The organism is Micromonospora sp. HNM0581, assembly GCF_012726175.1.
In the GTDB taxonomy this organism is placed as follows: Bacteria; Actinomycetota; Actinomycetes; order Mycobacteriales; family Micromonosporaceae; genus Micromonospora.
Genome location: NZ_JAASAD010000009.1, coordinates 57672 through 115342 on the forward strand (window position 1 = coordinate 57672; position 57671 = coordinate 115342).

Genomic DNA, 57671 nt, shown 5'->3' on the forward strand with positions numbered 1-57671 from the left:
GCCGCTACAGCACTCCCTGCGCGGCGTGGAACCACTCGCAGAGCAACGGCTACTACTGAGCTGAACCACGGTGGTGGGGCGCGGCGGACGGCGCCCCGCCACTGTGTGGCTGGTACCGGGAAAAGTGGCGGCCGTGGGAGTTTGCTGATAGCTGTTGACGGGTGACCCTGCTCCCCGGAAACGGCGATCCCTACCGGTTCGGCACCCTGGCCTTCTACGCGTCCATCGGCCGCGCGTTCGTCGCCATGTGCGCGGTGGTTCCGGTGCTGTTCCTGATCGAGGGCCTCGACGTCTGGCTCGGCGCCGGCTTCGACTCCGCAGCCGGGATCATCCCGCAGCGCATCGACGGGCTGGACGGCGTCTTCTTCTCCCCGCTGCTGCACCACGGCTTCGACCACCTCTACAGCAACAGCATCCCGCTGATCCTCCTCGGCACCTTCGTGCTGGCGGCGGGCGCCCGGCGGTTCCTCTGGTCGACACTGGTGATCGTCCTGGTCAGTGGGCTAGGCGTGTGGTTCACCGGCTCGTCGAACACGATCGTGGTCGGCGCCAGCGGGGTGATCTTCGGATATCTCGGCATCCTGCTCACCCGGGGCATCTTCGAGCGGAGCTGGTGGAACTTCGCGGTCTTCCTGCTGGTCGGGCTGCTCTACGGCGGCCAACTGGTCGGTGTCCTACCCACCGACGAACGGATCTCCTGGCAGGGCCACCTGTTCGGGTTGCTCGGTGGAATCGTGGCCGCCATCATCTTCCGCCGTCGGTCCGACCTCGACGGGCCGTACCGTTCCGAGTCGCCGATGACCATGCCGTGAAACGTCCGCCGAGGGCGGCGACCGCCACAGCAACCAAAGTGAGGACGACGCCGAGCAGCGTGGTCGGGTCGGGCGGTGCGGTCCCGGCCGGCACGAGCGCATCCAGAAGCACCGCACCCACCACCTGGCCGGCGACGGTGGCCAGGCCGAGCAGCAACACACCGGTGAGTCGGACCACCGCAGCAGCCACCGCGATGAACGCGATACCGATCGGCCCGCCGAGGTAGAGCCAGAGATCGTCGGGCAGCCCGCCCGGAGGCGGGCCACGCAGCGCGAGACTGCCGACGAACGCGACGAGCAGCACTGCCGTACCGGCGGAGAAGTTGACGAGCGTCGCGGTGAGCGTACTGTCGGTCACCATCCGAACCCAACCGTTCACCGCCTGCTGCCAGGCCACCGCCACCCCGGCCAGCAGCGGCAGCACGGCCAAGCCGAGCGTCGTCGGCTCGCGGAACCGTTCGCTGACCGCCAGCAGTACCGCGACCACGGTCAGCGCCGCCCCGGCAAGTCGGGCGCCGGTCACCGGTCGTCGGCCGCTCGGGCCGATCCCCGCCCGGTCCACGAGCAGGCTACTGGCGGACTGGCCGGCCACGACCGCCACCGTGAACACCGCAACTCCCAGGGTGCCGACGGTGGCGCCCTGGGTGAACACCAGGAACGCGCCGCAGGCACCGCCGAGACACTGCCAGGGCCGCAGAGTTCCCCGGCTCAGGGCGGTGCGTAGGGTGGCCAGCCCGCGTCGTCCGGCCTTGGTGGCCGGGACCAGCACCAACAGCAGCAGAAGGCCGGTACCGAACGAGACGACAGCGGCGGCGGTCCCGTCACCGAGGCGTACGCCCAGCTCGCCGTTGATCCGCGACTGCGTCGCCACCGCGACCCCGGCTACGGTCGCCAGCACCACCGCGCCGAAACGGCGACCCGCCGACACCGCCGGTCGGGTCGCCGTGGGGGCACTCAAGCCTGTTCGTCCAACGGCCGACCATCGAAGTCGACCGCCGAGTACAGTGCCAGCTTCTCCAGGCGGTGGTACGAGTCGATGACCCGGATGGTGCCGCTCTTGGAGCGCATCACGATCGACTGGGTGTACGCCCCACCGGCCCGGTACCGCACGCCGCGCAGCAGGTCCCCGGAGGTTATGCCGGTGGCCACGAAGAAGCAGTTGTCACCGGTGACCAGGTCGTCGGTGGTGAGTACCCGGTCCAGGTCGTGGCCGGCCGCGACGGCTTTCTCACGTTCGGCCTCGTCCCGTGGCCAGAGCTTGGCCTGCATCATGCCGCCCATGCACTTGAGGGCGCAGGCGGCGGTGATGCCCTCCGGTGTGCCGCCGACGCCCATCAGCACGTCGACGTCCGACTCGCCGCGCGCTGCGGCGATGGCACCGGCGATGTCACCGTCGGAGATGAAGCGGATGCCGGCCCCGGCGTGACGGATCTCGTCGACCAGGCCGTCGTGCCGGGAACGGTCGAGCACACAGACCGTGACCTCGGAGATGCTCGTGCCCTTGGTCTTCGCGATGCGACGGAGGTTTTCGACCGTACCGGCCTCGATGTCGACCACGTCGGCGTAGGCCGGGCCCACGGCGAGCTTCTCCATGTAGAAGACCGCGCTGGGGTCGAACATCGCACCGCGTTCGGCCACCGCCAGCACCGCGAGGGCGTTCGGCATTCCCTTGCTCATCAGGGTGGTGCCGTCGATCGGATCCACCGCGACGTCCACCTCGGGACCAGCGCCGTCGCCGACCTGCTCACCGTTGAACAGCATCGGGGCGTTGTCCTTCTCACCCTCGCCGATCACCACGATCCCTTTCATTGGAATCGAGTTGATCAATTTGCGCATCGCGTCGACGGCGGCACCGTCGCCGCCCTCCTTGTCGCCCCGGCCGACCCACCGGCCGGCGGCCATCGCCGCCGCCTCGGTGACCCTGACCAGGTCGAGGGCGAGGTTGCGGTCGAGATTCTGGGGAGTTCGCGTCCTGATAGTGGTCATGAGATCGGCTCCTCCTCGCTGCGGTGCGGGGCGGGCCGGCGTTGCCGGCTTCGTTCCTGATCCTCACACGATGGCGGACGCGCAGCCGGGTCGGGGCGGTGATGAGACGGATACCGCCCGTCGGGCGGCTGCGAGAATGGCGGGGTGGAACCCGCACAGCCCGCTGACCGCGCGCCCGACGACGAACCCGTGCCACCACCCGCGCCCGCCGCCAAGAACGAGCGGTCACCACGGGACATGGCCATCTCGCTGCTGGTGCTGCTGATCCCGATCGCCCTGCTCATCGCCTTCTACCGGGGCTTCCTCGGGGGGGACACGCCGACCACGGTCGATCCGGCGCCCGCCTTCGAGCAGGCGAAGTTGGCCGGCGCGTTCCCGGTCAGCGAGCCGGCCGAGCTGGGCGGCGGGTGGCGGGCCGTGCGCGCCACCTACCGCACGGCCGAGGATGGGGCGACCCTCCGGGTGGGATATGTCACCCCCGAGGGTCGAGGCCTGCAACTCGTGCAAAGCAACGTGCCCCCGGACCGGCTGCTACCGGCCGAGCTGACCGACGAGGGCCGGCCGCAGGGGCGGACAGATCTCGGGGCCGGCACCTGGCAGCGGTACACGGCCCGCGGCAACGAGCAGGCGTTGGTGCTGCTCCAGCCGGAACGTACGGTGATCGTCGTGGGTGATGCGCGCGACAACGAGCTGCGGGAGCTCGCCACAGCCGTCGATTGACAGCGGCCGGGCGCGAGGGGTAGCCGAGTCGGCTGCCCCCTACGTGTCGGCCCTGAACGCTACGCTCCCCGGGTTCGATGCCTGATCGGGCTGTCGTCGGGTCAGGTCTTTCCGTCCGAAGAGAGATGATCTGTGAAGATTCGACGGTGGAGCGTGGGCCTCGTCGCCGCCACGCTGCTCGTTCCCGGTCTCGCCGCCTGCAGCAACTCCGGTAGTGACACGCCCTCGGCGGCCTCCCCGGCCGAGGCGGGCGTTCCCGCCGACCCCGAGGCCGCGCTGGTGGCCTCCACGAAGGGGCTGGCTGAGGGCAACTTCACCTTCACCATCGTGGCTGACTCGATGACCGGCAGGGGCACGTTCCACAAGCCCAGCAACAGCGCCCAGATGACGATGGCCATCGGTGACGAAGACTTCACCATGGACTTCGACCTCATCCAGATCCAGCCCGACACCTGGGTGAAGGTCAACCTGGGTGACCTGTTCGACGGCGTCCCGGGGATGGAGGCGATCAAGGACAAGTACCAGCACCTCGACGCCACCAAGGCCAAGGAGGCGAAGAACCTCGACGTCTTCAAGGAGGGCACCGACCCGGCCGACGCCGCCGGCATGTTCGAGGGCCTCGCCGAGGTGCGGAAGACCGGCGAGGGCGCATACAGCGGCACCTTCGACCTCACCGCCGTACAGGACTCGGTGGCCGCCGACGAGGACATGATCAAGGCACTGGGTGACAAGGCCAAGACGATCCCGTTCACCGCGAAGCTGGACGCTGAGGGCCGGCTGAGCGAGCTGGTCATGTCCATCCCGGCGGCGGGCGAGACCAAGGCACAGGACATCAAGGTCACCTACGGCGACTACGGTGCTGCGTCCGCAGTGCAGAAGCCAACGGCGGACCAGGTGATCGACGCGAGCGACCAGACCTACGAGATGTTCAAGTAGGTCGAGCCGGCGCATCGAGGGCGGGCTCAGCCCACCCTCGATGGCGTCCCTCGGCGCGCTGGCGACCACCGGCGGCCGCACCGGAGTGGATTGCCAGGGCGGGTGGCAGGGAACAGAGCAGAGGAGCCTCCGGCGCGAGAAGGCACCGGATGACCCTGCTGGGAGACACCGATGACCGTTCGACGACTCGGCGCCGGCCTCGTGGCCGTCGCCTTCCTCACGCCCGGCGTCGCCGGCTGCACCACCACCGGTGACGCCGGACCGAGCGCCACACCGTCCGTCACCACCCCCGCCACCGGTGCCGCACCCGAGGTCGACATCGACGCGAAGCAGGCGCTGCTGGACTCGACCCGGGAGATCAGCAACGGCAACTTCAGGTTCAGCATGTCCGGTGCCGGCTCCACGGCGGAGGGGCAGGTGCACCAGCCGAGTCAGAGCGCTGAGATGCGGGTACGCCTCGGCGAGTCGACCGACGACCTGGCGATCAGCCTCGACCTCATCCACGCGAAGCCGGACAGCTGGGTGAAGTTGGACCTCCAGGGCCAGGCGGCCACCGGCGTACCCGGTGTGGACCGGCTCAACCTCGGCAAGTACCACCACCTCGACCAGAGCCGGATCGAGGGCAACCGTAGTCTCGGCTTCGACTTCGACCAGGTCGACCCGGCCGGCAGCGAGGTGTTGACCCAGGCGGTCGTCGATGTCCGTCGTACCGGCGACGGGGCGTATGCCGGCACCCTCGACCTTTCCGAGGCGGCCGACGCCGGAGCACTCGACCCGACCGTGATCACCACGCTCGGCGGGGAGGCGAAGCCGGTGCCGTTCACCGCGGTGACCGACGCCCAGGGACGACTCGTCGAGATGGTCATCCAGCTGCCGGAGGGCGGGCAGCCCACCGGGCAGGAGGTCCGGGTGACCTACTCCGACTACGGCAACGCGACCGAGGCGACCAGGCCCCCGGCCGACCAGGTCGTCGAGGCGCCACCGGAGCTGTACGACCTGTTCGACTGAGCGGGACGACCTACCGGGGCATGTCTTCCAGCGGAGGACGGCACGCCCCGCCAGCGATGAGCTGCGAGCGTCACGGCGGGAGCCGACCAGCTCCCGCCGTGACGTCTGTGCCGCTCGGACGGCCGTGCCCCTATCCGGGTCGGCAGGGTCGGCTGTCCGGGCCCGCTGCGGGACCCCATCAGCCTGGTCGAACGCTCTGGTCGGGCCGTACGGCGTCGATGCGGACACGGGCACCGTCGAGCTGACGTTGGCAGATGGCCGCCAGCGCCTCGCCGCGTTCCCACAGCGCCAGTGACTCCTCCAGCGAGGTGCCGCCGGCCTCCAGCCGCTCCACCACCGAGGCAAGTTCGGCGCGGGCCTGTTCGTAGCTGAGCCGCTCGTCCGACCCGCTGGTCTTCTCGTCAGTCATCGCACCCATCTCAGCACAACCGACCCAGGCCACCGTCGACCGCACCGCCGCTCGACCGCACCGGCTGTCGGGACGTGCCGGCGCTGGCCAACCGACCGGAGGCGGAGCGGGGCCGGCAAGTCAGCCGCCGACCGTGGCGGACAGTTCGCCGTCGGCGAGACGGACCCGCAGCGGGTCGCCGGGCGTCACCTCGCCGGCCGCGCGTACGACATGACCGTCGGCGCGCTGGACGATGGCGTACCCGCGGTCCAGGGTGGCGGCCGGGGAGAGAGCGCGCAACCGGGCCCGGGTGTGCCGGAGGTCGTCGTCGGCGGCGGCGAGGCGGTGTTCCAGACAACGGTCGGCGCGCTGGCGCAGCGCGGCCAACTCGGCGGCCCGCTGCTCGATCATCACCTGCGGTCGGGCCAGCACCGGTCGGGAGCGCAACGCGTCGATGCGGTGGGCTTCCCGATCGACGAGATTGTGTACGGCCCGACGCACCCGGTGCCGGGCCTGCGTGATCAGGCGTACCTCCTCGGCCAGGTCGGGCACCACCCGTTTGGCCGCGTCGGTGGGGGTCGACGCCCGAACGTCGGCCACGTAGTCGACAAGCGGTGCGTCTGTCTCGTGGCCGATGGCGCTGACCACCGGTGTGCGGCAGGCGAACACGGCCCGGCACAGCGCCTCGTCGGAAAAGGGGAGCAGATCCTCGATGCCACCCCCGCCCCTAGCCAGGATGATCACGTCGATGCTCGGGTCCGAGTCCAGCACCTTGAGCGCGTCCACGATCTGCGGGACAGCGGTCGGGCCCTGCACGGCGACGTTCACCGTCCGGAACTCCACCGCCGGCCAGCGTCGGCGGGCGTTCGTCAACACGTCCCGCTCGGCGGCGCTGGCCCGACCGGTGATCAGCCCGATGCGTTGCGGCAGGAAAGGTGGGCGGCGTTTACGCGCCCGGTCGAACAGTCCCTCAGCGGCCAGAAGCTTCTTGAGCTTTTCCAGTCGAGCGAGCAGCTCACCGAGGCCGACCTGGCGGATCTCGTCCGCACGCAGGCTGAGCGTGCCCCGGGCGGCGTAGAACTCGGGTTTGGCGTGCAGCACCACACGGGCGCCCTCGCGCAGCTCCGGCGCGCCGGAATCGAGCACGTCGCGGTTCGTGGCGACGGTGAGACTGAGGTCGGCGGACGGGTCACGCAGCGTCAGGAACACCGTGCTGGCGCCGGGACGCCGACTGATCTGCGCCACCTGTCCGTCCACCCACACCCAGCCGAGTCGAGCGACCCAGGCGCCGATTTTCTGACTGACCACCCGCACCGGCCACGGATCCTCCGAACTGCTCTTCCCGCCAGCCCCTTCGCTCACCCGCCCACCCTACGGTTCACTGCGCCGACCGGCTGTGATCAAGACCTGCCGTGTCCGGTGGTGGTGGTCGTCGTCGGTGGAGTCATGATCGTCCGGTTCGGGCGTCGCGGCAGCCGCTGCCGGGTCCGGAACGGGCACGTACGATGAACGGGTGACTGAGGCTGAGACGACTTCCCGGACCGGCAAGCGCGTGCTCCTGGCCAAGCCCCGCGGGTACTGCGCGGGCGTGGACCGGGCGGTGCAGACCGTCGAGGAGGCGCTCAAGCTCTACGGTGCCCCCATCTACGTCCGCAAGCAGATCGTGCACAACACGCACGTGGTGCGGACGCTCGAAGCCCAGGGCGCGATCTTCGTGGAGGAGAACGAGGAGGTGCCCGAGGGTGCCACAGTGATCTTTTCCGCGCACGGCGTGGCACCCGAGGTCTATGAGCAGGCCAGACAGCGGTCGTTGAAGGCGATCGACGCCACCTGCCCGCTGGTGACGAAGGTGCACCACGAGGCCAAGCGGTTCGCCGCCGAGGACTACGACATCCTGCTCATCGGTCACGAGGGGCACGAGGAGGTCATCGGCACCTCCGGCGAGGCGCCGGAGCACATTCAGCTGGTGGACGGCCCGGAAGACGCCGACCGGATCACCGTGCGGGACCCGAACAAGGTGGTCTGGTTGTCGCAGACCACCTTGTCGGTGGACGAGACGATGGAGACCGTCGCCCGGCTGAAGAAGCGGCTGCCGATGCTCCAGTCGCCGCCCAGCGACGACATCTGCTACGCCACCAGCAACCGGCAGCACGTGATCAAGGAGATCGCGCCGGAGTGCGACGTGGTGATCGTCGTCGGCTCGCGCAACTCGTCGAACTCGGTACGCCTGGTCGAGGTGGCCCTGGACGGCGGCGCCCGGGGCGGCCACCTGGTCGACTTCGCCCACGAGATTCAGGACGCCTGGCTGACCGATGCGCGGACAGTGGGCCTGACCTCCGGGGCGAGCGTGCCGGAGGAGTTGGTGCAGCAGGTGCTGGCGCATCTCGCCGAGCGCGGATTCACCGACGTCGAGGAGGTCGTGACCGCGAACGAACGGCTCACCTTCTCGCTGCCCCAGGAACTCAAGCGTGACATGAAGGCCGCTGCGGCGGCCCGCGACTGACGGAGCCGGGAAGGTCGATGGAACTGTTCACCGTCCCGGCGCGTCGAAGCCTGGCATGAGAGCCCTTCGGATTGCCGCCACCGCGTTGATCGTCTGCACGGCGCTCGCCGCCTGCGCCGGCCAGGATACGGGGGACGGCACCACCACCCCGACCCCGACGGGAGCGTCACCCGTGACCGAGCTGCCGACTCCGGACCCGACCGGGCCCGCGCCCTCCGATCCGGTGGACACGACGGCACCGACCACCCGACCGACGGTGCGACCCACCGGCACGTCGAAGCCACCGGTGACCGCAGAGATCACCCTGACCGGCCGGGTCGAATCCGGCATCGAACCGGGCTGTCTGCTGCTCGACGGCTACCTGCTGCTCGGTGGGGATCGTGACGTGCTCACCTCCGGTGAGACGGTCACGGTCACCGGTCGTGCAGATCCGACCCTGATGACCACCTGCCAGCAGGGCACCCCCTTCGTGGTGGCGTCGGCAAGACGCGGCTGATCGCGGTCGCGGCCGCCCGGCGGCGGCCGACGACGTGGATCATTCGATGGCAGGATGCCCGGGTGCGGTACCGAACGATGCTTCCCGCAGCAGCCGGCATCCTAGCCGTCGTCCACGTAGTCGGAATCTTCGTGGACGAGCCGCTGCTGCCTCAGGCCGAAATGCTCGCGCTGCTGCTGCTGGCGGCATACGCCCTGTCAGCCGGGTACACCCCTGTGATCCCGGCCCCGCCTGCTGTGTCATCTACGCCGGACCTGGCCGTGCCGGTCGTGCGCTGGGTTGTGCCGGTGGCGCTCACCACGTTGATGGTCGACGCGTGGCATTCGATGCCCATCGCGGATGCCAGGCGCCTGGCCTTTCTGGCGGTGGATCCACCCGATCCGGCGCTTGTGGTCACCGCAGAAGTTCGGGAGAACTGGGCGGGCATGGTCTTCGTTTCGATGCTGGCGCTGACGGCGCGGCTCGGTGGTGGCCGCCCGGGGCGGCCGGCGACTGTCGGGATGGTACTGGCCGCGGTGCTGGTGACCGGGTACGCCTTCGTACGCTCAGTCGCCGAATACACGGAGGTGTGGGAGCTTCGGCGACAGCACCCCGGCGTTGACGGTGACTCGCTCGCAAGGATCGCCGCCACCGGGGTAGCGGGACTGCTGCCGCTCGCGCTGGCGCTCGGCGCGATCGTCCTGGTGGCCCTGCTCCTCGCCCACCGGCTGCGGCTCGCGGCAGGTGGTGCTGTACTGCTGGTGCTGGTCGCGCTGATCCGGGTCGACGCGGTCATCGGGAGCCCGCCCCAGCCCCCGCACCTGATCGACCGTGGTGGCGTCTTCACCGCTGCCACCCAGACAGTGCCCGGCTTCGCCGCGCACGGCCCGGCGATGGTTGCCGCCCTGGAACTGGCCGCGTACCTGCTGCTCGTGGTGGGCCTGTACGCCGGCCGCACGGGCCGGTCTCCGGCACCTGACCGCCCCGAACCGGTCGGTACCTGAGTGGACAGGCGGAAGCCCGTCTCCGGAGAACCGGAGACGGGCTTCCTGGTGGTGGTGGGTCAGTTCACTGCACCGATGGACACTGCACCACGGCCGACGACCGCGCCTTCGGCGGTCACCACGGCCAGCTCACCGTAGAGCGCCCGGCCTGCGGTCGGAGCCGACTGGGCGGTCACCGTACCGGAGACGGTGCTGGTGGCACCGTTCGCCAGGGTGATGCTGCCAGCCGACGTCGTCAGGGTGCCGAGCGCCGGGGAGGAGAACGAGTCCCGGTAGTCGTAGGCGGTGCTGCCACCGGCTCCGTCCACCGAGTACGCCTCGACGACCACGGTGTACGTCCCGGCGGTCGGGTTGTTGATGGTCACGGACTCTTCGGAGTCACCGTCCGCGTTGTACTGGACCAGGCTGCCGTCCCGGTAGACGAACAGGTCGAGGTCGGCTCCAGCGTCCGAGGTGTTACCGATCCGGGCGGTGAAGCTGGTGACACCCGCCGGCACCTCGACGACGTACTCCTGGATGTCGTACTCGGTGATGGTCGGTCGCTCCGCGTGGGTGCTCGCCAGCGGTCCGCCCTGGCCGGTCACCGTGACCGGGCCGAAGGTGTTCTTCAGCGACCAGGTGACCTGGGTCGGGGTGCCGGCGCTGACCGACGGCAGCTCGACGACGGCCGGCTCGACCGCGACGCCCTGCACCCGTGCCTGGATCTGGTACGGGTTGTTCAGCGACGGCGAGGTCCGCCGGGACTCGACCTCGATCTCCCAGACACCCGGCATCGGGTTCTGGTAGTCACGCTCGAAGGCGTTGCAGACGACCGTGGTGTTGTGGTTGGTGAAGCAGGCCAGGCTGGAGGTGGTCTCCACCGGCACGCCCCACGGGTTGATCGCGATGAAGCGGGTCTGCGACGCGGTGGCGATGCCGGAGAGGTTCACCTGCAACGCGGTGGCACCCGGCGGAACCGTCACGAAGTACGACGTGGTGCTGTTCCGGTCCACCGAGCCCTGGGCCGAGTAGGCGAAGTTGGGCTTGCTGACGTCGTTCGAGGCCACCACGACGGCGGAGAACTCGAAGTCGACGGTGCTGGTGGCTGGGTCGTCGACGGTGACGATCGTGCTGTGTGCCCCCGCCGTCCTGGGCTTGGCGGTGACGGTGACGGTGACGGTCTTGTTCAGCGGCAGCGTGACGCGCTTCGGCGCCCGGAAGGTGCCGTCGTTGCCGCGCAGGTCGATGTCGTGCCGGACGTTCCCGGCCGGCCCGCTGGTGCGGGTCAGCTTCACCTGGTACGACTTCGACTGGTTCACCTTGTGGCCGCCGTCGGCGGAGCCGCAGCGGTTGTAGACGCCGGTACCGCGGTGCGGCGTGGCCAGCTGGCCGGAGAGCACCGTGCAGACTGGTGCGTCGACGGTGTAGGACCGGGTCTGTACGCCCTTCTTGAGCAGCTTCCAGGCACCCGCCACATTGAACATGCCGTAGCCCTGACCGTAGGTCGGGGTGTCGGCGATCGGCTTGGCTGAGGTGAAGATCGCCCGGCGGAGCATCTCCGGGGTGATGCCCTTGCCGGTGGCCTTGGCTGCCGAGAGGAGCAGTGCGGCGGCACCGGCGGCCTGCGGGGAGGCCATCGACGTGCCGTTGAACATGCCGTAGCCCGGCGGCAGCGTGTAGCCGGCCTCGGCGACCGGGCTGCCGGGCTGCCACACCGGCGTGGTGGAGATGGCCGCACCCGGCGCGGCGATGTTCGGCTTGGCGCCACCGTCCTCACGCGGGCCGCGCGAGGAGAAGTTGAACAGGGCGTTCTTCTTCTTGACCACCGAGCCGTAGTTGGCCAGCCAGGTGTCCTTGCTGATGCTGGCGGCGACGCTGACCACGTTGCCCGCCACCGACGGGTCGCCGATGGTGTTCACGCCCGGGCCGGAGTTGCCGGCCGAGATGAACATCTGCACCCCGTAGGTGGTGATCAGGTTGTCGTAGAGGGTGGCGCGGGCGTTGTTGGCGTCGTTGAGCGCCGGTAGGCCGCCGATCGACATGTTGATCACGTCGACGCCACGGTTGATCACCAGATCGGCCATGCCGGTGGTGAGCGCTGCGGCCGTGCAGCCGCCACCCCAGGAGCAGGCACGGGAGGAAACGATCTTGGCGCCGGGGGCGGCACCGTCGAACGCGCCGTTACCGAGCATGTCGTTCGCGGCGGTGATGCCGGCGACGTGCGTGCCGTGAGCGCTCTCGATGATGCCGATGTTGACGTAGTCCACCAGGCCGGGGCCGCCGACCGGAGCGGTGTCGACGTTCTTGCGGTACTCGACGACGAACGACATCCGTTCCGTGATCGGAGTCGCCGGGTTGTCGGTGCCGAAGTGGCCGACGTCGAACTTCTCCTTGTACGGCCGCATCACGGCCTCGTCGGTGAAGTCACCGTCCTGGTCGGTGTCGACCCAGACGTTGTTGGTAGCGGGGTCGAAGAGGATGCCCCACTGGTCGGTCTTGTCACCGTCGCGGTTGACGTCACCGGCCGGGTCGCTCCCGTTCGTGATGCTCTCGCTGAACAGGTTGAACCGGTAGACGCCGGCCGGGGCGGTCCAGGTGCGACCGGCGAGAGTGAACGTCGGCCCGGTCACCTGGTTGAGCATCGGACGCCAGGTCGGGTCCTCGAACGGGTCGGTCGCGGTCACCCAGTCGACGATCTTGCGCTCGCCGGTGGTGGTCTCCTGCAGCGCCGGGTGCTCCAGGTCCACACCGGAGTCCATGATGCCGATCGTGACGCCGCGGCCGTCCCACTCCTTGTGCTGCTTGACGAACTTGACCGCACCGGTCTCGTTCGTCGGCATGTACGGGTTGTCGGCCTTCGTCCTGGCGCCCGGTCCGCTGAGCGTGCCGCCCTGCTTACCACCAGTGGTGCCCGGAGCGACCTCCGGCTTCGGGTCAGGGAGCTGGATCTTCTCGTCCAGGTCGATGGCGGCGACACCCGGCAGCTTGGCGGCCTTGACCGCCTTTCCGGTCGGCACCTTGGCGAGTACGTAGCCGATGGTGTCGTAGCGCTCGGTCACGGCCGCGCCGAGGTCCTCGAGGTCGTCGGCGACGTCCTTCGCCTTACCCTGGTCGGTGGCGACGATCATCGTGACGGTGGGGGCCTTCTTCGCCTCCGCCTCGGCGAGCAGCTTGGCGTCGTGCTGATCCAACGCCTCGGCGGGGGTGGCCTGCGCGGCGTCGGGTCCGGCAGGAGCGGCGCTCGCGGTGGCGGCACCGCCCGCCACGGTCACGGCGCTGGCTGCCATCACCGAGGCGAAGAGCGCGGCGGAGGTACGCCGGCTCAGGTTTCGGGGTTTACTCACGTTCTCTTTCCTCCAGAGAACTCAGGCGCCCTCAGAAGCAGGGCACGCGTGAGCGAAATACTTCGCGGTGCCGACCATCGATGTCACTACCGCCGGGTACGTTGTGACCATCTCGTGATACGCGGGGCGCACATTGTCACATCGAAGAGGATAGGGATCGATTTCAGTTAGACCGAGTCCGATCATCCGGTGTGGATTCCGCAAGCAGTTCCGGCGCCTGCGGCTGCCGGGGTGCCAGCTCCACCTGCCCCGGCGTGGGCAGTTCCTGATCCGACACACCGAGTTCCGCGAGTTTGCGGGCGCTCACCAGCACCCGCGCCTCCAGCGAGCCCACCGCCCGGTTGTACGCGGTGACCGCGCTACCGAGCGAGGCACCCAGCTTGCCGACATGGTCACCCAGCGTCGACAGCCGCCCGTACAGTTCCCGCGCCACCGTGTGAACGGCCATCGCGTTACGGGTCAACTGTTCCTGCCGCCACGACCAGGCGACCGTACGCAGTAACGCGACAAGGGTAGCCGGGGTGGCCAGTACGACGTTGCGGGCGAAGGCGTGCTCCAACAGGGTCGGATCGCGTTGCAGGGCCACGTCGAGGAACGGGTCCGCCGGCACGAACAGCACCACGAACTCCGGAGTGGACTCGAACGCGGCCCAGTACGACTTGGCGGCCAACGCGTCGACGTGCGCCCGGAGATGCTTCGCATGCGCGTCGAGATGGCTGTCCCGGCCCCGTTCGTCGCGCGCCTCCATCGCGGTGAGGTACGCGTCGAACGGGGCCTTGGCGTCCACCACCACGCTCCGGCCGCCGTGCAGCCGTACCACCAGGTCGGGGCGTACCGTCTGCTGGTCGGTGGCGGCGGTCACCTGCTCGGCGAAGTCGCAGTGCTCCAACATCCCGGCGGCCTCGACGATGCGGCGCAACTGATGCTCACCCCACCGACCGCGTACCTGCGGCGCACGCAGTGCCGCCACCAGCTGTTTCGTCTCCGTACGCAGCTCACCGGAAACCGTGCTCATCGCGCGGACCTGCTCGCGCAGTTCAGCGTACGCGTCGACCCGCTCCCGTTCGAGGTCGGCGACCCGCTGCTCGTAGCGACGCAGCGTGTCGTGCAGTGGGGCCACCGCCCGGGCGACCGCCTCCTGCGACTGGGCCGTCGCCTCGTAGCTCAACGCCCGCATCGACTGCTCCAACCGCCCCTCGCCCTCGCGGGTGGCGTGCAGGGTGGCTTCCAGCCGCGCTATCCGGGTCGCTGAGTTGGCCCGGGCGGCGAACCAGCCGATCGAACCGCCGGCACCGAGACAGACGACGACAACCGCCAGGGTCGATAGCTCCATCCTGAGAAGCTTGCCAAAGCCGTGCCCTTCGTGCCCGGACGGGTACGCGCTGCCTTTCGGGTCGGGCTCGGCGCGCCGGGCATCGTCGGCCCAGGTGGGTACGTTGAAGTGGTGGAGTTTCTGTTGCTCGTCCTGTTCGTGGTGCTGCTCGGCGGTGTCCTGCTCTGGTGGCGTCGGGAGCGTACCGCTCGTGCGGCCCGCAGCCTCGCCGATGTGCGAGCTGACGCGTGGCGGTGGCACGAGCGTCTCGGCGGGCAGGTGATGAACCTCGGCGGTGAGGACCCGGCGGTGCGCCAGGCACTGGCCGACGCCGCCGAGCGCTACCACGCCGCCGGGTCCCAGTTGGAGCAGGCCAGGAGCGTCACGCAGTACCGGCTCGCCCGGGAGACCGCAGTGGAGGGTCTCAGCTACACCCGGGCCGCGCGGCTGGCGATGGGCATCGACCCGGGACCGGCCCTGCCGCCGTTGGCCGCTGCCGCCGGTGCCGGTGAGCTGACCGTGCCGCGCCAGGTCGAGGTGCAGGGCCAGAGGTTCGAAGCCGGACCGCGACCCGGGCAGGACACCCCGTACTACTACCCGGGCGGACGGGTACGGGGCCGACCGGTGCCGGCCGGCTGGTACTCCACCCCCTGGTGGCGGACCGCGCCAGGCGCCGGTGTCGGGCTGCTCGGCGGCATGCTGATCGCCGACGCTCTCTTCTCACCGTCGTTCGGCGACCCGGGCTACGACGCCGAAGCCGCCACCGACGTGCGGGAGCCGAGCGACGTCGGGGGCGACTCCGGCGAAGCCGATTTCGGCGGCGGGAACTTCTGACACCGCTCTTCCCGCACCCCTCAGCCGGTGTTGCGCATGCCGGCTGCGATGCCGTTGACGGTGGTGAGCAGGGCCCGCTCCAGGGCCGTACCGTCGCTGGGGGCCCGTCGGCCACCCGGTGCGGTGGCCACCGCCCGTCCGGCCGCACCCGAGTCGCGGTACTGCCGCAGCAGTGCCACCTGGAGGTGGTGCAACGGCTCCAGGTAGGTGTCGCGTACGGCGAGGGTGCGTTGCAGCACCGGGGAGTTCTCCAGCAGGTCCGGTGAGTCGGTGACGGCGAGCACTTCGCGTCGGGTCAACTCGTACTCCTGCTCGATCTTGTCGAAGATCGGGTGCAGCTGCTTCGGGACCAGAGTCTCGACGTACCGGCGGGCGATGCCGAGGTCGGTCTTGGTCAGCATCATCTCCACGTTGGACAGGAACGTGCGGAAGAAGTGCCAGTTGCGGTGCATCTCGGCGAGCACGTCGGCCAGCCCGGCCTCCCGGGCGGCGGCCAGACCGGAGCCGACGCCGAACCAGCCGGGCACGATCTGCCGGGTCTGGGTCCAGCCGAACACCCACGGGATGGCCCGCAGCCCGGCCAGCCCGGCGCCGGTGTTGGGCCGCTTCGCCGGCCGGGAGCCGATGTTCAGCGCACCGAGCAGCTCGGTCGGGGTGGACGCCCAGAAGTACGCGGGCAGGTCCGGATCCTCCACCAGCGAGCGGTACGACCGGAACGCCGACTCCGACACCACGTCCATCGTCGCGTCCCAGCGTTCCAACATCTCGGCGGGTTGGCGGGGCGCGGTGTGCAGCAGCGTCGCCTGGAGCACGGCGGCCACGCTCAGTTCCAGGTTCTCCCGGGCCAGCGCGGGCAGGGTGTACTTGTCGGAGATCACCTCACCCTGCTCGGTGACCTTGATCGCCCCGTCCAGGGTGCCGTACGGCTGCGCCAGGATCGCGTCGTGGGTGGGGCCGCCGCCGCGCCCGACCGTGCCGCCCCGGCCGTGGAAGAGCCGCAGGTGCACACCGTGCCGGGCCGCCACGTCCCGCAGTGCCCGCTGCGCCCGGTGGATCGACCACTGGCTGGTGGTGATGCCGGCCTCCTTGTTGGAGTCGGAGTAGCCGAGCATCACCTCCTGCACGTCACCTCGGGCCGCCACCAGTGCCCGGTACGCCGGTAGGGACAGCAGTTCGTCGAGCAGTTCGCCGCCGGAGTTCAGCTCGGCCGGCGTCTCCAGCAGCGGCACGATGCCGATCCGGGCCCGCCCGCCGTGTACGTCGACCAGGCCGGCCTCACGGGCGAGTACGACTGCGGCGAGCACGTCGTCCACGCCGAGGGTCATCGAGATGATGTACGACTCGATCACCTCGGAGCCGAACCGGTCCTGCGCCTCACGGATGGTGCTGAACACGTCGAAGGTCTTGCGGGCCGACTCACTGAGCGGGGTGTCCGTCGTCGACAACGGCCGGCGACTGGCCAACTCGTCGGCGAGTAGCTTGGTGCGTTCCAGCCGGCTCAGCGACGGGTAGTCGTCGACCTCACCCACCGCTGCGTACAGCTGGGTGAGCACCTCGTGGTGTTTCTCGGCGTGTTCGCGGACGTCCATGGTCGCCAGGTGCAGGCCGAACGCGGAGACGGTACGGATGGTCGAGGCGAGCCGGCCGACGGCGGTGAGCTGACCGGAGTTGCGGGCCAACGAGGCGCGTAGCAGATCCAGGTCGGCGATCAGCTCGGCCGAACCACGGTAGTCGCGCCCCGGCACGTGCGGCGTGCCCTGGCGCAGTCGGGCCCGGGTGTTGGCGAGCTTGGCGCGTACGCAGCGGGCCTTGAGCCGGTACGGCTCCTCGGCGTTGACCCGGCGGAAGCGGGGCGCCACCTCCGGCAGGGCGTCGAGGTCCGCGGCGAGGCTTGCGGACAGGTCGAGTGACACTCCGCGCAGCCGGCGGGAAACCGACACCTCGCTGATCAACTCTTCCATCGCCGCTTCGGTGGCGGTCAGGCCATGCTCGTGTTGGATGGCCAGCACCTCGCGGGTCACGGTCGGGGTGACGAACGGGTTGCCGTCCCGGTCACCGCCGATCCAGGTGCCGAAGGTCAGCGGTCGTGCCGTCGGCGAGGTTTCCACGCCGAGCGTACGCAGCGTCTCGGCGAGGTCGTCGAGGACCTGCGGAGCCGCCTCGGCGTAGAGGTCACGCAGGTAGTAGATGGCGTTACGTGCCTCGTCGGTCGGGTCCGGCCGATCGAGTCGCAGCTCGTCGGTCTGCCACATCAGGTCGAGCAGCTCGGCCAGCCGCCGGTTCGCCGGACCCTCGTCGCTGGCGCCGTAGAGGATCGCGTTGGCGGTCTCGGCGTCCAGTTCGTCGGCGATCGCCCGCAGCTTGGACAGGATCGACCGGCGGGCCGCCTCGGTCGGGTGGGCGGTGAAGACCGGACGTACCGCCAACCGGCGGGCCACCGAAGCGATCTCCTCGGCCGGCACCCCGCGTTCCGCGATCATCTTGGCCGCCTGATCCAGCCAACCGCCCTGAACGGCGCGACGGCGGCGCAGGTCGCGGGCCCGGTGCACCTGCTCGGTGATGTTGGCCAGGTGGAAGTAGGTGGAGAAGGCGCGGGCCAGCTTGGTGCCGGTGGTCACATCGAGCCCGCCGAGTCGCCGGGCGGCGGCCGGTGCGTCGGCGCGAACCTGGGCCCTGATCTCCTCCACGAGGTCGAGTAGCGGGCGACCCTCCTGGCGGGCCAGGGTCTGCCCGAGCAGCGTGCCCAGCCTGCGGATGTCGGCGCGCAGCGCGGCGTCGGGGCCGTCGTGATCGTGCTGGTCGGTCACCATGCGCTCCTCACGTCAAGTACGAAGGACCGCGCTGTCCGACTGCCCCGATCGTATCCACGCGAACCTGCCGGGAAGGAAGGGCCCCTTGATAACGCCCTTCGTTCCGGGGAACCCGTGCCCGGCTGCGACGCTGCCGAGGTGCGTCGGTCGAGGTCTTCCGGAGGTCGAGAACCGCTGTTCACAGCCGATAGCGTCGGGGCATGACGTCGTTGGTGCAGCCCCCGAAGCCCCGACCTGGCGATCGAGTGGCGATCGTCTCACCCTCCGCCGGCCTGCCGGGTCTCTTCCCGTACCTGTCGGCGCCGTCGACGTACCGGTGTGCGGGGGTGTAAACGGGGAGACGGTCGGGGGGCGGAGCTAGGCTGTCATTCGGACACCCCCCGTCCGGCTGGACGCGGGGTGATCGTCGTGTCCCCACCTCGGAAGTGATCATGACTGCGCTCACCGGACTGTTCGCCGCCGCCCTGGCCGACCCGGGCCTGACCCGCGTTCGTGACCTGGCGCGCTCCGGTGCGGCCCAGGTCGACGGGCTGGACCTGACCGCCCCGCAGGCGCTGCGCCCGTTCGCGGTCGCCGCGGTCGCGGCGGATCCCGACGACCGGGCCGGCGGCTCGGGGAGCGGCGCGACGGCTGGCGGCGCGGGACGGGCGGTGCTGGCGGTCACCGCGACCAGTCGCGAGGCCGAGGATCTCGTCGCCGCGCTGGGTGGCCTGCTGCCGCCCGAGCAGGTGGCGATCTTCCCGAGCTGGGAGACGCTGCCGCACGAGCGGCTCTCCCCACGCTCCGACACCGTCGGTCGACGGTTGGCCGTGCTGCGCCGGCTGGCGCACCCGGACTCGGCGGACGCGCACGGGCGCACCGGCCCGTTGCGGGTGGTGGTGGCCCCCGTCCGCTCGGTGCTTCAACCCCAGCTCAAGGGGCTCGGCGATCTGGAACCGGTCCGGTTGGCCGCCGGTGACGAGGCCGACCTGGAGCAGATCGCCCGCCGGTTGACCGACATGGCGTACGCCCGGGTCGACCTGGTCACCAAACGAGGCGAGTTCGCCGTTCGCGGCGGCATCCTCGACGTCTTCCCGCCCACCGATGAGCACCCGTCCCGGGTCGAGTTCTGGGGCGACGAGGTGGAGGAGATCCGCACCTTCGCCGTCGCCGACCAGCGCACCATCGAGCAGGTCGCCCAGCTCTGGGCTCCGCCCTGCCGGGAACTGCTGCTCACCCCCGAGATCCGGGAGCGGGCCGCCACGCTCGCGCAGCAGTACCCGGAGCTGGCCGAGATCCTGGACAAACTGGCCGGCGGGGTGCCGGTGGAGGGCATGGAGTCCCTGGCCCCTGCGCTGATCGGCAACGACTCGATGGAGTTGCTGCTGGACTGCATGCCGGCCGGCACCCACGTGCTGCTCTGTGATCCGGAGCGGATCCGCACCCGGGCGCACGACCTGGTGCGTACCTCAGAAGAGTTCCTGCAGGCCAGCTGGGCGGCGGCCGCCGTCGGTGGCCATGCCCCGGTCGACCTGGGAGCAGCGGCCTTCCACACTCTCGCCGACGTACGCGCCCACGCCGCGACCCTGCGCCAGCCCTGGTGGACGCTGTCCCCGTTCGGCCTGGCCGAGCCGGGCGTCGCCGCGACCCGGCAGCCCTGGGAGGACGAGCCGGAGGCCGTCGATGTCACTCCTGACGACGCCATCGCGGTGGCGCTGACCGCCCAGCCCGCACCGCTCTACCACGGGGAGACCGCCCGAGTGGTCGACGACCTCAAGCGGTGGGCCGGCGAGGGCTGGTCGATCGCGCTGGTCTTCGAGGGCCACGGTCCCGCCCAGCGGGCCGTCGAGGTGCTCCGCGACGGGGGTCTCGGTGCCCGGATGACCGAGGAGGTGCTGGCCGCACCCGCCCCGGGTGAGCTGCTGGTCACCTGCGGCAGCCTGACCGGTGGCTTCGTCGACGAGGCGGCCCGGTTCGTGCTGCTCACCGGCAGCGACGTGACCGGTGGTCGGGGCGTGTCGACCCGTGACATGCGGAAGATGCCGAGCCGGCGGCGCAACACCATCGATCCGCTGGAGCTGCGCGCCGGTGACCACGTGGTGCACGAGCAGCACGGCATCGGCCGGTACGTCGAACTGGTACAGCGGACCGTCAACGGCGCGTCCCGGGAATATCTGGTCATCGAGTACGCCCCGAGCAAGCGCGGTCAGCCCGGTGACCGGCTGTTCGTCCCCACCGACCAGCTCGACCAGTTGAGCCGCTACGTCGGCGGCGAGCAACCGAGCCTACACAAGATGGGCGGCTCGGACTGGCAGAAGTCCAAGGCCCGAGCCCGCAAGGCGGTCAAGGAGATCGCCGCCCAGTTGATCCAGCTCTACGCCGCCCGTAAGGCGTCCAAGGGGCACACCTTCGGGCCGGACACCCCCTGGCAGCGGGAGTTGGAGGACGCATTTCCCTGGCAGGAGACGCCCGACCAGCTCGCCGCCATCGAAGAGGTCAAGCGGGACATGGAGCAGAGCGTCCCGATGGACCGGCTGATCTGCGGCGACGTCGGATACGGTAAGACCGAGATTGCGGTACGGGCGGCGTTCAAGGCGGTGCAGGACGGCCGGCAGGTCGCCGTGCTGGTGCCGACCACCCTGCTGGTGCAGCAGCACTACAACACCTTCGCCGAGCGGATGAGTCAGTTCCCGGTGACCATCCGGCAGCTGTCCCGCTTCCAGACGCCGAAGGAGGCCGAGCAGACCCTCGCCATGGTCGCCGACGGCACCGCCGACGTCGTCATCGGCACCCACCGGCTGCTGGCCTCGGCCACCCGGTTCAAGTCGCTCGGGCTGGTCATCGTCGACGAGGAGCAGCGCTTCGGCGTCGAGCACAAGGAGCACCTGAAGTCGATGCGGGCGGCGGTCGACGTGCTGAGCATGTCCGCCACCCCGATTCCGCGCACCCTGGAGATGGCGATCACCGGCATCCGGGAGATGTCCACCATCGCTACGCCACCGGAGGAGCGGCACCCGGTGCTCACCGCCGTCGGCGCGCAGGACGACCGGCAGGTGGCCGCCGCGATCCACCGTGAGCTGCTCCGCGACGGCCAGGTCTTCTACCTGCACAACCGGGTCGAGTCGATCGAGCGGACCGCCCGCCGGCTGCGGGAGTTGGTGCCCGAGGCGCGGGTGGCGGTGGCGCACGGGCAGATGGGCGAGGATGCCCTGGAGAAGGTGATGGTCGGCTTCTGGGAGAAGGAGTACGACGTCCTGGTCTGCACCACGATCGTCGAGTCCGGCATCGACATCCCGAACGCGAACACACTGATCGTGGAGCGGGCCGACCTGCTCGGCCTGGCCCAGCTGCACCAGATCCGGGGGCGGGTCGGCCGGGGCCGGGAACGGGCGTACGCGTACTTCCTCTATCCGGCGGACAAGCCGCTCACCGAGCACGCGCACGAGCGGCTGGCCACCATCGCCCAGCACACCGAGTTGGGAGCCGGCATGTACGTGGCGATGAAGGATCTGGAGATCCGTGGTGCCGGCAACCTGCTCGGCGGCGAACAGTCCGGGCACATCGAGGGCGTCGGGTTCGACCTGTACGTGCGGATGGTCGGTGAGGCGGTGCAGGCGTTCAAGGGTGAGCGTCCGGAGGAGGAGACCGACATCAAGATCGATCTCCCGGTGGACGCGCACCTGCCGCACGACTACGTGGGGGTGGAGCGGCTGCGGCTGGAGATGTATCGCAAGCTGGCGGAGGCGCGTGACGAGGAACGGCTACGGGAGGTGGCCGCCGAGATGACCGACCGGTACGGTGAGCCGCCGGCGCCCGTGCAGAATCTGATCGCGGTGGCCCGGTTCCGGCTGCTGGCCCGGTCCTACGGCCTCACCGACGTCAGCCTGCAGGGCCGGCACATCCGGTTCGGGCCGTTGCCGTTGCCGGATTCCAAGCAGCTACGGCTCAAGCGCTACCATCCTGACTCGGTCTACAAGGTGGCGGTGGACCAGGTGAGCGTGCCCCGGCCGACCACCCGCCGGGTCGGCGGCGAGCCACTGCGGGACCAGGCCCTGCTGGAGTGGTGCGCCCAGTTGCTCTCCGACGTCCTCGGCGCACCCGCCGGTGTCACTGGTGGGTAGGGGGCATGAGAGAGTGACAGGCATGCGTGTTCGCCGTCTTGTCGCCGTCGCCAGCGTGGCGGTCGGCCTCGTCGCTCTCACCGGTTGCCGTTCCGAGCCCGGTGTCGCCGCGTACGTCGGTGACCACCGGATCACCGAGGACGCGGTCACCGAGATCATCGAGGACGCTCAGGCGACGAACCCGATCCCCACCGGAACGGACGACGTACCGCCCGGCCAGGAGCCGCAGTTGCCGGGCCGCAGCCAGGTGGTGAGCACTCTGGTGCTCGGTGAGGTCTGTGAGCGCATTTCCGCCGCCGAGGGCTACCGGCCGGAGGGGCAGGTCGACCCCGCCCAGGTGGCGCAGGGCATCGGCCTCAGCCCGGAGACCGGGTACGTGCGCCAGGTCGCCGATCTGTACACCTGCCTGTCCGGGATCCCGATCGGCGCTCCGGTGGCCCCGACCGAGCAGGAGCTGGTCGATCTGGTGGCGGCGGGTAAACGGGCCGGTGCGGTGCCGGCCGAGGTGACCGTCGAACAGGCCGCCGCCCAGCTCGACGGTGACCAGCTGCGTCAGGCGCTGGCCAGCCGTAACTCCCTGCGTGAGGCCGTCGAGACGTATGACGTGACGGTCAACCCCCGCTACCGGCCGTTGGTGTTCCCGGTGCTCAGTTTCACCGGACAGGCCATCGCGGTGGGCGTGCCGTTGGGCGAGCCGGGCTCCGACGCGGTCACCGACATCTCCACTCCGAGGCCGCGGCCCGAGCCGGCCGCACCGACCGCCGGCTGAGTATGTCCCGGATAGTCCTGCTGGTCACCTCGCCCCGGTTGCCGGCCGGGCTGTTGACGGCAGCCGCCTGGGACGTCGTACGCGCAGCTCCGGTGCTGGCCGCCGAGGAGAGCGAGCTGACCACGGCGCTGCGGTCGGCGGGCGCCGAGGTTCGGGTGCTCGACGGGCCGCCGGTGACGGCGCTGCTGGATGCGGCGGCGCGGGGCACGGTGGTCTGGCTGGCCGGTCCGGCTGGGGACGAGTCGCTGGCCCGGGAGTTGGGGTTGCGTCTGGCCCGCGAGCCGGGGCTGGCGGAGCTGGAGCTGTTGTACGGCTCGTGGGATCCGCCGGGTGCACGGCTGCTGGACGCGGTGACGGTGCTGGACCGACTGCTCTCGCCCGGAGGGGATCCGTGGAAGCGGTCGCAGACCCACCGGAGCCTGGCCGGGTACCTGTTGGAGGAGAGCTACGAGGCGTACGACGCGATGATCGCCGGGGACACCGACGCACTGCGCGAGGAGTTGGGCGACGTGCTGCTCCAGGTGGTGCTGCACGCCCGACTGGCCGAGGAACTGCCGGAGGACGAGCGTTGGACCGTCGACGACGTAGCCGGTGGCCTGGTGGACAAGATGATCCGGCGTAACCCGCACGTCTTCGCCGGTGCCGAGGCGGGCACCCTGGAGGAGATCACCGCCAACTGGGAGCGGATCAAACAGGCGGAGAAGGCCCGGGAGTCGGTGCTCGACGGCCTCGCACTGAGCCAACCGGCGCTGTCCCTGGCGTCGAAGATCCTGGAGCGTTCCGCCCGGGCCGGCGTCACCGCACCGCTGCCGTCGCCATCGGCACAACCCGACCCCGAGGCCGCCCTCGGCGCCCGGCTGCTCGCCCTCGTCGCTCAGGCGCGGTCCGACGCCCTCGACGCCGAGGCCGCCCTCCGCCGTTCCACCCTCGCCCACGCCCGCACCCTCCGCACCACCGAACGCTGACCTGGCACGTCACCGCGCTGATCGTGCCGCAGGCGGTGTCGAATCCGGCATCGGTGCCGCCGACCTGATGATCGTCTGGGCGGGGCGGGGTGAGGGTCGAGTTAGGGTCGGAGGGTGGAGCGGTTCGGGGTGGTGGGTGAACGGGTCGTCGAGGCGTTGCTGACGAGTCGACCGGGGCTCGCCGGTTCGGCGGGGGAGCATCGGGTCGACGACCGGCTGCCGGACTTCTCGGCCGACGCGGTCGCGGGCGATCGGGCGATGCTCGTCGACGCGGCGAGTGCACTCGTCGAGATCGACCCTGATGACCTCGACGTCGAGGAGCGGGTCGACCACGCTCTGCTCTCCGCACTCGTCGACCGGGAACTGTTCGAGCTGACCGAGATCCGGGGGCACGAGTGGGACCCCCTCGTGCACAATCCTGGTCCACTGCTGCACGCCCTGCTCTCTCGCCCGTACGCGCCGGTGGAGGTGCGGTTGGCGGCCCTCGCCGGCCGTCTTGCCGCAGTGCCGGATGCCCTGGCCACCGCACGCGCGACGTTGCGTGACATGCCCCGGGTCCATGCCGAGACGGCAGTCGGGCAGTTCGCCGGGGTGGCGGCGCTGGTCCGCGACGAGGTCCCCGCGTTGCTCGGGCAGGCTCCCGCCGCCATCGACCGGTTCGAGCCGGCAGCCACGGCCGCGCTGGCCGCGCTCGACGAGTTCGTTGCCTGGCTGCGTGGCGGCCTGGCGGCCGACGTCGGCCCGGGCCGCGACCCCCGGCTGGGTCGGCGACGCTGGGAGGCGCGCCTGTGGCACGCGCTCGACACCGAGCTGGGTGCCGCCGAGATCCAGCGCCGGGCCTGGGCGAACCTCGACCGGGTGACCGACGAGATCCGCGCGGCGGCGGTGGAGCTGGTCGGTGGTCCGGCCGACGACGAGACGGTACGCCGTGCCCTCGACCTGCTCGCCGCCGAACACCCCGACGACCACACGATCGTCGACCTGGCCTCGGTCACCCTGGATGAGGCGAGCGACTTCGTCCGGGCACACGACCTGGTGACAGTGCCGGAGGATCCGTGTGTCATCCAGGTGATGCCGAAGTTCGCCCGGGGTGTGGCGGTGGCCTACTGCGATGCGCCCGGTGGCTTGGAGACCGCCACCGTACCGACGTACTACTGCATCGCGCCGACGCCTGCTGACTGGCCGGCGCGTCGGGTCGAGTCGTTCTACCGCGAGTACAACGACCACATGATCCGCAACCTCACCGTGCACGAGGCGATTCCGGGGCACTTCCTTCAGCTCGCCCACGCTCGACGCCACACCGGCTCCACCCGGGTACGGGCGTTGATCCGCTCCGGTCCGTTCGTCGAGGGTTGGGCGGTCTACGCCGAGGAGCTGATGGTCGGTCTCGGTTTCGGTGGCCTGCCGGTGCGGTTGCAGCAGCTGAAGATGCAGCTACGGATGACCCTCAACGCGTTGCTCGACCAGCTGACGCACGCCGAGGGACTACCCGAGGTGGAGGCGATGGCCCTGTTGACCGGACGCGGTTTTCAGGAGGAGGGCGAGGCGGCGGGCAAGTGGCGTCGTGCGCTGCTCACCTCGGCGCAGCTGTCGACGTACTTCGTCGGCTACAGCGAGCTGGCCGGGATCGTCGCGGCCCGTCCGCACCATGTGCCGTTGCGCGCCTGGCACGACGAGATGCTCGCCCACGGCAGTCCACCGCCGCGCCACCTGCGTGCCCTGCTCGGCCTGTAGGTCGCACGGTGACGGGCCACTTCCGGGTCAGGGGCCGGCGGCGCGCCGGTCCACCACGTCGGCACCCGCCGGAAGGTCGAAGGCGGCGCCTTCGACCCGGTCGCGGTAGCGGCTCAGTGCCAGCTCGACCGGCTCCCCGTCGAGCTGCCCGGTGAAGCTACCGAGCGTGCCCTCCCCGGTCACGCAGGCGGTGAAGCTCTCCGCGCTACGGCGTACGTCTACGCAGGTGGCGTGGTGACCGACGACGGTGCTGCTGCGTTCGGTGATGACCGCGTCCGGGTCCAGTGCCGCGTCGGTCAACCGGCCCATCACCAGCGGGGGAGTGATCAGCCCCTGTAGCTCGGCCTCGGCGAAGACGACGACAGAGGGCTTGCTGTTGGGTGCGGGTGGCTGTTCGAGGGTGCAGACGGTCCGGTCGTCGTCGGTGTCGCATCGGGTGGTCGCCTCGTCGGTCACGGTCAGTTTTCCACCGGGCCAGGTGTAGCTGGACCGGGCCGGGTCCTGCGACTGGACGAACGAGGCGCTCCGCCCGCCGGGAAGCTGGTACTCCGCCGAGTAGGTCAGCTCCAGTGCCCGATCCATCCGCGCGGCGAGATCGTTGACGATGTCGGATCGCTCCATGGTCCGCCCGGCATCGTCCAGAGCCTGACAGCCGGTGACGGAGAGCGACGCGATGACCGACACAGCGAGAATACGGAGAGTGGTCGAGGCGGCGGGCATGGTGAACAGCCTCGTCGATCGGGTCCCGCTCGTGCAAACCGGTTGCCGGTTGAGGTACGAGAATCCGGGAATGTCCGACCTGCTGGTACCGGAGAGTGGTTATTGACCCGCCCGGTCGGCGCGCAGGAAGGCGGGGACCGATACGCTGCGTTCAACACCTGCCTCAGCCGCACCGTCGCGGCCGATACCGGACGAGACCACACGAACGAGGAGCAACTCAGTGGCAACCATCGAGGTAATCGAGGCTCGGGAGATCCTGGACTCGCGGGGCAATCCGACGGTCGAGGTCGAGGTCGGGCTCGACGACGGCACGATCTCCCGGGCGGCGGTGCCCTCCGGCGCCTCGACCGGCGCCTTCGAGGCGATCGAGCTGCGCGACGGTGACAAGGGCCGCTACCTGGGCAAGGGAGTGGAGAAGGCGGTCGCCAACATCGAGGACCGGATCGTCGACCAGCTCATCGGCTACGAAGCCAGCGAGCAGCGGGTGATCGACCAGAAGATGCTCGACATCGACGGCACGGACAACAAGGCCGAACTGGGTGCCAACGCGATCCTCGGGGTTTCCCTCGCGGTGGCCAAGGCGGCGGCCGGCAGCGCCGGCCTGAGCCTCTTCCGCTACCTGGGCGGGCCGAACGCACATCTGCTGCCCGTGCCGATGATGAACATCCTCAACGGCGGAGCACACGCCGACAGCAACGTCGACATCCAGGAATTCATGATCGCGCCGATCGGCGCGCCGAGCTTCCGGGAGGCGCTGCGCTCCGGTGCCGAGGTGTACCACGCGCTCAAGTCGGTGCTGAAGAAGAAGGATCTTTCAACCGGGCTCGGCGACGAGGGTGGTTTCGCACCGAACCTGCCGACCAACGCCGCCGCGCTGGACCTGATCGCCGAGGCGGTGGAGAAGGCCGGTTACCGGCTCGGCACCGACATCGTCTTCGCCCTCGACGTCGCCGCCACCGAGTTCTTCGCCGACGGCAGCTACACCTTCGAGGGGGCGACCAAGAGCGCCGCGGAGATGAGCGAGTACTACACCAAGCTGGCCGACGCCTACCCGATCGTGTCCATCGAGGACCCGCTGGCCGAGGACGACTGGGCCGGCTGGCAGACGCTCACCGCCGCCGTCGGTGACCGGATCCAGATCGTCGGCGACGACCTGTTCGTCACCAACCCGCAGCGCATCGCCCGGGGCATCGCCGAGCGGGCGGCGAACGCGGTACTGGTCAAGGTCAACCAGATCGGCTCGCTCACCGAGACCCTGGACGCGGTGGACCTGGCCCACCGGGCCGGCTTCACCTGCATGATGAGCCACCGTTCCGGTGAGACCGAGGACACCACGATCGCCGACCTGGCGGTGGCAACCGGCTGCGGTCAGATCAAGACCGGTGCTCCGGCCCGATCGGACCGGGTCGCGAAGTACAACCAGCTCCTGCGGATCGAGGAGGAACTGGCCGACGCGGCGCGGTACGCAGGGGCGGGCGCCTTCCCGCGTTACCGTTCCGCCTGACAGGTGCCGTACCTCGGGGGAGGGGTGTGATGCAGCAGCGCCGCACGCCGGGTGGTCAACGCCCGGTCCGCCGGCCGGTACGCGACGGTCGCCCCGGCAGGACCCGTGATGGCGGTGTCCGTGCCGAGTCGCGGTCCAACGCCGGTCGGGCACCGTCAGCCAACCGCGGTGCCGAGGGCGTACGCTCCGCCAAGCGACCCGCCGCCGCCCGGCGCACCGCTGCCGGTGGCACGGTGACACGACTGTCCGCACCCCGATCCCGAGGTCTCACCGGCCGGGCCACCGTGCTGATCGCGGTGCTGATCGCCCTCGCCCTCGCCTACACCTATCCGGTCCGGGTCTACCTGGACCAGCAGGCCGACATCGAGCGGATGGAAGCTTCGCAGGCGGCTCAGCGGGAGCTGATCGCCCAGCTGACGACCCAGGCCGAGAAGTGGCAGGACGAGGCATACATCGAAACCCAGGCCCGGGAGCGGTTCTTCATGCAGCGGCCCGGCGAGAAGATGCTTATTCTGCTTCCCGCCGGTGCCGACGGGGAGGCGGGCACCGTTACGGGGCAGGCGACGCCGGACACCCCCGACGCCTGGTACGACACTCTCTGGTCCAGCGTGCAGGCCGCCGACGCCCACCGGACCGACGACTGAGCACCCGACGAGAGAATGACACCGTGACTGTCGTACCACCGCAGGAGCCGGCGGCGGCTTCCGTACCTCCGCCGGAGCGGGAACCGGCCACCGGGGCTGATCTGGCTGCGGTGGCCGCGCAGCTCGGGCGTCCGCCCCGGGGCACCAGGGCAGTGGCCCACCGCTGCCCTTGCGGCCTGCCTGACGTGGTGGAGACGACTCCGCGGTTGGCCGACGGGACTCCCTTCCCGACGCTGTTTTACCTGACGTGTCCCCGGGCGACCGCCGCGTGCAGCCGACTCGAGTCGGCTGGCCTGATGAAGGAGATGGCGGAGCGGCTGGCCGCCGACCCGGAGCTGGCCCTGCGGTACCGCGCGGCCCACGAGGACTACCTCGACCGCCGGGACACCATCGCCGAGGTGCCCGAGATCGCCGGCATCTCGGCCGGGGGAATGCCTGGCCGGGTGAAGTGCCTGCACGTCCAGCTCGGTCACGCACTCGCTGCCGGGCCCGGGGTGAACCCGTTCGGCGACGAGACGCTCGCCCTGGTCGAACCGTGGTGGACGGCGGGACGCTGTGTTGACGTACCGGAGGTCGGGTGAGCGGCGGGGACGTCGTGGTACGGCGGGCCCGGACCGCCGACGTGCGGGCGATCCGACGGCTGGTCGACACCTACACCGACAACCGTCGCCTGCTGAGTAAGGCCACCGTCACGCTGTACGAGGACGTACAGGAGTTCCGGGTCGCCAGCCGGGTCTCCGACGGCGCGGTGGTGGGCTGCGGCGCGCTGCACGTCATGTGGGAGGACCTGGCGGAGATCCGCACGGTGGCGGTCGATCCCCGCTGCCGGGGGCAGCGGATCGGGCACCGGATCGTCGCCGAGCTGATCGACGCGGCCCGGGAGTTGGGGGTCGCCCGCATCTTCGTGCTGACCTTCGAGACCACCTTCTTCGGTTCGTTCGGCTTCTCCGAGATCGATGGTGCTCCGGTGCCGCACCCGGTCTACGAGCAACTGTTGCGCTCGTACGACGAGGGGGTCGCCGAGTTCCTCGACCTCGAACGCGTCAAGCCGAACACCCTGGGCAACACCCGCATGCTGCTGCGCCTCTGACACCCACGCCTACTCGCCCGCCACGGCGCTGTCGCCCGGGGTGGGCCGGTTCGGCGGCGGTAGGGTTCTCGGCGTGACGACGCGTGTGGCGGCCATCGACTGTGGCACCAATTCGATCCGGCTGCTGGTGGCCGACCTACCTGATCCGTCGGCCGGCCCGGCCGCACCACTTGTCGACCGGAGCCGGCGGATGGAGATCGTTCGGCTCGGCCAGGGCGTCGACGCCACCGGTCGACTCGCTCCGGAGGCGATCGAGCGGACCCGGGTCGCTCTCGAAGGCTACGCCGCCGAGATCGAGAAGCTGGGCGCCGAGCGGGTACGGATGTGCGCCACCTCGGCCAGCCGTGACGCGGAGAACGCGGCGGACTTCCGCCTCATGGTCGAGCAGACGCTCGGGGCGACACCGGAGGTGGTGAGCGGCGACGAGGAGGCGCGGTTGTCGTTCACCGGAGCGGTGCGCGGCCTGCCCGTCGACGCGCCGTCGCCGTATCTGGTGCTGGACATCGGCGGCGGCTCGACCGAGTTCGTCGTCGGCACCCGCGACGGTGGCGTCGACGCCGCGATCTCCATGGACATCGGTTGTGTCCGCATGACCGAGCGGCACCTGCACGGTGACCCGCCCGGCCCGGACGAGATCGCCGCCGCCCAGGCCGACGTCACGGTCGCGGTGGATCGGGCGCTGGCGGCGGTGCCGGGGCGCCAGGCGGCCACCCTGGTCGGGCTCGCCGGCTCGGTCACCACCGTGGTCGCGATCGCCGAGGGCCTCACCGGGTACGACCCGACCCGCATTCACCACGCCAGGGTGTCGTACGACCGGGTGGCGGAGGTGACCACCGACCTGCTGGCCATGACCCGTGAGCAGCGGTTGGCGATTCCGGTGATGCATCCCGGGCGCGCGGACGTGATCGGTGCCGGGGCGTTGGTGCTCCGCGTCGCCATGCAACGGGCGGACATGTCGGCCGTGATCGCCTCGGAACACGACATCCTCGACGGCATCGCCTGGAGCCTGGCATACGCGAACGGGAGGTGAATGCCACTGTTCCGGCGTCTTCCCGGTGGCGGTCACCGCGTGGCAGGCTACCCGCACGTAGGACTACTGGGCGACCAGCCAACGATGACTGACCGCTAGGAGGACGGGCCGATGGGCGAGATGGTGACCTACCGTGGTGGAAGCGGCACGGGTGAGGGATATCTCGCGATACCCCCAACCGGCGCGGCAAGCCCGGCAGTGATCGTCATTCAGGACTGGTGGGGCCTCGTGCCGCACATCAGGTCGGTGGTGGACCGTTTCGCCGAGGCAGGCTTCGTCGCTCTCGCACCCGATCTCCGGCACGGTGAGCCGGCCGGAGAACCAGGTGGGCCGCGACGTCTGCTCGACGGACCGCAGATGGACGAGACGGCGCAGACCATCGCCGCTGCCGCAGACCATCTCGCCGGTCGGGCCGAGGTCACCGGCAAGGTGGGCTGCGCGGGCTTCTCCGCCGGGGCCAGTCTCGCCCTGTGGGCGGCGAACTTCTCCGAACGAATCGTCGCCACCGCCGCCTTCTATCCCCTGCTGCCCTGGGATGGCATGCGTACCGAGTGGACCGGCTGGGCGGGCAAGGACGCGCTCGTGCACTGCGCGGAGGCGGACGGCAGCTCCGCGGACCAGGGTGTGCAGACGGTACGCCGGGCCATCGAGAACGCCGGTGGCGTGTGCCAGCTGCACGACTACCCGGGCACCGCGCACGCCTTCTTCGACGAGGATCGGCCGGAGAGGTTCGATCAGCGGGCGGCCACCAGCGCTTGGGCGCGCACCCTGGAGCTGTTCAGGGCCAAGCTTGGTTGAGTCGCGTACCCCTGCCGAGGTCGCCGCCCACGCCGGTCGGGCAACGGACCTGATTGACCTGGATGCGGGTGTCGCCGGCTGTTTCGCCTGCCCCCGGCTGGTCGACTGGCGGGAGGAGGTCGCCCGTACCAGGCGAGCGGCCTTCCGCGATCAGGAATACTGGGGACGGCCGGTCCCCGGATTCGGTGATCCCGCGGCCCGGATCGCCATCCTCGGACTGGCCCCGGCCGCACACGGCGGTAACCGCACCGGCCGGATCTTCACCGGCGACCGGTCCGGCGATGTGCTCTTCGCCGCGCTGCACCGGGCCGGCCTGGCCAACCAACCGACGAGTGTGGCCGCCGCCGACGGACTCACGTTGTGCGCAACGAGGATCTTCGCTGCGGTACGCTGCGCCCCACCGGACAACAAGCCCACCCCGGCCGAGCGGGACACCTGTGCACCCTGGCTGCATCGGGAGGTCGAGCTGATCCGACCGACGCTGCGGGTGGTGGTGGCACTTGGCGCTTTTGCCTGGGCTGCGTGGTGGCCGGCGTTACGGGCCGGGTACGCCGTCCCGCCGCCCAGCCCGCGACCGTCGTTCCGGCATGGGGCACACTGGTCCGGCACGGCCGGACCGGAGCTGCTGGGCTGTTATCACGTCAGCCAGCAGAACACCTTCACCGGCCGGCTGACACCAGGGATGCTGGACGACGTGTTCGCCCGGGCGAAGCTGCTGGCCGGCGTGGACTGAGGCTGCGGGGGCGGTGGCGGTGGCGGACGGTCGGGACCAGTGCCGCCGCAAGCCCCGCTTGCCCGGAGGTAACTGATGGACGTGCTGCGCAGGTGGTGGCCGGTGACGGTGGTGGTTGCCCTGCTCGCCGCCGTCACCGTGGCGACCACGCACTCGTCGATCGGCGCCAGCCGGATCCCACCCGCCGTCGAGGACGCGCCCTTCGTGCTGGAATACCCGAGCGGCGAGCCGAGACCATCGATTCCGGCCGAACCCCGCGACGCCGCCGAGCAGACCCGCACCCGGATCCCGTCCTGGCTCGGCATGGTGGCGGTGGTGTTGCTGGGGCTGACCCTGCTCGCGGCCCTCGGCTATCTGATCTGGACCATGCTGCGGGCAGCGGCGCGCCGGGTCACCAGGGCACTGCCCACGCAGCAGAACCGACGCAGTGCCGAGGGCACCGCCGCCGAGGTGGTGGCGGCCGTCGACGCCGGGTTGGTCGACCTGGACGACCGGGCCACCGATCCGCGGACCGCGGTGATCGCCTGCTGGGTACGACTTGAGGAGGCCGCCGCGGTCGCCGGGGTGCCCCGGCTGGCTGGCGACACCCCCACCGACCTGGTCACCCGGCTACTGCGGGGCGATCCGTCCACTGGCGTACCGGCGGTCGTGAGCGCTGATGTTCTTGCCGATTTCGCGGATGTCTTCCGCGAGGCCCGGTACGCCACCCGACCAGTGGATGAACGGACCAGGGACCAGGCCCGAGCCGCCCTGCGCCGGTTGCGCGGTGAACTGACCGCCCTGGCGGAGCAGGAGTCGGCGTGAGCAGCACAAGTATCGACGACCTGCTCAGCTTCTCCGAGGAGCGTCCGGTCCGGTCCGAACCGCGCCGGGGTGGGCGCCTGCGTACCGTGCTCGGGGTGCTCGGTGTCACCACGGCGGCGACCGTGGTGACCGTCGCCGGACTACGCGCGATCGGTCTGCGGGTGTCGCTGCTGGTGCTTGTCGCTGCCGTGGTCACGCTGCTCGTGGTACGCCGTATCGTCGCCGCCCTTGCCCCGCCACCGAAGCCCGGTCGGGGGGGTTCGTCGACGCAGGGTGGCGAGGAGCCGGGCACCTACAACTGGGACGCGCGGGATGCGCTGCGCGCCGCGATCAACGGTTGGGCGGCTCCGCTGGAGTGGTCCAAGACGCGTCCCGAACGGTTCAGCACCGTGATCCTGCCCCGCTTGGCCGAGCTGGCGGACGAGCGGATGCGGCTCAAGCACGGCATCACCCGCGAATCGGATCCGGTACGAGCCCGTGCCCTACTGGGTGACCGTCTGTCGTCGTTCCTGGAAACCCCACCCCGCCGCACCCCTTCGCCGCGCGACCTCGCGGCGATCGTCGCCGAACTGGAGAAGATCTGATGAACGACGCCGGCCGGACGATGCCCCCCGCCGAGGTAGGTCGCCTCGCCCGGGCCGTACTGGATGCGGTGGGCCTGGTCGTGGTCGGCAAACGGGACGCCCTGGAACTTGTGCTCGCCGGCATCCTGGCCGGCGGTCACGTGCTGCTGGAGGACCTGCCAGGGTTGGGTAAGACGCTCACCGCGCGGTCCTTCGCCCAGGCGCTGGGTCTGGACTTCCGGCGGCTGCAGTTCACCCCCGATCTGCTGCCGGCCGATGTCACCGGCTCGTTCCTCTACGACCAGCGCAGCGGTGACTTCACCTTCCGGGCCGGGCCGGTCTTCACGAATCTGCTGCTCGCCGACGAGATCAACCGGACTCCGCCGAAGACACAGTCCGCACTGCTGGAGGCGATGCAGGAGAAGCAGGTATCGGTGGAGGGTGTGACGTACCGCCTGGACGAGCCGTTCCACGTGCTCGCCACCGCCAACCCCATCGAGTACGAGGGCACCTATCCGTTGCCGGAGGCCCAGCTGGACCGGTTCCTGCTGCGGGTGTCGTTCGGCTACCCGGCGCAGGAAGAAGAGTGGGAGGTGCTGCGCCGCAGGATGGCGCGCCGCCGGGAGGAAGCCGAGATCGAACCGGTCGTCGACGCCGGCACCCTGCGCGCCATGCAGGCGGCGTTGGAGGACGTCGAGGTGGAGGATTCGGTGGGCCGGTACATCGTGGCGCTGACCTCAGCCACCCGCGAACATCCGTCGGTGCTTGTCGGCGCGTCGCCGCGCGGTTCGCTGGCGCTGTTGCTGCTGTCCCGGGTACGGGCGGTGCTCTCCGGGCGGGACTACGTGGTCCCCGAGGATGTCAAGGACGTCGCGGCCCCGGCGCTGGCACACCGGATCACCCTGCGGCCGGAAATGTGGCTACGCCGGGTCGATCCGTCGTTCGTGGTCGGTGAGGTGCTCGACGGCACACCCGCACCGGCCAGCGGTGCCCTGCCCAGCTACGCCGCTGGTCGGCCGGGAGACTGACCCGGCGTGGTCGAACAGAGCGAGCGGACGGCATCGACCAACTGGACGCCCACTTGGGCGTTCGGTCGGGCGGTGCTGCTCACCGGGCTGCTCCTGGTCGCCGCGGTGCTGCTGGGACGGGTGGATCTGATCGTGCTGGCTGCACCCTTCGCGCTCGGTACCGCGTACGCGTTGCGTCGCCGACCCGTCGAGCTGCCCCAGTTGTGGCTCAGCGCCCAGGACGATCACCTCGTGGAGGGCGGTGACGTGGCCGCAACGGTCACCGTCGGCAACCAGGGTCGGGTTCTTTTCGACGTGGCGGTGCTGCGTGCCCGGGTTTCACCGTGGCTGCGGATCGAACGCGCCGGGCTGGCCGGCAGTACGGTCGCCAGCACCGGCCGGTCGGCCGGCGGCGGTCAACCGGCCGTGGCGGACCGTCCGTTCGCCACGTCGATCACGCCGGACTCCGCCGTCGATCTGGAGCTGGCCGGCACCGCCTTGCGGTGGGGCCGGCACCCGTTGGGTCCGGTGGGTGCCCGGGTAGCCGCCGCGCAGGGCCTGCTGATCTCGCGTGCGGTGATCGTCGAACCGGTCCGGTCGAAGGTCTACCCGAAGACCGAGCCGTTCGAGGCGGTCGAGGTGATGCCCCGTGCTGCGGGCCTGGTCGGCGCCCACCACTCGCGTCGTCCCGGTGAGGGTGGTGAACTCGCCGGGGTGCGGGTCTTCGCCCCAGGTGACCGGTTGCGCCGCATTGACTGGCGGGTGTCGCTGCGGGCCCGGCAACTGCACGTGGCGGCCACTCTCTCCGACCGCGACGCCGAAGTGGTCGTGTTGCTCGACGTGCTGGCAGAGGCGGGCCGCTCCGGTGGGGTCAGTGGTACGGCGTCGGTGCTGGACACCACGGTCCGCGCGGCTGCCGCTATCGCCGAGCACTACCTGCACCGCGGCGACCGGGTGGCGCTGCTCGAGTACGGCCCGAGTGCCCGGCGGCTGCGCCCGGCGACCGGGCGACGGCAGTACCTGACCGTGCTGGAGTGGCTGTTGGACGTGAAGGTCCAGTCCTCCCCACACGAGCCGTACGACCACGTGTTCGGCCCGCAACTTCTTTCCGCCGATGCGCTCGTGGTGGTGCTCACCCCGCTGCTGGAGGAACGGTCGGCTCAGATGTTGGCCCGGTTGGCCCGTGCGGGACGGTTCGTGGTGGCCGTCGACACGCTCCCGGTGGACCTGTCACCTGCGAAGGACCGGGGTTGGGCCGATGTTGCGTACCGGTTGTGGCGGCTGGACCGGGACACGATGGTCGCGCAGTTGCGTGAGCACGGCGTGCCGGTGGTGCCGTGGGCCGGCGCCGGCAGCCTCGACCAGGTGCTTCGCGACGTGGCGAGGCTGGCCACCGCCCCGAGGGTGGGTGGCCGGTGAGTGTGAGGAACGCAGCGCAGCGGAGTCCCGCAGTCGCGAACGAGGGATTGACCCGGTGGGTGTGATCGGGAGGGTCCGGGCGCTGCGGACGGCCACGGCGCGAATTTCCTTGACCCCTGTCCTGGTCCGGGCGGGTATCTTTCTCAGCGCGCTCGTGGGGCTGCTGCTGTCCTACCCCGCCGAGGTCGTGTTCGGGCAGGCGCTTGGCCCGCTGGTGGCGGTCGCGGTGTTGCCGGCGGTACTGCCGCGCCGGCTCTGGCCGACCTTCGCTGCGTTGGTTACGGTCGCCGGGTGGCTGCTCGCCACCGACGGGTACGACCGGCCGATCGCGTTGTGGCGGCTGATGGCGGTGGCGGTGGCCCTTTACCTGACCCACACGCTTTGCGCGCTGGTGGCGGTGTTGCCGTACGACGCCGTGGTGGATCCGGAAGTGATAGTGGGTTGGCTCACTCGTGCGGCCGTGGTGTTGCTCGCCACGTTGGTGCTCGGCGTGCTGCTGCTCGAACTTTCCGACGTGCGTGCCGCCGGTGGCGGCTGGCAGGCGGTCACGGTGGCGGGTCTGCTGTTGGTCGTCGGGTTGACCGCGTTGCTGGCTGGGCTGCTGCGACGCAGGTGATTCAGGGGCCAGACGCTTCGGGTGACCGGGGGTGGTGGCGAGGCCAGGGAAGCGGTGTAGCCGACGTTACGGGGGTCACAGTCGCCTTGTGCTCGGTCACAGAAGGGGGCCGCACGCAGGATTACCGCTGACGGTGGGGGAAAGATGGTGGGCGTGACTGCGAAGCGGATCCTTGTGGTGGGCGCTGGGCACGTCGGTCTCTACGCGGCGCTGCGCCTGTCGAAGAAGCTGAGTTCCCGTGAGGCTGAGGTCGTCGTCGTCGACCCGCAGCCGCACATGACGTACCAGCCGTTCCTGCCCGAGGCGTCGGCGGGACACATCTCCCCACGGCACTCGGTGGTGCCACTGCGTCGGGAGTTGCGCCGGTGCAAGGTGGTGGCCGGTGCGGTCACCCGGATCGACCATGCGAACAGGATCGCCACGGTGCAGCCGATCGTCGGCCCGCCCCGCGACATCACCTACGACCATGTGGTGGTCGCCCCCGGCTCTGTCTCGCGGACCCTGCCGATTCCTGGCCTGCACGAGCACGGCATCGGCTTCAAGACCATCGGTGAGGCCATCTATCTGCGTAACCACGTGCTCGAGCAGCTCGACGTGGCCGCCGCAACTACCGACTCGGAGGTGCGCCGTCGGGCACTGACCTTCGTCTTCGTCGGTGGCGGTTACGCCGGCATCGAGGCTCTCGCCGAGATGGAGGACATGGCCCGCCATGCGCTGAAGTACTACCCGGAGCTGAGCATGTCGGACATGCGGTGGGTGCTGGTCGAGGCCACCCAGCGGGTGCTGCCGGAGGTCGACCGGGACATGGGCGCCTACACGGTGCAGCAGTTGTTGAAGCGGGACATGGACCTCCGGCTCGACACCCGGCTGGAGTCCTGCGTCGACGGGGTGGTCAAGCTCTCCGACGGGGACAGTTTCAGCGCCGACACCATCGTCTGGACCGCCGGTGTGAAGCCGTCGCCGATGTTGGACGCCACCGATTTCCCGCGTGAGGAGCGGCGGCGGGTGACCTGCTTGCCGACGTTGCAGGTGGTCGACGGCGACCGTGTGGTCGAGGGCGCCTGGAGCGCCGGTGACTGCGCTGCCGTACCGGACCTGACCAAGCCGCCGGGCAACTTCTGCTCACCGAGTGCGCAGCACGCCGTGCGGCAGGCCCAGCGGATGGCCGACAACATCGCCGCTGTGATCCGGGGCCGCGAGCCGGTCCCGTACAAGCACAAGCATGCCGGCAGTGTGGCCAGCCTCGGCTTGCACAAGGGCGTGGCCCAGGTTTACGGCATCAAGATGACCGGTTGGCCGGCGTGGTTCATGCACCGGACGTACCACATGAGCCGGATCCCGTCGCTGAACCGGAAGGTTCGGGTGGTGGTCGACTGGACGTTGGCGTTCGTGCTGAAGCGTGAGGTGGTCGCGCTCGGCCAGCTGCACGACCCGCGTGAGGAGTTCGCCGAGGCGTCCCAGCCTTCGTCGAAGGTGTGAGTACGCGGAGTCTCATCCTGCGGGAAGGGGCTCCGCACCGCTCAGACCCGCCAGAACCAGGCGTCGGCGATCCTGGTAGACGGGCCGTGAAGCGCCTCCAGCGTCAGGCGCAGACTATCGGCGTGCGGGGTGTCGGCCGCCAGCACCACACACGAGGCGCCCCAGTGCTCGACGTCCGCCGTGGCACCGCGACGCTGCTCGTCTCCGACCACCGGCCGCAGACCGCTACGGGCAACGTTCGCCAGGAGGACTGCCGTTGGGCGCGGTGCGACGCCCATCGCGGCGCTGCCGCCCCGGCCGTGCGGGCCGATGAAGAAGCCCTGCGGCATGCTGAATTCGGCGTTGGCTGCGGTTGCCCACCGCATCGGCCAGGGCTCCTTCGGCGTTGCCAGTGGCACCGGCACCAGTACGCCGCCCGGCTTCACGCAGTTCTGCCAGTGGCCGGCGGTGATGAACTCCGGAACCGGTGGTCGGTGCGCGGTGGGCAGTGGTGCCGGGATCAGCGGCACCATCGCCACGGCGACCGCGGTCAGTGTCAGCCGGCGGGCACGGACCGTGCCGCGTAGTGCCCGGTCGACTGCCAGCACGAGCAGCGTCGCGATAAGCGGCGGTACGGCCAGGGCGAACCGCGTCGGCAACGCGCCGTCGACCACGGGCAGACCGTCGAGCAGTGCGTACGGGCCGGGCAGGCCGGTGCCGTCGCGGTCGAGGACCACTTCGGGGCCGAGGGACAGGGTGCCCATCACGAGGATGCCGGCGGTGCAGGCCAGCACCAGTGGGCGGCGTCCCAGCCAGACGGCGCAACCGACGGTGACCACCAACAGTGGCCAGCCCAGGAAGGTGTTGTACTCGGCCGGGCCGGTGCTCAGCTGAGCGGAACGTTCGTCTCCGACCAGGGACAGTGGCGAGATCGCCGACCAGCTGCTCAGGTCAGCGGAGAAGTAGTGCGGGCTGAACATGCCGTCGGCGACGCCGAGGGGCCCAGCGAACTGGAACCACAACGGGCGGGCGAGCACCAGCAGGGCCGTACCGGTGGCGAGGGTCATCGCACCGGCGAAGGCGGGTAGCGCCCGGCGGGTCAGGTCCCGGTCCACGGTGATCACCGTGAGCGACATCACCAGCAGGGTGAGGGCGGTGAGGAACAGCACTTCCTCGCCGATGAACACTTGGACGGACACGGCAGCGGCGATCCCCATCGCGGAGGTGGTCAGCCGACGCCGGTCCGGGCCGGCTGGCGTGTCGCCCGACCTGGACCGGATGGCGGTGGGGTCGGCGGCGCGTAGTAGGCGCACCACCAGCCAGACGATGACCGGTGGCAGCCACTGCGCCGTCATGTGCAGGTGGCTGTTGCTCTGGGACACCATGCCGGGGGCGAAGCCGCAGAGCGCTCCGCCGAGCATCGCGGCCCCCCGGTGGACCCGCGTCGTACGGCTGAACAGGAGGTACCAGGCGGTGGCGGTGCCGGCGAGGTTGACCGTCACGAGCAGGGCGAAGGTGACCGGTGCGCCGAACAGCAAGGTGACCGGGGCGAACAGCAGCCCGAGGGCGATGACCGAGGTGTTGGCCATCAGGTTGACCCCGTCCGGAGCGTTGAGCCGGTCGGTGGACAGACCGAAGTCGCCGAGCAGCGCCCGTGCGTCGATGGCCAGGAACCACTCGTAGAGCACCTGGTCTTCGGGGTTGAGTGCGAGTACCAGCCCGGTCGGGTCGGCCCAGAGCCGGTGGGTGAGTACCGCGGCGAATGCCGCGAAGAACAGTCCTACCAGCAGGTCGGCCTGGTACCGCACGACGGCCCGGGTCACCTGGGTGAGTTGCCGGCGTGCCCCGGTGACGGGGTGATCTGGCTGCGGTGCCATGTCGTCGGTGGGTGCCATGGGTACGTGGCTGCTCACGGCCTCGACCATAGTGGCGGTGCTGGGTGGGGGACGCCGCAGTGGCGACGAAACCGCTACCGTGGCACTGCACCGTACGCGTCGGCGGCCGGTGTCACCCGCCCGGGTGGTGGAAAGGCAGACACGGCCGCCTTAAAAGCGGCTGCCGCAAGGCGTGCGGGTTCGATCCCCGCCCCGGGCACCCATCTCGTGCAGACCTCGCAGCCGCTGGTTGTCTGTCGCTTTCCCTGAGACGGCGGGAGCTCTCAGCTTTCCCTCAGCTTGGCGATCTCCATGGGCTGGTCGGGCCGTTTACTCTTGTATGGCACGTTGACGTGCCATGAGACCCCCTGAGGGAGGCCAGACAGTGAAGACTTCGAACCCGGTGCTCGCCCGGCTCGGTCAGGCGGCCGAGCGGGAGCGGGCCGCCGGGTACGCCCCGTCCGGGCCGTACGGACAGCCCGGCTACCCCCAGCAGGTTCCGCCGCAGGCCGGTTATCCCGGCGCGCCGGGCTTCCCGTCGGCCCCGCCGGCGGCCACCACCATGTCGATCGACGACGTGGTGGTCAAGACGGTCACGCTCCTGGCCATCGTCGGTGTCGCCGCCGCGGCGGCGTGGGCGCTGGTGCCCGATGCGCTGCTCGGCGTCGCATGGATCGGTGCTGCCGTCGTCGGCCTGGTGCTCGGCATGATCATCTCGTTCTCGCGGATGGCGAATCCGGCGCTCGTCGTCGCGTACGCCGTCGTCGAGGGTGTCCTCGTTGGTGCGGTGAGCAAGTTCTTCGAATCGCTGTACGACGGCATCGTGCTCCAGGCGGTGACTGCCACTTTCGGTGTCTTCTTCGTGATGGCCATGCTCTACAAGGCGCGGGTCATCCGGGCGACGCCGAAGTTCGTCAAGGGCATGATCGCGGTGATGGCGGGTCTCTTCGCCGTCATGATGATCAATCTGGTGTTGGCGCTCTTCGGCGTGAACACCGGCCTGCGCGACGGCAGCCCGCTGGCCATCGGATTCAGCATCGTCTGCATCGTCGTCGCCTCGTTGAGCTTCGTGCTCAGCTTCAAGGAGGTGGAGGACGGTGTCCGGATGGGCCTGCCGCAGCGCTACTCGTGGGTTGCCGCTTTCGGCATCCTGGTCAGCCTGATCTGGCTCTACATCGAGATGCTGCGTCTGCTGAGCTACTTCCAAGGCGACGACTGACCCGTACGCCCCACCGATCGACAGGCGCCCGCCCCACCTGGGGCGGGCGCCCCCACTTACCCACCCCTTGGCGCCGATCTTGCAGTTGTGGCACTGTGCAGATCGGGCGTACGTGCTGAAGCCGACAACCCTAAAATGCATGATCGGCGATTGGTGGGGCGGGTGCGTTGAGTCTGGTGTCGGAGGAGGTGGAATGGAGACAGTGGTGGGGGTGGAGCTTGCTCGCCGGGTGGAGTTGCTGGTGCAGCAGATCAGCCACTGGCAGCAGCCACGCTGGTCGGCTGCGGCATCGATCGGGAACGTGTCCCGGGCGGATCTGGTCCACCGGCTGGTGCAGGACGTCGCCGACCTCGCCGCAGACGCGGAAGGACAACCACGTCGGGCCGTACCTCGGCTCGACAGCGATCTCGCCCTTCCCGACCAACTCCGGGTGGTCACCGCCGACCTGCTTGCCGCGGGTGCGGGCGCGGAGGCGCTGAACTGGGCTGCCACCGAAGTGGCCGCCACCCGTACCACGCTCTAGCGACCGCGTCACCCGGAACGAGCCGTGGGCGGCTGGTGTCGATCGTTGCCGTACCGTCAGCTCAGGCGCTCGATGATCATCGCCATGCCCTGCCCGCCACCGACGCACATGGTCTCCAGGCCGACGGTCTTGTCGTGCCATTGCAGAGCGTTGAGCAGCGTGCCGGTGATCCGGGCGCCGGTCATTCCGAACGGGTGACCGACGGCGACCGCACCACCCATCACGTTGAGTTTCTCCTCCGCGATGCCCAACTGGCGGTACGACGGGATCACCTGGGCGGCGAACGCCTCGTTGATCTCGACCAGATCGACGTCGTCGATCGTCATGCCGGCGCGTCCGAGCGCCTGTCGGCTCGCCTCCACCGGACCGAGGCCCATGATCTCCGGTGACAGTGCGGTGACACCTGTGGAGACGATCCGGGCCAGTGGGGTTACGCCCAGCTCCTCGGCTCGCTGTGCGCTCATCACGACCACGGCCGCGGCTCCGTCGTTCAGCGGGCAGCAGTTGCCGGCGGTGATCCGGCCATCCGGGCGGAAAACCGGCTTGAGCTGGGAAACCGCGTCCAGGGTCACCCCGGCGCGGGGGCCGTCGTCCGTGCTGACCACCGTGCCGTCGGGCGTGGTGACCGGGGTGATCTCCCGGGCCCAGAAGCCGTCGGCGATCGCCTTCTCGGCCAGGTTTTGGCTACGTACGCCGAAAGCGTCCATGTCCTCGCGGCTCACGTCGTACACCTGGGCGAGATTCTCGGCGGTCTGTCCCATGGCCAGGTAGACGTCGGGCAGGGCGTCCTCCTCGCGTGGGTCGGTCCAGACCGCCGCACCGGCCTCGGCTCGGGCCTTGGACCGCTCATGTGCCGACGCGAAGCGGGGGTTCTGCCAGCCGCCGATCAGGGCCTGAGCCTCGGGAGGTAGACCATCCGAGCTGCCGCGGGCGTACCGGGAAACCATCTCCACACCGGCAGAGACGAAGACGTCGCCCTCACCGGCCCGGATCGCGTGCATTGCCATCCGGGTCGTCTGCAACGAGGAGGCGCAGTAGCGGGTGAGGGTCGCACCGGGCAGGCCGTCGAGACCCATCAGCACAGCCACGACGCGAGCCATGTTGAAACCCTGTTCCCCACCGGGCAGACCGCACCCGAGGTAGAGATCGTCGATCTGCCGTGGGTCGAGCTGCGGCACCTTTGCCAGGGCAGCCTGCACGATGGTGGCGGCAAGATCGTCGGGGCGGAGATCGCGGAGGGACCCTTTGTGTGCCCGGCCGATGGGGGAGCGGGCGGTGGCGACGATGACGGCATCGCGAGACGACTCAATCGGCATACGATCACCGTAACTCGCTGGTAACTTGCGGCGGAAGTTCTCCCGGTTCCGGGAAATGTCACCCCGGGCACCCCGGGGCTTCCGGTCAGTGGCGTGGGGTGACGGCCGCCGCGGTGACCACTGCGGGCAGCAGGGCGTGCGCCCAGACCCGGTAACCGTCGGCGGAGGGGTGGTAGCCGTCGTGACAGAACGTGCCGGCGTCGGCCCGGAACACCGGACCTGTTTCAGTGGCCAGGTCGACAACCGTCCCGCCGGCGTCGAGCACCGCACCGGTCTGCGCTCGGGCGACGCGGTTTCCCAGCCAGCCGACGACCTGCCGCAGGGGCAACGCTATCGCGCGTACCGCGCCGAGATCCGGGCAGGTGCCGACTACGACCTCGACGCCGGCGTGTCGTAGCCGGTGCACGGCAGCGCCGAGGTAGGCGGCGGCCTCGGCCGGACGCCGCATGCTCGTGACGTCGTTGGCGCCGACCAGGATGACCGCCACGTCCGGCCGCTCGCCGAGCAACGCCCGGGCCACCTGGGTGGCCAGGTCGGTCGAGCGCGAGCCGGAGACACCGACGCTGGACAGGTGCACCTGACGCCCACCGGGCCCGTCCGCGAGCAGCTCCGCCAGCTGCCCGCCAATGGTGTCGCCGAGCCGGTCCACACCGACGCCGAGAGCGGAAGAGTCACCCAACAGCACCAGGCGCAGCGGTGTGGCACCGGCCCGACCAACGGTCGCCCGCAGCGCCAGGCCGAGTTCCGGCTGGGCGTAGCGGCGGTTGCGGGCCACCACGGCCTCTCCGGCGAGTACCGCCACCCCGCCGAGTACGCCAGCGATCACGGAGAACGCGGCGGTGCGGGCGATGCGTCCAGCGACCCGGTTCCCAGGAGGACGACCGGTCATGTCGCCTGCCCCGGGCCGGAACCGGAGCTGCGCCGGCCCCTGATCCGCTCGGTCATGAGAATCCTTCCACTGCGGGGGAGTCGACGGTGGAGGTTGCCTGCGGTGCCGGTCCGGCACCGAGGAATCCCCGTCGGCGCAGCTGCGCCCAACGGCCGGCCGGGCCGTTCTCGCTGCCGCGAACCTGCGTACCGCTGACCTCCGTCCCCGGATGCCGAGCCGCCTCGTGCGCGGCCTTCGGCAACGACCGTACGCCTTCGAGACGTGTAGGCGTAGGCCTGCGTTCGGCGCCCTGGCCCAGTGCGGAGAGCACCGTCGGCAACAGAGCGGCGGCAGCCGCCGCGTATCCCTCGGCGGAGGGGTGGAACCTGTCCCAGGCGAACATGCGCCCTGGCTCGGCGGTGAACCGGGGACCGAGCAGATCGCCGAGCGAGACCGTCCAACCACCGGCCGACACCACCGCCACCGTCTGCGCCGCAGCGAGTTGCCGGCTCCACCGGCGAGCCAACCAGCGCAGCGGCGGCTGGATGGGGCGGATCGCACCCAGGTCCGGGCAGGTCCCGACGACCACTTCGGCGCCGCCCGCGCGCAACGCCCGGACCCCCTCGACGAGGTAGCGCACGGCCAGGGCCGGTGGTGTGCGGTTGGTGACGTCGTTGCCACCGATGAGGATGACCGCGACGTCGGGGTCGCACTCCAGAGCTGCCTCGACCTGGAACTTGAGACCAGCCGAGATGGCACCCACCACCGCGAAGCGGTGCAACCGGACGGGACGACGCAGGCGCCGGGACAGGCCGGTGGCCAACAACGCCCCCGGCGTCTCACGGCGGCGGTGCACTCCGTATCCGGCGGCGGACGAGTCACCGAGGACGACGAGTGTGATCGCCGGCCCGGGAAACTTCGGGCCGTAGACGCCGTCGCAGCGCGGTGGCGGTGCCTCGGCGGTCGGAATCGTGCGGCGGGCCTGCCGGGCCTGACCGAAGAGCACACCGGTCGCCGCCGCTGCGGCGGCCACCGTCGCACCCGTGCCGATGGCTGCCAGGCGGGCAACCCGGAGAACGCGCGGCCAGCGCGGACGACCCGGCACGACGGAACCAGCGACCCCCATACCGTGACACTAGCCTGCCCGTCTGACGCCCAGCTGTCGTCGTTGCGGCGCTCCGGTGCCTGGAAAACGACCGGGTTGGGTACTTGGATGGAGGGTGGTTGCGGCGGGGCGTCACGCTGCACGTGGAGAGGAGTACGACGATGGCTAAGACGTTGAAGCGAGGTGCCGCGTTCGTGGCCCTCGCGCGGGCGGTGACCGCCGGAGCCCGGGGCGGGCCGTCGCTCGGCACCCGGCTCGGAGCGCTGCCCAGGATGATCGCGGCCACCGCGCGTGGCCAGTACGACGGGGGGCTCCGGCTGGCCATGATGACCGCTGCCACGGCGTACATCGTCTCGCCTGTCGACGCGGTGCCGGAGATGTTCCTCACCGTGTTCGGGCTCATCGACGACGCGGTGATGGTCACCTGGCTCGCCGGCTCGGTGCTCGCCGAGACCGAGCGTTTCCTTGAGTGGGAGGCCCGTCGCAGCACCGTGGTCCCCGGCCACGTGGTGCCCTGACCGACGTACCCTGAGCGGGAATTCCACCTGTTCACCGCCCGGCCTGGCGTGCCGGAGCCGGAGCGAAAGGCACAACGAGGTGCAGTACTACGACAACGTCGTCGAAATGATCGGCAACACACCGCTGGTACGGCTGCGCAACGTCGCCGAGGGCGTCCAGGCGACGGTGCTGGCGAAGGTGGAGTACCTCAACCCGGGCGGATCGGTGAAAGACCGGATCGCACTGCGCATGGTGGAGGACGCCGAGGCAGCCGGGATTCTGCGCCCGGGCGGCACCATCGTCGAGCCGACCAGCGGTAACACCGGCGTCGGTCTGGCCCTGGTGGCCCAGCTCCGAGGCTACCGCTGCGTGTTCGTCTGCCCCGACAAGGTCAGCCAGGACAAGCAGGACGTGCTGCGGGCGTACGGCGCCGAGGTGGTGGTCTGCCCGACCGCGGTGGCGCCGGAGGATCCCCGCTCGTACTACAACGTCTCCGACCGGCTGGCCCGGGAGATTCCGGACGCCTGGAAGCCCAACCAGTACGCCAACCCGGCGAATCCGCGTTCGCACTACGAGACCACCGGCCCTGAGCTGTGGAAGCAGACCGAGGGCCGGATCACCCACTTCGTGGCCGGGGTCGGCACCGGCGGCACCATTTCCGGCATCGGGCGCTATCTGAAGGAGGCTTCGGGCGACACCGTCAAGGTCATCGGTGCCGATCCGGAGGGGTCGGTCTACTCCGGCGGCAGCGGCCGGCCGTACCTGGTCGAAGGGGTCGGCGAGGACTTCTGGCCGCAGACGTACGACCGGGAGGTGGCAGACCAGATCATCGAGGTCTCGGACAAGCAGTCCTTCGAGATGACGCGGCGGTTGGCCCGCGAGGAAGGGCTGCTGGTGGGTGGCTCCTGCGGCATGGCGGCCGTCGCGGCGTTGGAGGTGGCGCGTACCGCCGGCCCGGACGACGTCATCGTGGTGTTACTGCCGGATGGCGGTCGGGGCTACCTGTCCAAGATCTTCAATGATGCCTGGATGGCCCGATACGGCTTCCTCGACGCCTCCGGTTCGGAGCCGACCGTGTCGGAGGCTCTGGCCGGCAAACCCGGCGGTCTGCCCGAGTTGGTCCACGTTCATCCGACCGAGACGGTCCGCGACGCCATCGACTACATGCGCGAGTACGGCGTGTCGCAGCTGCCGGTGCTCAAGGCGGAGCCGCCGGTGGTGACCGGCGAGGTGGCCGGTTCGATCGCCGAGAAGGACCTGCTCGACGCGCTCTTCACCGGTCAGGCGCACCTGCACGACACAATCGAACGGCACATGGGCCCGCCGCTGCCGATGATCGGCGGTGGTCAGCCGGTCAGCGAGGCGGTGAACCTGTTGGAGAAGTCCGACGCCGCCCTGGTGTTGACCGACGGCAAACCCAAGGGCGTCCTCACCCGCCAAGACCTGCTCGCCCACCTGAACACCCCCTGACCTCCGGACGTCATGATGTTGGTGGTGGTCGTCGGTCGTCCCCACGGCGCCGCCAACAACATGATCAACAGACTGGGTGGTGGGGTGGGAGTCGGCGGGTGTAGCGGAGCTGAGGAGTGAGAATCTCACCGATCTGCTCGTCGCGGTGCCGGCCGGTGGGAGACCAGCCGCCGCGTTCGTAGAAGCGGCGGGCGCGCGTGTTGTCGCGCAGGACCCAGAGCACGGCGCGGCGCCAGCCGCGCAGCCGCATGTTCGCCAGGGCGTCGACCATCAACGCCCGGCCGACGCCGCGACCCCGCTCGGACGGCTCCAGATGAATGGCGTTGAGCAGCCCGGTCACCGGATCGCCCGCGTCGTCCGGACCGAGATAACTGAAGCCGACCAGAGCGCCGTCCCGTTCGGCCACCGTCATCAGATGGTCGTCCCGTTCCCAGGTCCACCGCTGTGCCCAGTATTCGCCCATGGCCTCCGGTGTCGGATCGGCTAGTGCTTCCGCCGGCAGGAACGAGGAGTACGCGGCGACCCGGGACCGTTGGTGCAGGGCACCCACCGGCAGGAGGTCGGCCGCCTCTGCTGGACGCAGCGTGACGGTCACCCGGCCGAGGGTACCCGTCGGCTCGGCACCTGGATCGTGATCAGATCCTCGGCGATCACCAGGTCCCCGTCGAAGTGCCGGCGGGCCTCGTCGGCGAAACGGGCGGGTTCGGCGTACCGCTGGGAGAAATGGGTGAGCACGAGTCGGCGTACCCCTGACTCGGCCGCCACCCGGGCGGCCTGCCCGGCGGTGAGGTGCCCGACCTCGGCGGCGAGCGCAACCTCAGACTCCAGGAACGTCGACTCGATGACCAGCAGATCGGCCCGCTCGGCAAGCGCGTACACCCCGTCGCAGAGGCCGGTGTCCATCACGAAGGCGAACCGTTGCCCCGGCCGTGGCACGCTCACCTCATCCCGGGTGACACGACGCCCGCCGAGGTCGAGGTGACCGGTGCGGCGCAGCTCACCGACCGCCGGCCCGGCGATGCCGTACGCGGCGAGCCGCTCCGGCAGCATCCGGCACCCGTCCGGCTCCAGCAGCCGATAGCCGTACGTCTCGATGGGATGCCGCAGCCGCCGTGCCTCCAACGTCCCGTGCTTCAGCGCGATCCGTTGCCCGTCCGCCTCGATCGGTGCCACCGCCAGCTCGGCGGTCTCGTGGAAGGAACTGGCGTGTCGCAGTCGGGTGAAGTAGTCCGCACCGCCGGCCGGGAAGTGCACCGCCACCGGATGTGACACCCGGTCCAGGGAAAGGCGCTGGATGGTGCCGGGCAGGCCGAGGCAGTGGTCGCCGTGGAAATGGGTGACGCAGATCCGGGTCAGGTCGCTGGCGGTGACCCCGGTGTGCAGCAGCTGCCGCTGGCTGCCCTCACCGGGATCGAAGAGGATGACCTCGTCGTCCCACCGCAGAACGTACCCGTTGTGGTTGCGGGCCCGGGTGGGTGCCTGGCTGGCCGTGCCGAGCACCACCAGCTCACGCATGGACAGGGCCGCCTCCGGTGAGATGAAGCGACCCCCGGGGCTTCCGCGCTGACGCGCGGGCCGACTGGACTGGGCCGGCACCCCGGGGGTCGGGTGGCTGTCGTGGTTTCGCCGCACCGCTGCCACACGGTCTCGACGACTCTTACCGTGCCCGCCCCGGAGGGCAGGCTGTCACTGTCGAGGACAGCGGCTAGCGGACAGCCACCTCACGAGTCCGATTGCTATACAAGTCTGGACCACCTCCTTTCCCGTGTACCGCCACGCTATCCAGCCGCCGGCCCCCCGGCAACGGATTTCGATCACATGCCGGGTGCGCCGTCGTCAGAGTCGGCGGCGATACCGATCGGTCCGGTCCGCGGGCCGGCGCTGGCCGGCTGGACCGCCAGTGACGGGAAGTCGGCCAGATCGCCCTCCGGTTCGGCGTCCCACTCGGGGAAGACCAGGTCGCTCTGTAGATAGAGGCAGAGCAACTGGGTCAGGTGTCGCAGTCCGTCGAGGTGGGTGCGCTCGTGCCCGTGGGTGGCGTCGACACCGAAGCCGAGCAAGGCCACGCGAGCGTGCGCACCAGCCTCCACCGCCGCCGCCACGTCCGAGCGGTAGTAGTCGAAGACGTCCCGGACAAGATCGATGTCGTGTTCCTGGGCGATCGCGGACAGATTGCGGGTGAGGTGGTAGTCGAACGGCCCGACCCCGTCGCCCATCGCCAGGGTCGCAGAGTGCTCCCGGGACTGCTGCCCGGGAGCGACCACCGCCGCGTCCACCGACACGATCTCGGCCACGTCGGGGTCGAGGCCGTGCGACGCGCCGTGGCCGATCTCCTCGGTGACCGTGACCAGCAGGTGAGCGGAGACGGCGGGCTTCACCCCGGCATCGACCATCGCTTTCAGGGCGGTGAGGACGGCCGCCACGCCGGCTTTGTCGTCGAGATGGCGGGATTTGACGTAGCCGCTGGGGGTGACCGTCGGATTCGGCAGGAACGCCACGAAGTCGCCTGCGTCGATGCCGAGCATCCGCAGGCCGGCGATGTCCTCCACCGCTTCGTCGACGCGTACCTCCACCTGCTCCCAGCCGATGCCCTGTAGGTCCACCCCCTCGTTGTAGCGGTGGCCGCTGGCCTTGAGCGGCAGCACCTGGCCGGTGACCACCCGATCCAGGTCGTCGGTGAAAATCCTCACGTGGGCGCCCTCGGCGAAACGGGCGCTGTGCGTACCGATCGGTTTCAGCTCCAGCCGACCGTTCTCCTTGAGCCGCTTGACCATCCCACCGATGGTGTCGGTGTGCACCACGATGGCCCGGTCCGCCCCTGTCTCGCGAGGGCCGGGCAGGCAGGCGCTCAACGCGCCCCGACGGGTCAACGTCGACGGGATGCCGAGCGCCGACAGGCGCTCACCCACGTACTGCTGCACGTGATCGGTGCGACCTGACGGACTGGGAATGTCGAGCAACTCGACCAGGACCTGACGGAGGTAGTCCAGGTCGATGGGGAGCGGAGTGGTCTTGCGTACGGTCATACCCCAGATGGTGCCGCACCAGCCGGGGTCCACAGCTTCTGCGGTGCTCGGGTCCCAGGAAAGAGGAGATCCACAAAGCGTTCTGCGGTGGGCTGCGGCTCGTGGTTGGCCAGCCCGGGCCGCTCGTTGGCCTCGATGAAGACGTGCTCGGGTCGGTCTGGCGCCGGCACCAGCAGGTCGAGCCCGGTCACCGGGATGTCGATGGCCCGGCTGGCGGCGACGCACGCTTCGGCGATCACGGGGTGCAGCTCTCCGGTCACATCGTGGATGGTGCCGCCGGTGTGCAGGTTAGCGGTGCGGCGTACCGCGAGGACCTGCCCCTCGGGCAGCACGTCGTGTAGATGGTGACCGGCTTCGGTGACCACGTCCCGGGTCATGTCGTCGAGCGGGATGCGGGACTCGCCACCGGTGGCGGCGGCCCGACGGCGACTCTGCCGCTCGATCAGCTCGGCGATGTCATGCACGCCGTCCCCGGTGATCGAGGCGGGCCGACGGACCGCGGCAGCCACCACCTCATGATCAATCATGACGACCCGCAGGTCCTCACCGCTGCACAACTCCTCCAACAGCACCTGAGGACAGAACCGGGCGGCCAGTTCGACGGCGGCGGTCAGCGCCTCGGGGGTGCGTACGCCGACGGTGATGCCGTGTCCCTGCTCACCCCGGGCCGGTTTGACCACCAGTCGGCCCACCTCGGCCAGGAACTCCGCGTCCGCTCCGTCGCCGGTGGCGGTGCGCCCACGCGGTACCGACAGGCCGGCCTCGGTCAGGATGCGGCGGGTCACCCGCTTGTCGTCGCAGCGGCTCATCGCCACGGCCGAGGTCAGTTCGGACAGCGACTCGCGGGTGAGGATGGTCCGGCCGCCGCTGGTCAGCCGGAGCTCGCCCCACTCCGGGTCGGTGACCTCGACCCGGATGCCCCGCCGCATCGCCTCGTCAGCGACGATCCGGGCGTACGGGTTGAGCCCGTCGTAGCCGACCGGCATGGCCGGCAGGAACAGCCGCTCGTTGATCGGGTTTTTCCGCTTCACGCAGAGCGTGGCGGTGCGGTAGAACCCGAGGCGCTCGTAGAGGCGGATCGCCCCGGCGTTCTCGGCGAGCACGGACAGGTCGACGTACGCACGGCCCCGGGCGACGAGCCGGCTGACCAACTCGGTGATCAGCGCCTGCCCGGTGCCGGGTGGGGCCTGGTTGAAGTCGACGGTCAGACACCACAGGCTGGCGCCGTTGTCCGGATCGTCGAAGACCGCCACGTGGTCGATGCCGGTGATGGTGCCGACGATCTCCCCGGTGACCGCCTCGGCCACCAGGTGCAGGAACCGGTCGGTTGCCGCGTTGTCGACAAGCACGTCGACCGGGGCGGTGACCATGCCGTTGGCGGCGTAGATCCGGTTGACCGCGTCGGCGTCGGCGGCGTCCCGCAACCGGCGGATGCGCACCCCGGGCAGTCCGTTGCGGTCGTCGAGCGGGGCCGGCGTCTCGGCACTGCCGGCTTCCTCGGTGGTACCGGAGCCGGGTCGGGACCCGCGACGGCCCCCCGCGAGAGGCAACCGGAAGGTAAGCGACGGGTCGATGAACAACTCGTCCGGGAGCCGGGAGACCAGCACATGTGGATCGCTCAGGTAGATGCAGATGTCCCGGGCACCGGCCGCCTCGGAACGCAGCACGTCAGCGACTGCGGACTGGTCGGCGAAGGTCTGACCGAAGACCAGCCGCCCCCAACCGCAGTCGACGATCACATCCGCACGGGTGCTCGGGCGTTCGCCGACGGCCGGGTCGGCGCCGCCGCCGGTGGCGATCGGATCACCACCCGGCCCGACCCGCTCGTACCGTCTTCCCGCGCCGCGGCCCCGGTCGGTCCGGGCGACGCCGGTGGCCAGGGTGTCGGTCACGGTCAGTCGATTCCGTGGCTCTGGAGCCACATTTCCAGGAGTCCGAGTTGCCACAGCTTGTTTCCGTTCAACGGGGTCAGTTCGGCGTTGGGCGCGTCGAGCAGGGCGTTGACGTAATCGGTGCGGAACAGGTCGCGGCGGCGGGCCTCGGGAGCGGACAGCGCGTCGCGTACCCGGTCGAGGAGCTTGCCTTCCAGGTGCGTCAGGCCCGGCACCGGGAAGTAACCCTTGGGCCGGTCGATGACCTCGTGCGGCAGCACGCGGCGGCCGATTTCCTTGAGCACACCCTTACCGCCCTGCGCCAGCTTCAGCTCCGGCGGACAGGCGGCAGCCAGTTCCACGAACTCGTGATCCAGGAACGGCACCCGGGCCTCCAGCCCGTGTGCCATGGTCATGTTGTCGACCCGCTTGACCGGGTCGTCGGTGAGCATGATCTGCGTGTCGATGCGCAGGCCCGCGTCGACCGCGGTCTGCGCGCCCGGTCGTGCCAGGTGCGCGGCGACGAACTCCCTGGCCGGATCGCCGCCGGCGAGCCAGTCGGGGTTGAGTACCCGGGCGAGACCGGCGCCGTCGCGGTCGAAGAAGGCCCGGGCGTACGTGTCGAGGGCCTGCTCCCGGTCCACCTGTGCCAGCGGCGGGTACCAGTGGTAGCCGCCCAGGATCTCGTCGGCGCCCTGCCCGGACTGGACCACCTTGACGTGCCGCGACACCTCCTGACTGAGCAGGTAGAAGGCGACGCAGTCGTGGCTGACCATCGGTTCGCTCATGGCGGCCACCGCCGCCTCCAGCGGCGGGACGAGGTCCTGCGCGGCGACCCGGATCTGGTGGTGGTCGGTGTCGAATGTCTTGGCGACCACGTCCGAGTAGCGGAACTCGTCGCCCTCCCGGCCGCCGACGGCGTCGAAGCCGATGGAGAAGGTCGACAGACCGCGTTGTCCCTCCCCGGCCAGCAGGGCCACCACCAGGCTGGAGTCCAGGCCGCCGGAGAGCAGCACACCGACCGGTACGTCGGCGACCATCCGCCGGCGTACGGCGGTGATCAGCGACTCGTGCAGGGCGTCCTGCCACTCCCGCTCGGACCATCCGGAGTGCTCGTCGCGGCGTAGGAACGGCGGGTCCCAGTACACGCGCTCGTGACTGCGCCCGTCGGCCTCGTAGACCCGAACGGTGGCCGGGGGTAGCTTGCTGATGCCGCGCAGGATGGTGCGCGGCGGCGGAACGATGCTGTGGAAGCTGAGGTAGTGGGCCAGCGCCACCGAATCGATCGTGGTGTCCACCCCGCCACCGGCCAGCAGCGCCGGCAGGGTGCTGGCGAACCGCACCACTGCGGATGATTCGGCGAGGTAGAGCGGCTTGATGCCGAGCCGGTCCCGGGCCAGCACCAGGCGGCCGGTGTCCCGTTCGCTGATCGCGACGGCGAACATGCCGACCAGATGGTCGACGAAGTCCGTGCCCCACTCGGCGTACGCCTTGACGACGACCTCGCTGTCCCCGCTGGAGAAGAAGCGGTGACCCTTGGCCTGTAGCTCGGCGCGTAGCTCGCGGTAGTTGTAGATACAGCCGTTGAAGACGCCGGTCAGGCCGGCGGCGGAGTCGACGATCGGCTGGCCGCTGGCCGCCGAAAGGTCGATGATCTTCAACCGTCGGTGCCCGAGGGCCGTCGACCCCTGAGACCACACTCCGCTGCCGTCAGGCCCCCGATCGCACATGGTGGCGGCCATCCGCTCGACCGCCGCGACGTCGGCACGCGTCGCGTCCCGTCGGAACTCCCCAGCCAGTCCGCACATGTGAGCCCATGCTGCCAGAGGTTGTTGCGATTGGCCTGTTGAGACCATGACGGTCATGTAACAGCATTGCTAGAATCTCGCGCCTTACCGCCAAGTACTTGACACACCTGCCCGAAGTCCGGGCATTTCGTGTCGCTTCGAGGCGCCTGTCCTGGTCGACCACCTGCCGGCGATGTGACGAATGGCGCACCTGAGGCTTTCCCCGTACGCCCACCGGAGGTGGGGGCCGACCGCGTCGAGCGGTCGGCCCCGACGAACATCGAGGGGAGGGTAGGTCAGCCGGCGGTGCGGGCTACCCCCACCGGGCAGCTCAACCCGTTCGGGCCGTGGTTGCAGTAGCCGTTCGGGTTCTTGGTGGGGGCAAGGTACTGCTGGTGGTAGTCCTCGGCGAGGTAGTAGTCACCGAGCCGGACGACCTCCGTGGTGATCTCGCCCTTGCCGGCTCGGGCCACGATCGGCGCGAACGCCTCCCGGGACGCCTCGGCGACCGCCAACTGCTCGTCCGTGCTGGCGTAGATCGCGGACCGGTACTGGGTGCCCACGTCGTTGCCCTGTCGCATGCCCTGGGTCGGGTCGTGATTCTCCCAGAAGACCTTCAGCAGATCCTCGTAGCTGATCTTCGTAGGGTCGTAGACCACCTCGACGACCTCGGTGTGCCCGGTCATCCCGGAGCAGACCTCCTCGTAGGTCGGGTTCCGGGTGTATCCACCCGCGTAGCCCGCAGAGGTGGTGAAGACCCCTGGCAGGGTCCAGAACAAGCGCTCGGCACCCCAGAAACACCCCATACCGAACACGGCGACCTGGTAGCCCTCGGGGAACGGGCCCTTGAGCGGGGTCCCGAGCACCTCGTGCCGGTCGGCCACCGGCATCGCGATGGGCCGGCCGGGCAAGGCGCGGTCGGGTGAGATCATCTCGGCCTTCATGTGGCGGAGGAACACGGTGGAACTCCTTTCATCCTTCCCCGCGTGCAACACCGGCGAGCGCACCTTCCTTACCCGCCGCGGCACCGCTCAGGCGCACAGCCGCAGGACCGTGCCTGCATCCGCCCGCTCATCCGGACAGCGCGGTACGGACGCGGGCGGCGTACGAGGTGGCCTCGGGGTCGTCGGCATAGCGGGTACGCGGCCAGAAGAAGCCGCGCAGCCCGTCGCCCTTCGTCCGGGGCACGACGTGGGTGTGCAGGTGCGGCACCGACTGCGACACCTTGTTGTTCATCGCCACGAACGTGCCACCCGCACCGAGAGCAGACTCGACCGCGACGGTGAGCCGCCGGACCAGGCCGAAGTAGCCGGCGAGGGACTCCGGCGGCAGGTCGGCGAGGGTGACCAGATGGGTGCGCGGCACCACCAGGACGTGCCCCTTGAACACCGGCCGGGTATCCAGGAACGCCACCCCGTCCGGCTCGTCGGCCACCCGGAACGACGGCACCTCGTCAGCCACGATCCCGCAGAACACGCACCCAGCCACCCGACCAGGCTAGAGCGGCCAGCGACACGGCGCTGGCGGCGCGCACCCACGGTGCGGTGCCGCGCCGCCCGGGTTCAGGTCGATGCGGCGAGCGGGGCGACTAACGTCTGCGGCATGACCCACGGCTTCGAGACGCTCGCCATACACGCCGGTCAGGACCCCGAGGCCCGCACCGGCGCGGTGATCCCACCGATCTACCAGACCAGCACGTACGCCCAGGACGCGGTCGGCTCACCGCGGCTCGGCTACGAGTACAGCCGCTCAGCCAACCCCACCCGAGACGCGCTCCAGGAGTGCCTGGCCGCACTGGAAGCGGGACGGGTCGGCCTCGCCTTCGCCAGCGGCCTCGCCGCCGAGGACACCCTGCTGCGTACCGTCTGCAAACCGGGTGATCACGTGGTGATCCCCGACGACGCGTACGGCGGCACGTACCGGCTCTTCGCCAAGGTCGCCGAGCGGTGGGGCCTGGCGTACACCCCGGCCAGGGTCTCCGACGCCGACGCCGTGCGGGCCGCGATCCGGCCCGGCGTCACGAAGGTGGTCTGGGTGGAAACCCCGACCAACCCGCTGCTCGGGATCGCCGACATCGCCACCCTCGCCACGGTGGCGCACGACGCCGGGGCACTGCTCGTGGTCGACAACACCTTCGCCTCGCCGTACCTGCAACAGCCGCTCACTCTCGGCGCGGACGTGGTCGTGCACTCGACCACCAAGTACGTCGGTGGGCACTCCGACGTGGTCGGCGGCGCGCTGGTGGCGGCCGACACCGATCTCGGCGAGCAGTTGCGCTACCACCAGAACGCGATGGGAGCGGTCAACGGCCCGTTCGACGCCTGGCTCACACTGCGTGGCATCAAGACGCTCGGGGTACGCATGGACCGGCACTGCGACAACGCCGAACGGATCGTCGCCTACCTGGACGGGCACGCCAAGGTCGGCCGGGTGCTCTACCCGGGTCTTCCGTCGCACCCCGGTCACGAGGTGGCGGCGAAGCAGATGCGCCGGTTCGGCGGCATGATCTCCTTCCGTGCCGCGGGCGGTGAGGAGCACGCCGTAGAGATCTGCAACCGGGCCCGACTCTTCGTGCTCGCCGAGTCCCTCGGCGGGGTGGAATCCCTGATCGAGCACCCCGGCCGGATGACACACGCGAGCGCTGCCGGCTCGCCGCTTGAAGTTCCCTCCGATCTCGTGCGACTGTCTGTCGGCATCGAGACGGTCGAAGACCTGCTCGCTGATCTGGAGCAGGCGCTGGGCTGACCGCTGGCTTGGGAGGGTGGCCGTGCAGGACATCATGCCGACCTGGGTCGGGGCGACCGCGAAACAGATCGCCCGCGGCGTGCGCCGGGGCGACGTCTCCGCCACCCAGGTGCTCGCCGACCACCTCGACCACGTCACCAAGGCCGACGTCGACCTCGCCGCGTTCCGGGTGGTGCGCGGCGGGGAGGCGGTGACCGAGGCGGAGAAGGTCGACGAGCAGGAGGACCTGGCGAACCTGCCGCTGGCCGGGGTGCCGATCGCGGTCAAGGAGAACACACCGGTCGCCGGTGTCCCCACCTGGAACGGATCCGCAGCCGTGCGTACCGGCGTGGCGGAGGCCGACCACGAGGTGGTTCGCCGGCTGCGCGGAGCCGGCGCGGTGATCCTCGGCGTCACCCGGATGCCCGAGCTGGGCCTGTGGGGCGTCACCGACGACGAGACCGCCGTCACCCGTAACCCCTGGGATCTGTCCCGCACCCCGGGCGGCTCCTCGGGTGGTGCGGCTGCGGCAGTGGCCGCCGGGCTCGTACCGATCGCCCACGGCAACGACGGCCTCGGCTCGATCCGCATCCCCGCCGCCTGCTGCGGGCTGGTCGGCCTGAAGCCCGGTCGAGGTGTGGTGCCCTGTCAGATCGGTGCGGAGGACTGGTTCGGTCTCGCCGAACACGGCATGCTCAGCACCACCGTCGCCGACGCGGCAGTGGGCTTCCAGGTGCTGGCCGGCCGCGCCCAGGGCAAACTCGTGCCGCCGCAGCGACTACGGGTCGGCGTGTCGCTGCGGTCACCCGTGCGGGGCGTCTCACCCGACGCACCGAACCGGGACGCGGTCGCCGCCGCCGGTCGGCTGCTCGCCGGAGCCGGACACGACACCGTACCGGCCGATCCGAGCTACCCGACCGCTCTGAGCCTGACCGGCACCGCCACCTGGTTCGCCGCCGCGGCGGCGGACGTACGCGCCGCCGGGGTCGACCGACGCGCCCTGCAGCGCCGCAGTCGTCGGCACGTCGCTCTGGGCGAGTGGGCGTGGCGGCGCGGGTACGTCCGGGAGGCCGACCGGCTGGCCTGGCGTGAACGCTCGATCGGCTTCTTCACCGACCACTCGGTGGATCTGCTGCTCACCCCGGCGCTGGCCAGTGCGCCGCCGTCAGCCACCGGTTGGTGGACCCGATCCTGGCAGGCCAACATGCTCGCCAGCATCCGGTACGCGCCGTACGCGGCGCCCTGGAACATCGCCGGCCTGCCTGCCCTGGTGGTGCCGGTGGGCCGCCGCCCGGACGGGCTACCGCTCGCCGTTCAACTGGTCG

General features: G+C 70.2%; 51 protein-coding genes and 1 tRNA gene (2 of these 52 cut by a window edge). 33 read left to right on the forward strand and 19 right to left on the reverse strand.

From position 1 onward, the window contains the following. Both HCA58_RS13295 and HCA58_RS13300 read left to right on the forward strand, forming a co-directional pair. Positions 1-59 carry the final stretch of a lytic transglycosylase domain-containing protein gene (locus HCA58_RS13295; RefSeq protein WP_169598132.1) on the forward strand. It extends 616 nt beyond the left edge of the window, so only the last 59 of its 675 coding nucleotides appear in the window; the start codon falls outside the window, past its left edge; it ends in the stop codon at positions 57-59. Positions 60-161: 102 nt separating this feature from the next. Next, positions 162-812 (forward strand): rhomboid family intramembrane serine protease, encoded by a 651-nt coding sequence (locus HCA58_RS13300; protein ID WP_169598133.1) that lies wholly within the window; start codon positions 162-164, stop codon positions 810-812. Here the strand turns inward: HCA58_RS13300 and HCA58_RS13305 are convergent. Together HCA58_RS13305 and glpX are read right to left on the reverse strand one after the other, a co-directional pair. After that, entirely contained in the window at positions 745-1740 is a 996-nt protein-coding gene (locus HCA58_RS13305) for a DMT family transporter (RefSeq protein ID WP_346775984.1), read from the reverse strand. The two genes, HCA58_RS13300 and HCA58_RS13305, sit on opposite strands and share 68 nt — an antisense overlap. A gap of 26 nt (positions 1741-1766) precedes the next feature. Beyond that, positions 1767-2798 carry a class II fructose-bisphosphatase gene (gene glpX / locus HCA58_RS13310; protein ID WP_169598134.1) on the reverse strand — a complete coding sequence of 344 codons (1032 nt, stop codon included), beginning with the start codon at positions 2796-2798 and terminating at the stop codon, positions 1767-1769. Between the two features lie 144 nt (positions 2799-2942). Here glpX and HCA58_RS13315 point away from each other — a divergent pair, with 144 nt between their 5' ends. The 3 genes from HCA58_RS13315 to HCA58_RS13325 all read left to right on the forward strand — a co-directional run bounded on the left by HCA58_RS13315 (position 2943) and on the right by HCA58_RS13325 (position 5462). After that, positions 2943-3518 carry a DUF4245 domain-containing protein gene (locus HCA58_RS13315; RefSeq protein WP_169598135.1) on the forward strand — a complete coding sequence of 192 codons (576 nt, stop codon included), beginning with the start codon at positions 2943-2945 and terminating at the stop codon, positions 3516-3518. 132 nt (positions 3519-3650) lie between these two features. Beyond that, the gene (locus tag HCA58_RS13320; protein WP_346775978.1) at positions 3651-4454 is read left to right on the forward strand and encodes a hypothetical protein; all 804 of its coding nucleotides are present in this window, start codon (positions 3651-3653) and stop codon (positions 4452-4454) included. A 171-nt stretch (positions 4455-4625) separates the two neighbouring features. Then, entirely contained in the window at positions 4626-5462 is an 837-nt protein-coding gene (locus HCA58_RS13325; protein ID WP_169598136.1) for a hypothetical protein, read from the forward strand. A gap of 178 nt (positions 5463-5640) precedes the next feature. Here the strand turns inward: HCA58_RS13325 and HCA58_RS13330 are convergent, their stop codons facing one another. Both HCA58_RS13330 and xseA read right to left on the reverse strand, forming a co-directional pair. Next, positions 5641-5871 (reverse strand): exodeoxyribonuclease VII small subunit, encoded by a 231-nt coding sequence (locus HCA58_RS13330; protein ID WP_169598137.1) that lies wholly within the window; start codon positions 5869-5871, stop codon positions 5641-5643. A gap of 120 nt (positions 5872-5991) precedes the next feature. Then, positions 5992-7212: an exodeoxyribonuclease VII large subunit gene (gene xseA / locus HCA58_RS13335; protein ID WP_169598138.1), complete on the reverse strand. Its 1221-nt coding sequence runs from the start codon at positions 7210-7212 to the stop codon at positions 5992-5994. 151 nt (positions 7213-7363) lie between these two features. Between xseA and HCA58_RS13340 the strand changes: the two genes are divergently transcribed. The 3 genes from HCA58_RS13340 to HCA58_RS13350 all read left to right on the forward strand — a co-directional run bounded on the left by HCA58_RS13340 (position 7364) and on the right by HCA58_RS13350 (position 9832). Next, positions 7364-8353: a 4-hydroxy-3-methylbut-2-enyl diphosphate reductase gene (locus tag HCA58_RS13340; RefSeq protein ID WP_169598139.1), complete on the forward strand. Its 990-nt coding sequence runs from the start codon at positions 7364-7366 to the stop codon at positions 8351-8353. A gap of 55 nt (positions 8354-8408) precedes the next feature. Further along, positions 8409-8849, forward strand: a complete 441-nt coding sequence (locus HCA58_RS13345) for a hypothetical protein (RefSeq protein WP_169598140.1) — start codon at positions 8409-8411, stop codon at positions 8847-8849. A 62-nt stretch (positions 8850-8911) separates the two neighbouring features. Then, positions 8912-9832, forward strand: coding sequence for a hypothetical protein (locus tag HCA58_RS13350; RefSeq protein WP_169598141.1), 921 nt, complete (start codon positions 8912-8914; stop codon positions 9830-9832). 59 nt (positions 9833-9891) lie between these two features. On the opposite strand, the gene HCA58_RS13355 is transcribed toward HCA58_RS13350, so the two are convergent. Together HCA58_RS13355 and HCA58_RS13360 are read right to left on the reverse strand one after the other, a co-directional pair. Continuing rightward, on the reverse strand, positions 9892-13155 hold the full coding sequence (locus tag HCA58_RS13355) for a S8 family serine peptidase (RefSeq protein WP_169598142.1): 3264 nt from the start codon (positions 13153-13155) through the stop codon (positions 9892-9894). 163 nt (positions 13156-13318) lie between these two features. Then, positions 13319-14488 carry a DNA recombination protein RmuC gene (locus HCA58_RS13360; protein ID WP_169598143.1) on the reverse strand — a complete coding sequence of 390 codons (1170 nt, stop codon included), beginning with the start codon at positions 14486-14488 and terminating at the stop codon, positions 13319-13321. A gap of 111 nt (positions 14489-14599) precedes the next feature. On the opposite strand from HCA58_RS13360, the gene HCA58_RS13365 reads away from it, so the two are divergent. Further along, complete coding sequence (locus tag HCA58_RS13365) at positions 14600-15301, forward strand: hypothetical protein (RefSeq protein ID WP_169598144.1); 702 nt, start codon at positions 14600-14602, stop codon at positions 15299-15301. Positions 15302-15321: 20 nt separating this feature from the next. Here HCA58_RS13365 and ppc read toward each other — a convergent pair whose 3' ends face one another. Then, entirely contained in the window at positions 15322-18108 is a 2787-nt protein-coding gene (gene ppc, locus HCA58_RS13370) for a phosphoenolpyruvate carboxylase (protein WP_169598145.1), read from the reverse strand. A gap of 434 nt (positions 18109-18542) precedes the next feature. Here ppc and mfd point away from each other — a divergent pair, with 434 nt between their 5' ends. From mfd to HCA58_RS13390, 4 genes are all read left to right on the forward strand, one after another. Next, entirely contained in the window at positions 18543-22211 is a 3669-nt protein-coding gene (gene mfd, locus HCA58_RS13375) for a transcription-repair coupling factor (protein WP_169598146.1), read from the forward strand. A 22-nt stretch (positions 22212-22233) separates the two neighbouring features. Beyond that, on the forward strand, positions 22234-22980 hold the full coding sequence (locus HCA58_RS13380; protein ID WP_169598147.1) for a hypothetical protein: 747 nt from the start codon (positions 22234-22236) through the stop codon (positions 22978-22980). A 2-nt stretch (positions 22981-22982) separates the two neighbouring features. Next, complete coding sequence (locus tag HCA58_RS13385) at positions 22983-23945, forward strand: nucleoside triphosphate pyrophosphohydrolase (RefSeq protein ID WP_169598148.1); 963 nt, start codon at positions 22983-22985, stop codon at positions 23943-23945. Between the two features lie 114 nt (positions 23946-24059). After that, positions 24060-25679 (forward strand): DUF885 domain-containing protein, encoded by a 1620-nt coding sequence (locus HCA58_RS13390; RefSeq protein WP_169598149.1) that lies wholly within the window; start codon positions 24060-24062, stop codon positions 25677-25679. A 27-nt stretch (positions 25680-25706) separates the two neighbouring features. Here the strand turns inward: HCA58_RS13390 and HCA58_RS13395 are convergent, their stop codons facing one another. Beyond that, entirely contained in the window at positions 25707-26399 is a 693-nt protein-coding gene (locus HCA58_RS13395; protein ID WP_169598150.1) for a hypothetical protein, read from the reverse strand. Between the two features lie 220 nt (positions 26400-26619). On the opposite strand from HCA58_RS13395, the gene eno reads away from it, so the two are divergent. From eno to HCA58_RS13460, 13 genes are all read left to right on the forward strand, one after another. Then, entirely contained in the window at positions 26620-27903 is a 1284-nt protein-coding gene (gene eno / locus HCA58_RS13400; RefSeq protein WP_169598151.1) for a phosphopyruvate hydratase, read from the forward strand. 29 nt (positions 27904-27932) lie between these two features. After that, positions 27933-28547 (forward strand): septum formation initiator family protein, encoded by a 615-nt coding sequence (locus HCA58_RS13405; RefSeq protein ID WP_169598152.1) that lies wholly within the window; start codon positions 27933-27935, stop codon positions 28545-28547. Positions 28548-28570: 23 nt separating this feature from the next. Continuing rightward, on the forward strand, positions 28571-29128 hold the full coding sequence (locus HCA58_RS13410; RefSeq protein WP_169598153.1) for a DUF501 domain-containing protein: 558 nt from the start codon (positions 28571-28573) through the stop codon (positions 29126-29128). Further along, the gene (locus HCA58_RS13415) at positions 29125-29637 is read left to right on the forward strand and encodes an amino-acid N-acetyltransferase (RefSeq protein WP_169598154.1); all 513 of its coding nucleotides are present in this window, start codon (positions 29125-29127) and stop codon (positions 29635-29637) included. The genes HCA58_RS13410 and HCA58_RS13415 overlap by 4 nt, the downstream gene beginning before the upstream one ends. 85 nt (positions 29638-29722) lie before the next feature. Next, on the forward strand, positions 29723-30667 hold the full coding sequence (locus HCA58_RS13420; RefSeq protein WP_169598253.1) for a Ppx/GppA phosphatase family protein: 945 nt from the start codon (positions 29723-29725) through the stop codon (positions 30665-30667). 111 nt (positions 30668-30778) lie between these two features. Then, on the forward strand, positions 30779-31465 hold the full coding sequence (locus tag HCA58_RS13425) for a dienelactone hydrolase family protein (protein WP_169598155.1): 687 nt from the start codon (positions 30779-30781) through the stop codon (positions 31463-31465). 49 nt (positions 31466-31514) lie between these two features. Further along, on the forward strand, positions 31515-32198 hold the full coding sequence (locus HCA58_RS13430; protein WP_240956186.1) for a uracil-DNA glycosylase: 684 nt from the start codon (positions 31515-31517) through the stop codon (positions 32196-32198). A gap of 75 nt (positions 32199-32273) precedes the next feature. After that, positions 32274-33002, forward strand: a complete 729-nt coding sequence (locus HCA58_RS13435; RefSeq protein WP_169598157.1) for a DUF4129 domain-containing protein — start codon at positions 32274-32276, stop codon at positions 33000-33002. Beyond that, the gene (locus HCA58_RS13440) at positions 32999-33586 is read left to right on the forward strand and encodes a hypothetical protein (protein WP_169598158.1); all 588 of its coding nucleotides are present in this window, start codon (positions 32999-33001) and stop codon (positions 33584-33586) included. The genes HCA58_RS13435 and HCA58_RS13440 overlap by 4 nt, the downstream gene beginning before the upstream one ends. After that, complete coding sequence (locus tag HCA58_RS13445; protein WP_169598159.1) at positions 33586-34593, forward strand: MoxR family ATPase; 1008 nt, start codon at positions 33586-33588, stop codon at positions 34591-34593. The genes HCA58_RS13440 and HCA58_RS13445 overlap by 1 nt, the downstream gene beginning before the upstream one ends. 6 nt (positions 34594-34599) lie before the next feature. Further along, on the forward strand, positions 34600-35991 hold the full coding sequence (locus HCA58_RS13450) for a DUF58 domain-containing protein (RefSeq protein ID WP_169598160.1): 1392 nt from the start codon (positions 34600-34602) through the stop codon (positions 35989-35991). A 55-nt stretch (positions 35992-36046) separates the two neighbouring features. Then, positions 36047-36607 (forward strand): hypothetical protein, encoded by a 561-nt coding sequence (locus HCA58_RS13455; RefSeq protein WP_169598161.1) that lies wholly within the window; start codon positions 36047-36049, stop codon positions 36605-36607. Between the two features lie 153 nt (positions 36608-36760). Further along, entirely contained in the window at positions 36761-38086 is a 1326-nt protein-coding gene (locus HCA58_RS13460; RefSeq protein WP_169598162.1) for an NAD(P)/FAD-dependent oxidoreductase, read from the forward strand. Between the two features lie 41 nt (positions 38087-38127). Here HCA58_RS13460 and HCA58_RS13465 read toward each other — a convergent pair whose 3' ends face one another. Beyond that, entirely contained in the window at positions 38128-39978 is a 1851-nt protein-coding gene (locus HCA58_RS13465) for a hypothetical protein (RefSeq protein ID WP_169598163.1), read from the reverse strand. Positions 39979-40078: 100 nt separating this feature from the next. On the opposite strand from HCA58_RS13465, the gene HCA58_RS13470 reads away from it, so the two are divergent. The 3 genes from HCA58_RS13470 (at position 40079) to HCA58_RS13480 (ending at position 41681) form a co-directional block, all read left to right on the forward strand. Continuing rightward, a tRNA-Leu gene (locus HCA58_RS13470) sits at positions 40079-40159 on the forward strand. 165 nt (positions 40160-40324) lie between these two features. Next, positions 40325-41158 (forward strand): Bax inhibitor-1/YccA family protein, encoded by an 834-nt coding sequence (locus HCA58_RS13475; RefSeq protein WP_169598164.1) that lies wholly within the window; start codon positions 40325-40327, stop codon positions 41156-41158. 229 nt (positions 41159-41387) lie between these two features. Beyond that, positions 41388-41681, forward strand: a complete 294-nt coding sequence (locus HCA58_RS13480; protein ID WP_346775985.1) for a hypothetical protein — start codon at positions 41388-41390, stop codon at positions 41679-41681. A gap of 56 nt (positions 41682-41737) precedes the next feature. Here the strand turns inward: HCA58_RS13480 and HCA58_RS13485 are convergent, their stop codons facing one another. From HCA58_RS13485 to HCA58_RS13495, 3 genes are all read right to left on the reverse strand, one after another. Next, positions 41738-42997, reverse strand: coding sequence for an acetyl-CoA C-acetyltransferase (locus tag HCA58_RS13485; RefSeq protein WP_169598166.1), 1260 nt, complete (start codon positions 42995-42997; stop codon positions 41738-41740). A gap of 85 nt (positions 42998-43082) precedes the next feature. Then, a complete protein-coding gene (locus HCA58_RS13490) occupies positions 43083-43886 on the reverse strand; it encodes an SGNH/GDSL hydrolase family protein (RefSeq protein WP_169598167.1) in 804 nt (267 codons plus the stop codon). Positions 43887-43938: 52 nt separating this feature from the next. Beyond that, positions 43939-44991 (reverse strand): SGNH/GDSL hydrolase family protein, encoded by a 1053-nt coding sequence (locus HCA58_RS13495; RefSeq protein WP_169598168.1) that lies wholly within the window; start codon positions 44989-44991, stop codon positions 43939-43941. Between the two features lie 140 nt (positions 44992-45131). Here HCA58_RS13495 and HCA58_RS13500 point away from each other — a divergent pair, with 140 nt between their 5' ends. Together HCA58_RS13500 and HCA58_RS13505 are read left to right on the forward strand one after the other, a co-directional pair. Then, the gene (locus HCA58_RS13500; RefSeq protein ID WP_169598169.1) at positions 45132-45488 is read left to right on the forward strand and encodes a YkvA family protein; all 357 of its coding nucleotides are present in this window, start codon (positions 45132-45134) and stop codon (positions 45486-45488) included. A 79-nt stretch (positions 45489-45567) separates the two neighbouring features. After that, positions 45568-46938, forward strand: coding sequence for a cystathionine beta-synthase (locus HCA58_RS13505; RefSeq protein WP_169598170.1), 1371 nt, complete (start codon positions 45568-45570; stop codon positions 46936-46938). Between the two features lie 64 nt (positions 46939-47002). Here the strand turns inward: HCA58_RS13505 and HCA58_RS13510 are convergent, their stop codons facing one another. The 7 genes from HCA58_RS13510 to HCA58_RS13540 form a co-directional block, all read right to left on the reverse strand. After that, complete coding sequence (locus HCA58_RS13510; RefSeq protein ID WP_169598171.1) at positions 47003-47533, reverse strand: GNAT family N-acetyltransferase; 531 nt, start codon at positions 47531-47533, stop codon at positions 47003-47005. Further along, positions 47530-48459 (reverse strand): ribonuclease Z, encoded by a 930-nt coding sequence (locus tag HCA58_RS13515; RefSeq protein ID WP_169598254.1) that lies wholly within the window; start codon positions 48457-48459, stop codon positions 47530-47532. The genes HCA58_RS13510 and HCA58_RS13515 overlap by 4 nt, the downstream gene beginning before the upstream one ends. 293 nt (positions 48460-48752) lie before the next feature. Then, positions 48753-49964 carry an osmoprotectant NAGGN system M42 family peptidase gene (locus tag HCA58_RS13520; RefSeq protein WP_169598172.1) on the reverse strand — a complete coding sequence of 404 codons (1212 nt, stop codon included), beginning with the start codon at positions 49962-49964 and terminating at the stop codon, positions 48753-48755. Then, entirely contained in the window at positions 49961-51856 is a 1896-nt protein-coding gene (gene ngg / locus HCA58_RS13525; RefSeq protein ID WP_169598173.1) for an N-acetylglutaminylglutamine synthetase, read from the reverse strand. The genes HCA58_RS13520 and ngg overlap by 4 nt, the downstream gene beginning before the upstream one ends. Positions 51857-51858: 2 nt before the next feature. Continuing rightward, entirely contained in the window at positions 51859-53643 is a 1785-nt protein-coding gene (locus HCA58_RS13530; RefSeq protein WP_169598174.1) for an N-acetylglutaminylglutamine amidotransferase, read from the reverse strand. A 275-nt stretch (positions 53644-53918) separates the two neighbouring features. Then, on the reverse strand, positions 53919-54581 hold the full coding sequence (msrA, locus tag HCA58_RS13535) for a peptide-methionine (S)-S-oxide reductase MsrA (RefSeq protein ID WP_169598175.1): 663 nt from the start codon (positions 54579-54581) through the stop codon (positions 53919-53921). A gap of 112 nt (positions 54582-54693) precedes the next feature. Further along, a complete protein-coding gene (locus HCA58_RS13540) occupies positions 54694-55110 on the reverse strand; it encodes an HIT family protein (RefSeq protein WP_169598176.1) in 417 nt (138 codons plus the stop codon). A gap of 114 nt (positions 55111-55224) precedes the next feature. On the opposite strand from HCA58_RS13540, the gene HCA58_RS13545 reads away from it, so the two are divergent. Continuing rightward, complete coding sequence (locus HCA58_RS13545; protein WP_169598177.1) at positions 55225-56367, forward strand: cystathionine gamma-synthase; 1143 nt, start codon at positions 55225-55227, stop codon at positions 56365-56367. 16 nt (positions 56368-56383) lie between these two features. Beyond that, positions 56384-57671: the 5' portion of an amidase family protein gene (locus HCA58_RS13550; protein ID WP_169598178.1), read on the forward strand. 122 nt of this gene lie beyond the right edge of the window; only the first 1288 of its 1410 coding nucleotides appear in the window; it begins with the start codon at positions 56384-56386; its stop codon lies beyond the right edge, outside the window.

Excerpts from the sequence above, each read along its gene's own strand:
- HCA58_RS13345 (WP_169598140.1), top strand. The coding sequence starts at position 8,409 with ATGAGAGCCCTTCGGATTGCCGCCACCGCGTTGATCGTCTGCACGGCG.
- HCA58_RS13490 (WP_169598167.1), bottom strand. The coding sequence starts at position 43,886 with ATGACCGGTCGTCCTCCTGGGAACCGGGTCGCTGGACGCATCGCCCGC.
- HCA58_RS13385 (WP_169598148.1), top strand. The coding sequence starts at position 22,983 with ATGTCCCGGATAGTCCTGCTGGTCACCTCGCCCCGGTTGCCGGCCGGG.
- HCA58_RS13405 (WP_169598152.1), top strand. The coding sequence starts at position 27,933 with ATGCAGCAGCGCCGCACGCCGGGTGGTCAACGCCCGGTCCGCCGGCCG.
- HCA58_RS13445 (WP_169598159.1), top strand. The coding sequence starts at position 33,586 with ATGAACGACGCCGGCCGGACGATGCCCCCCGCCGAGGTAGGTCGCCTC.
- HCA58_RS13520 (WP_169598172.1), bottom strand. The coding sequence starts at position 49,964 with ATGACCGTACGCAAGACCACTCCGCTCCCCATCGACCTGGACTACCTC.
- HCA58_RS13435 (WP_169598157.1), top strand. The coding sequence starts at position 32,274 with ATGGACGTGCTGCGCAGGTGGTGGCCGGTGACGGTGGTGGTTGCCCTG.
- HCA58_RS13395 (WP_169598150.1), bottom strand. The coding sequence starts at position 26,399 with ATGCCCGCCGCCTCGACCACTCTCCGTATTCTCGCTGTGTCGGTCATC.
- glpX (WP_169598134.1), bottom strand. The coding sequence starts at position 2,798 with ATGACCACTATCAGGACGCGAACTCCCCAGAATCTCGACCGCAACCTC.
- HCA58_RS13360 (WP_169598143.1), bottom strand. The coding sequence starts at position 14,488 with ATGGAGCTATCGACCCTGGCGGTTGTCGTCGTCTGTCTCGGTGCCGGC.
- HCA58_RS13380 (WP_169598147.1), top strand. The coding sequence starts at position 22,234 with ATGCGTGTTCGCCGTCTTGTCGCCGTCGCCAGCGTGGCGGTCGGCCTC.
- HCA58_RS13545 (WP_169598177.1), top strand. The coding sequence starts at position 55,225 with ATGACCCACGGCTTCGAGACGCTCGCCATACACGCCGGTCAGGACCCC.
- HCA58_RS13330 (WP_169598137.1), bottom strand. The coding sequence starts at position 5,871 with ATGACTGACGAGAAGACCAGCGGGTCGGACGAGCGGCTCAGCTACGAA.
- HCA58_RS13530 (WP_169598174.1), bottom strand. The coding sequence starts at position 53,643 with ATGTGCGGACTGGCTGGGGAGTTCCGACGGGACGCGACGCGTGCCGAC.
- HCA58_RS13485 (WP_169598166.1), bottom strand. The coding sequence starts at position 42,997 with ATGCCGATTGAGTCGTCTCGCGATGCCGTCATCGTCGCCACCGCCCGC.
- HCA58_RS13500 (WP_169598169.1), top strand. The coding sequence starts at position 45,132 with ATGGCTAAGACGTTGAAGCGAGGTGCCGCGTTCGTGGCCCTCGCGCGG.
- HCA58_RS13325 (WP_169598136.1), top strand. The coding sequence starts at position 4,626 with ATGACCGTTCGACGACTCGGCGCCGGCCTCGTGGCCGTCGCCTTCCTC.
- HCA58_RS13495 (WP_169598168.1), bottom strand. The coding sequence starts at position 44,991 with ATGGGGGTCGCTGGTTCCGTCGTGCCGGGTCGTCCGCGCTGGCCGCGC.
- mfd (WP_169598146.1), top strand. The coding sequence starts at position 18,543 with ATGACTGCGCTCACCGGACTGTTCGCCGCCGCCCTGGCCGACCCGGGC.
- HCA58_RS13425 (WP_169598155.1), top strand. The coding sequence starts at position 30,779 with ATGGGCGAGATGGTGACCTACCGTGGTGGAAGCGGCACGGGTGAGGGA.